Annotated in this window: 52 protein-coding genes and 7 tRNA genes (1 of these 59 only partly in view); 44 read left to right on the top strand and 15 right to left on the bottom strand. The window is 71.2% G+C overall.

Annotated elements, in window-relative coordinates:
• The first annotated feature begins 115 nt into the window (after nt 1-115).
• From ACZ32T_RS25630 to ACZ32T_RS25595, 8 genes are all read left to right on the top strand, one after another.
• Complete coding sequence (locus tag ACZ32T_RS25630; protein ID WP_467264741.1) at nt 116-1,795, top strand: OPT/YSL family transporter; 1,680 nt, start codon at nt 116-118, stop codon at nt 1,793-1,795.
• Between the two features lie 84 nt (nt 1,796-1,879).
• On the top strand, nt 1,880-2,938 hold the full coding sequence (locus ACZ32T_RS25625; RefSeq protein WP_467265064.1) for a 2,5-dihydroxypyridine 5,6-dioxygenase NicX family protein: 1,059 nt from the start codon (nt 1,880-1,882) through the stop codon (nt 2,936-2,938).
• Nucleotides 2,939-3,085: 147 nt separating this feature from the next.
• Nucleotides 3,086-4,387, top strand: a complete 1,302-nt coding sequence (locus ACZ32T_RS25620; protein ID WP_467264743.1) for an alpha/beta fold hydrolase — start codon at nt 3,086-3,088, stop codon at nt 4,385-4,387.
• A 243-nt stretch (nt 4,388-4,630) separates the two neighbouring features.
• Entirely contained in the window at nt 4,631-4,837 is a 207-nt protein-coding gene (locus tag ACZ32T_RS25615; protein ID WP_356712408.1) for a hypothetical protein, read from the top strand.
• A 243-nt stretch (nt 4,838-5,080) separates the two neighbouring features.
• Nucleotides 5,081-6,043, top strand: coding sequence for a phosphotransferase family protein (locus ACZ32T_RS25610; RefSeq protein ID WP_467264746.1), 963 nt, complete (start codon nt 5,081-5,083; stop codon nt 6,041-6,043).
• Between the two features lie 63 nt (nt 6,044-6,106).
• Complete coding sequence (locus ACZ32T_RS25605; protein ID WP_467264749.1) at nt 6,107-6,415, top strand: TFIIB-type zinc ribbon-containing protein; 309 nt, start codon at nt 6,107-6,109, stop codon at nt 6,413-6,415.
• A 129-nt stretch (nt 6,416-6,544) separates the two neighbouring features.
• A complete protein-coding gene (locus ACZ32T_RS25600; RefSeq protein WP_467264752.1) occupies nt 6,545-7,894 on the top strand; it encodes an L-lactate MFS transporter in 1,350 nt (449 codons plus the stop codon).
• Nucleotides 7,895-7,901: 7 nt separating this feature from the next.
• Entirely contained in the window at nt 7,902-7,991 is a 90-nt protein-coding gene (locus tag ACZ32T_RS25595) for an MFS transporter small subunit (protein ID WP_417814622.1), read from the top strand.
• Nucleotides 7,992-8,046: 55 nt separating this feature from the next.
• Here the strand turns inward: ACZ32T_RS25595 and ACZ32T_RS25590 are convergent.
• The 5 genes from ACZ32T_RS25590 to ACZ32T_RS25570 form a co-directional block, all read right to left on the bottom strand.
• Nucleotides 8,047-8,121: transfer RNA gene (locus ACZ32T_RS25590), tRNA-Val, on the bottom strand.
• A gap of 23 nt (nt 8,122-8,144) precedes the next feature.
• Nucleotides 8,145-8,216, bottom strand: a tRNA-Val gene (locus ACZ32T_RS25585).
• A 19-nt stretch (nt 8,217-8,235) separates the two neighbouring features.
• Nucleotides 8,236-8,307 (bottom strand) — tRNA-Val (locus ACZ32T_RS25580).
• Nucleotide 8,308: 1 nt separating this feature from the next.
• Nucleotides 8,309-8,382 (bottom strand) — tRNA-Cys (locus tag ACZ32T_RS25575).
• A gap of 37 nt (nt 8,383-8,419) precedes the next feature.
• A tRNA-Gly gene (locus ACZ32T_RS25570) sits at nt 8,420-8,492 on the bottom strand.
• 144 nt (nt 8,493-8,636) lie between these two features.
• Between ACZ32T_RS25570 and ACZ32T_RS25565 the strand changes: the two genes are divergently transcribed.
• From ACZ32T_RS25565 to ACZ32T_RS25555, 3 genes are all read left to right on the top strand, one after another.
• Nucleotides 8,637-9,689, top strand: a complete 1,053-nt coding sequence (locus ACZ32T_RS25565) for a chorismate-binding protein (protein ID WP_467264754.1) — start codon at nt 8,637-8,639, stop codon at nt 9,687-9,689.
• Complete coding sequence (locus ACZ32T_RS25560; protein ID WP_467369212.1) at nt 9,686-10,507, top strand: aminotransferase class IV; 822 nt, start codon at nt 9,686-9,688, stop codon at nt 10,505-10,507. The genes ACZ32T_RS25565 and ACZ32T_RS25560 overlap by 4 nt, the downstream gene beginning before the upstream one ends.
• Before the next feature lie 71 nt (nt 10,508-10,578).
• The gene (locus ACZ32T_RS25555; protein WP_467369210.1) at nt 10,579-11,415 is read left to right on the top strand and encodes a GNAT family N-acetyltransferase; all 837 of its coding nucleotides are present in this window, start codon (nt 10,579-10,581) and stop codon (nt 11,413-11,415) included.
• Between the two features lie 24 nt (nt 11,416-11,439).
• On the opposite strand, the gene ACZ32T_RS25550 is transcribed toward ACZ32T_RS25555, so the two are convergent.
• A complete protein-coding gene (locus ACZ32T_RS25550) occupies nt 11,440-11,955 on the bottom strand; it encodes a DsbA family protein (protein WP_467264760.1) in 516 nt (171 codons plus the stop codon).
• 154 nt (nt 11,956-12,109) lie between these two features.
• Here ACZ32T_RS25550 and ACZ32T_RS25545 point away from each other — a divergent pair, with 154 nt between their 5' ends.
• From ACZ32T_RS25545 to ACZ32T_RS25535, 3 genes are all read left to right on the top strand, one after another.
• Nucleotides 12,110-12,571: a hypothetical protein gene (locus ACZ32T_RS25545; RefSeq protein ID WP_467369208.1), complete on the top strand. Its 462-nt coding sequence runs from the start codon at nt 12,110-12,112 to the stop codon at nt 12,569-12,571.
• Nucleotides 12,572-12,870: 299 nt separating this feature from the next.
• Complete coding sequence (locus tag ACZ32T_RS25540; protein WP_467264766.1) at nt 12,871-13,881, top strand: LacI family DNA-binding transcriptional regulator; 1,011 nt, start codon at nt 12,871-12,873, stop codon at nt 13,879-13,881.
• 188 nt (nt 13,882-14,069) lie between these two features.
• On the top strand, nt 14,070-14,225 hold the full coding sequence (locus ACZ32T_RS25535; protein ID WP_164493806.1) for a hypothetical protein: 156 nt from the start codon (nt 14,070-14,072) through the stop codon (nt 14,223-14,225).
• A gap of 134 nt (nt 14,226-14,359) precedes the next feature.
• On the opposite strand, the gene ACZ32T_RS25530 is transcribed toward ACZ32T_RS25535, so the two are convergent.
• The gene (locus ACZ32T_RS25530; RefSeq protein WP_467264768.1) at nt 14,360-14,917 is read right to left on the bottom strand and encodes a CGNR zinc finger domain-containing protein; all 558 of its coding nucleotides are present in this window, start codon (nt 14,915-14,917) and stop codon (nt 14,360-14,362) included.
• Between the two features lie 435 nt (nt 14,918-15,352).
• Nucleotides 15,353-15,766, bottom strand: coding sequence for an SsgA family sporulation/cell division regulator (locus ACZ32T_RS25525; protein WP_003959770.1), 414 nt, complete (start codon nt 15,764-15,766; stop codon nt 15,353-15,355).
• Between the two features lie 190 nt (nt 15,767-15,956).
• Between ACZ32T_RS25525 and ACZ32T_RS25520 the strand changes: the two genes are divergently transcribed.
• From ACZ32T_RS25520 to ACZ32T_RS25490, 7 genes are all read left to right on the top strand, one after another.
• Nucleotides 15,957-16,412: a TIGR02611 family protein gene (locus ACZ32T_RS25520; protein ID WP_467264772.1), complete on the top strand. Its 456-nt coding sequence runs from the start codon at nt 15,957-15,959 to the stop codon at nt 16,410-16,412.
• A 54-nt stretch (nt 16,413-16,466) separates the two neighbouring features.
• Nucleotides 16,467-16,538 (top strand) — tRNA-Val (locus tag ACZ32T_RS25515).
• 209 nt (nt 16,539-16,747) lie between these two features.
• Nucleotides 16,748-18,031 (top strand): ABC transporter substrate-binding protein, encoded by a 1,284-nt coding sequence (locus tag ACZ32T_RS25510; RefSeq protein ID WP_467264774.1) that lies wholly within the window; start codon nt 16,748-16,750, stop codon nt 18,029-18,031.
• A gap of 10 nt (nt 18,032-18,041) precedes the next feature.
• Nucleotides 18,042-19,034 carry a carbohydrate ABC transporter permease gene (locus tag ACZ32T_RS25505; RefSeq protein ID WP_467264776.1) on the top strand — a complete coding sequence of 331 codons (993 nt, stop codon included), beginning with the start codon at nt 18,042-18,044 and terminating at the stop codon, nt 19,032-19,034.
• Nucleotides 19,031-19,891, top strand: coding sequence for a carbohydrate ABC transporter permease (locus tag ACZ32T_RS25500; RefSeq protein WP_467369206.1), 861 nt, complete (start codon nt 19,031-19,033; stop codon nt 19,889-19,891). Before ACZ32T_RS25505 ends, ACZ32T_RS25500 begins: the two co-directional genes overlap by 4 nt.
• A gap of 46 nt (nt 19,892-19,937) precedes the next feature.
• Nucleotides 19,938-20,486 carry a hypothetical protein gene (locus tag ACZ32T_RS25495; protein WP_467265066.1) on the top strand — a complete coding sequence of 183 codons (549 nt, stop codon included), beginning with the start codon at nt 19,938-19,940 and terminating at the stop codon, nt 20,484-20,486.
• Nucleotides 20,487-20,543: 57 nt separating this feature from the next.
• Nucleotides 20,544-23,291 carry an exo-rhamnogalacturonan lyase family protein gene (locus ACZ32T_RS25490; protein ID WP_467264780.1) on the top strand — a complete coding sequence of 916 codons (2,748 nt, stop codon included), beginning with the start codon at nt 20,544-20,546 and terminating at the stop codon, nt 23,289-23,291.
• Here the strand turns inward: ACZ32T_RS25490 and ACZ32T_RS25485 are convergent.
• Nucleotides 23,288-25,696 (bottom strand): SCO7613 C-terminal domain-containing membrane protein, encoded by a 2,409-nt coding sequence (locus tag ACZ32T_RS25485; protein WP_467369203.1) that lies wholly within the window; start codon nt 25,694-25,696, stop codon nt 23,288-23,290. The two genes, ACZ32T_RS25490 and ACZ32T_RS25485, sit on opposite strands and share 4 nt — an antisense overlap.
• 102 nt (nt 25,697-25,798) lie before the next feature.
• On the opposite strand from ACZ32T_RS25485, the gene ACZ32T_RS25480 reads away from it, so the two are divergent.
• Together ACZ32T_RS25480 and ACZ32T_RS25475 are read left to right on the top strand one after the other, a co-directional pair.
• On the top strand, nt 25,799-26,245 hold the full coding sequence (locus ACZ32T_RS25480; RefSeq protein WP_467264784.1) for an SRPBCC family protein: 447 nt from the start codon (nt 25,799-25,801) through the stop codon (nt 26,243-26,245).
• A gap of 39 nt (nt 26,246-26,284) precedes the next feature.
• Nucleotides 26,285-26,356: transfer RNA gene (locus tag ACZ32T_RS25475), tRNA-Val, on the top strand.
• A gap of 61 nt (nt 26,357-26,417) precedes the next feature.
• Here ACZ32T_RS25475 and ACZ32T_RS25470 read toward each other — a convergent pair.
• Nucleotides 26,418-27,143, bottom strand: coding sequence for an exonuclease domain-containing protein (locus ACZ32T_RS25470; RefSeq protein WP_467264786.1), 726 nt, complete (start codon nt 27,141-27,143; stop codon nt 26,418-26,420).
• Nucleotides 27,144-27,337: 194 nt separating this feature from the next.
• Here ACZ32T_RS25470 and ACZ32T_RS25465 point away from each other — a divergent pair, with 194 nt between their 5' ends.
• From ACZ32T_RS25465 to thrS, 3 genes are all read left to right on the top strand, one after another.
• Complete coding sequence (locus ACZ32T_RS25465) at nt 27,338-27,937, top strand: DUF4365 domain-containing protein (RefSeq protein WP_467264788.1); 600 nt, start codon at nt 27,338-27,340, stop codon at nt 27,935-27,937.
• The gene (locus ACZ32T_RS25460; protein WP_467369201.1) at nt 27,937-29,178 is read left to right on the top strand and encodes a hypothetical protein; all 1,242 of its coding nucleotides are present in this window, start codon (nt 27,937-27,939) and stop codon (nt 29,176-29,178) included. The genes ACZ32T_RS25465 and ACZ32T_RS25460 overlap by 1 nt, the downstream gene beginning before the upstream one ends.
• Nucleotides 29,179-29,281: 103 nt before the next feature.
• The gene (thrS, locus tag ACZ32T_RS25455; protein ID WP_467264792.1) at nt 29,282-31,258 is read left to right on the top strand and encodes a threonine--tRNA ligase; all 1,977 of its coding nucleotides are present in this window, start codon (nt 29,282-29,284) and stop codon (nt 31,256-31,258) included.
• A 24-nt stretch (nt 31,259-31,282) separates the two neighbouring features.
• On the opposite strand, the gene ACZ32T_RS25450 is transcribed toward thrS, so the two are convergent.
• Nucleotides 31,283-31,960 (bottom strand): potassium channel family protein, encoded by a 678-nt coding sequence (locus ACZ32T_RS25450; RefSeq protein ID WP_467264794.1) that lies wholly within the window; start codon nt 31,958-31,960, stop codon nt 31,283-31,285.
• 66 nt (nt 31,961-32,026) lie between these two features.
• Here ACZ32T_RS25450 and ACZ32T_RS25445 point away from each other — a divergent pair, with 66 nt between their 5' ends.
• The gene (locus tag ACZ32T_RS25445) at nt 32,027-32,599 is read left to right on the top strand and encodes an HIT family protein (RefSeq protein ID WP_467264796.1); all 573 of its coding nucleotides are present in this window, start codon (nt 32,027-32,029) and stop codon (nt 32,597-32,599) included.
• Between the two features lie 28 nt (nt 32,600-32,627).
• On the opposite strand, the gene ACZ32T_RS25440 is transcribed toward ACZ32T_RS25445, so the two are convergent.
• Both ACZ32T_RS25440 and ACZ32T_RS25435 read right to left on the bottom strand, forming a co-directional pair.
• Nucleotides 32,628-34,298: a hypothetical protein gene (locus tag ACZ32T_RS25440; protein WP_467264798.1), complete on the bottom strand. Its 1,671-nt coding sequence runs from the start codon at nt 34,296-34,298 to the stop codon at nt 32,628-32,630.
• A 177-nt stretch (nt 34,299-34,475) separates the two neighbouring features.
• Entirely contained in the window at nt 34,476-36,680 is a 2,205-nt protein-coding gene (locus tag ACZ32T_RS25435) for an elongation factor G-like protein EF-G2 (protein ID WP_467369198.1), read from the bottom strand.
• A gap of 277 nt (nt 36,681-36,957) precedes the next feature.
• Here ACZ32T_RS25435 and pgsA point away from each other — a divergent pair, with 277 nt between their 5' ends.
• The 15 genes from pgsA to ACZ32T_RS25360 all read left to right on the top strand — a co-directional run bounded on the left by pgsA (nt 36,958) and on the right by ACZ32T_RS25360 (nt 52,329).
• Complete coding sequence (gene pgsA, locus ACZ32T_RS25430; protein WP_467264801.1) at nt 36,958-37,641, top strand: phosphatidylinositol phosphate synthase; 684 nt, start codon at nt 36,958-36,960, stop codon at nt 37,639-37,641.
• The gene (locus ACZ32T_RS25425; protein WP_467369196.1) at nt 37,638-38,561 is read left to right on the top strand and encodes a phosphatidylinositol mannoside acyltransferase; all 924 of its coding nucleotides are present in this window, start codon (nt 37,638-37,640) and stop codon (nt 38,559-38,561) included. Before pgsA ends, ACZ32T_RS25425 begins: the two co-directional genes overlap by 4 nt.
• On the top strand, nt 38,558-39,718 hold the full coding sequence (locus ACZ32T_RS25420; RefSeq protein ID WP_467264805.1) for a glycosyltransferase family 4 protein: 1,161 nt from the start codon (nt 38,558-38,560) through the stop codon (nt 39,716-39,718). Before ACZ32T_RS25425 ends, ACZ32T_RS25420 begins: the two co-directional genes overlap by 4 nt.
• A gap of 64 nt (nt 39,719-39,782) precedes the next feature.
• Complete coding sequence (locus ACZ32T_RS25415) at nt 39,783-40,328, top strand: hypothetical protein (RefSeq protein ID WP_467369194.1); 546 nt, start codon at nt 39,783-39,785, stop codon at nt 40,326-40,328.
• Between the two features lie 160 nt (nt 40,329-40,488).
• Nucleotides 40,489-41,409: a pyridoxal 5'-phosphate synthase lyase subunit PdxS gene (gene pdxS, locus ACZ32T_RS25410; RefSeq protein WP_467264809.1), complete on the top strand. Its 921-nt coding sequence runs from the start codon at nt 40,489-40,491 to the stop codon at nt 41,407-41,409.
• 6 nt (nt 41,410-41,415) lie between these two features.
• Nucleotides 41,416-42,009, top strand: coding sequence for a pyridoxal 5'-phosphate synthase glutaminase subunit PdxT (gene pdxT / locus ACZ32T_RS25405; RefSeq protein ID WP_467369192.1), 594 nt, complete (start codon nt 41,416-41,418; stop codon nt 42,007-42,009).
• 61 nt (nt 42,010-42,070) lie between these two features.
• Nucleotides 42,071-42,823 carry a YebC/PmpR family DNA-binding transcriptional regulator gene (locus ACZ32T_RS25400; RefSeq protein ID WP_467264813.1) on the top strand — a complete coding sequence of 251 codons (753 nt, stop codon included), beginning with the start codon at nt 42,071-42,073 and terminating at the stop codon, nt 42,821-42,823.
• 112 nt (nt 42,824-42,935) lie between these two features.
• Complete coding sequence (gene ruvC / locus ACZ32T_RS25395) at nt 42,936-43,469, top strand: crossover junction endodeoxyribonuclease RuvC (protein ID WP_033304357.1); 534 nt, start codon at nt 42,936-42,938, stop codon at nt 43,467-43,469.
• Nucleotides 43,466-44,092 (top strand): Holliday junction branch migration protein RuvA, encoded by a 627-nt coding sequence (gene ruvA / locus ACZ32T_RS25390; RefSeq protein ID WP_467264815.1) that lies wholly within the window; start codon nt 43,466-43,468, stop codon nt 44,090-44,092. Before ruvC ends, ruvA begins: the two co-directional genes overlap by 4 nt.
• Before the next feature lie 83 nt (nt 44,093-44,175).
• Nucleotides 44,176-45,261, top strand: a complete 1,086-nt coding sequence (gene ruvB, locus ACZ32T_RS25385; protein ID WP_356712512.1) for a Holliday junction branch migration DNA helicase RuvB — start codon at nt 44,176-44,178, stop codon at nt 45,259-45,261.
• Nucleotides 45,262-45,429: 168 nt separating this feature from the next.
• On the top strand, nt 45,430-45,903 hold the full coding sequence (gene yajC / locus ACZ32T_RS25380; protein WP_467264818.1) for a preprotein translocase subunit YajC: 474 nt from the start codon (nt 45,430-45,432) through the stop codon (nt 45,901-45,903).
• 147 nt (nt 45,904-46,050) lie between these two features.
• Nucleotides 46,051-47,805, top strand: a complete 1,755-nt coding sequence (gene secD / locus ACZ32T_RS25375; protein WP_467264820.1) for a protein translocase subunit SecD — start codon at nt 46,051-46,053, stop codon at nt 47,803-47,805.
• Between the two features lies 1 nt (nt 47,806).
• Nucleotides 47,807-48,928, top strand: coding sequence for a protein translocase subunit SecF (secF, locus tag ACZ32T_RS25370; protein ID WP_467264821.1), 1,122 nt, complete (start codon nt 47,807-47,809; stop codon nt 48,926-48,928).
• Entirely contained in the window at nt 48,925-49,479 is a 555-nt protein-coding gene (locus ACZ32T_RS25365) for an adenine phosphoribosyltransferase (RefSeq protein ID WP_467264823.1), read from the top strand. Before secF ends, ACZ32T_RS25365 begins: the two co-directional genes overlap by 4 nt.
• Nucleotides 49,480-49,647: 168 nt before the next feature.
• A complete protein-coding gene (locus ACZ32T_RS25360; RefSeq protein WP_467264825.1) occupies nt 49,648-52,329 on the top strand; it encodes a RelA/SpoT family protein in 2,682 nt (893 codons plus the stop codon).
• A gap of 249 nt (nt 52,330-52,578) precedes the next feature.
• Here the strand turns inward: ACZ32T_RS25360 and ACZ32T_RS25355 are convergent, their stop codons facing one another.
• Complete coding sequence (locus ACZ32T_RS25355) at nt 52,579-53,808, bottom strand: DUF349 domain-containing protein (RefSeq protein ID WP_467264827.1); 1,230 nt, start codon at nt 53,806-53,808, stop codon at nt 52,579-52,581.
• A gap of 188 nt (nt 53,809-53,996) precedes the next feature.
• A complete protein-coding gene (locus tag ACZ32T_RS25350; RefSeq protein ID WP_467264829.1) occupies nt 53,997-54,785 on the bottom strand; it encodes a peptidylprolyl isomerase in 789 nt (262 codons plus the stop codon).
• Nucleotides 54,786-54,932: 147 nt separating this feature from the next.
• Between ACZ32T_RS25350 and ACZ32T_RS25345 the strand changes: the two genes are divergently transcribed.
• Nucleotides 54,933-55,619: an MBL fold metallo-hydrolase gene (locus tag ACZ32T_RS25345; RefSeq protein ID WP_467369190.1), complete on the top strand. Its 687-nt coding sequence runs from the start codon at nt 54,933-54,935 to the stop codon at nt 55,617-55,619.
• Nucleotides 55,620-55,634: 15 nt separating this feature from the next.
• Nucleotides 55,635-56,591, top strand: the 5' portion of a protein-coding gene (hisS, locus tag ACZ32T_RS25340; RefSeq protein ID WP_467369188.1) for a histidine--tRNA ligase. The gene runs 306 nt beyond the window's last position; the window shows 957 of its 1,263 coding nt (coding positions 1-957); the start codon lies at nt 55,635-55,637; the stop codon falls past the right edge of the window.

Raw genomic sequence — 56,591 nt, 5'->3', positions numbered from 1 at the left:
TCAACCGCATACCGCCCGACCCCGCGACGCCCCGCGCCGCCGGTGCGCCCCGCCCTGCCCGCGCACCGGCGAGGGACGGCGTCTCCCCAGTCCTGCTCACCGAAGGGGGTGCCACGTGGCGCACCAAGCCTCCGCCCCGCACCGCGAACCGCCGCCGTCCCGCTCCCACCCCGACGACACCGGAGCCCACCCCCGGGTCTTCGAACCCGTACTGCTCGTCATCCTGGTCGTGCTCGCCGCAGTCGGCGCCGTGATCGGCATCGACCTGGTGTCCAAGCTGGGCATCTCCGCCAACACCTCCGTCGTGGGCGCGCTGGTCGCCATGCTGATCGGCCGCATCCCGCTCGGCTTCCTGCGCCGGATGCGCTCCGTGCACCGGCAGAACCTCGCCCAGAGCGCCATCTCCGCCGCCACCTTCGCGTCGGCCAACGCGCTGCTGACGTCCGTTGCCATTCCGTACGTCTTCGGACGCGAGGACCTGGTCTGGCCGATGCTGGCCGGATCGTTCATGGGTCTGCTCGTGGACGCCTGGGTGCTCTACCGGGCCTTCGGGTCCCGGCTGCTGCCCGCCGATGCCGCGTGGCCGCCCGGAACGGCCGCCGCCGAGACCATCAAGGCCGGCGACCGGGGAGGCCGCCGGGCACTGATCCTCGCCGGCGGTACCGCCGTCGGTCTGGCCGGAACACTCCTCAGTCTGCCGCTGTCCGCCGCCGGTGTGGCCTTCCTGGGCAACGTCTGGGCGCTGATGATGTTCGGCATCGGCCTGATGCTGCGCCAGTACAGCCCCGACCTCTTCGACACCGACCTGGGAGCCGGGTTCATCCCGCACGGCGTCATGGTCGGCGCGGGCGTCGTCGCCCTGGGACAGGCCGTCCACATGCTGGCCGGCCGCCGTGCCCGCAAGAAGCAGCGGCGGGAGCGGAGGGCCGCCGAGGAGCCGGCGAGCACCCTCGCAGTCGCCGACCCGACCGTCGAGTACACCGTCGACGAGCGGGCCCTGCGGCTCGCCCTCGTCCGTGGTTACGCACTGTTCACCGCGGGCGCCGTCGTACTCGCCGTACTCGGCGGGCTCATCGGTGACATGAGCCCGCTCGGGATCATCGGCTGGGTCCTGTTCGCCGCCTTCGCCGCGCTGGTCCACGAACTGATCGTCGGCCTCGCCGCCATGCAGTCCGGCTGGTTCCCGTCCTTCGCCGTCACCCTGATCTTCCTGATCCTCGGGCTCGCCATGGGCATCCCCTCGGTACCCCTGGCCCTCCTGATCGGATACGTCTCCGCCACCGGCCCGGCCTTCGCCGACATGGGGTACGACCTCAAGGCCGGCTGGCTCCTCCGCCGCGACCACCGCCCCTGGGACCCCTACGAGCGAGAGGGCCGCCGCCAGCAGTTCCTGGCCGCCCTGATCGGCTTCGCGGTCGCCCTGGCCGTCGTCGCCGTCGCCTGGCGCTCCTACTTCGGACAGGGCCTCATCCCTCCCGTCGCCAAGGTGTACGCCGACACGATCAAGAGCGGCCTCAGCGACCCGGACGCGGTACGCACCATGCTGCTCTGGGCCGTTCCCGGCGCCGCCATCCAGCTGATCGGCGGAACCCGGCGCCAGATGGGCGTCATGCTCGCCACCGGCCTTCTCATCCTCACCCCGCAGGCCTGCTGGCTGGTCCTCGGCGCGCTGGCGGTCCGCGTCGTCTACCGCAGGCTGCGCGGCCCCGCCGCCGACGAGGAACTCAACCTGATCGGCGCCGGGGTGATCGCCGGCAGCTCGCTCGGGGACTCCGCCCAGATCCTCAAGACCTGACCCTGCGGGACCGGCCCCGCAGGGCGGGTCCCGCAAGCCACCACCCGCACCACCCGCAAGGCAAGGAGAACCCCCACCGTGGACATGTACAGCAGGCTCGAACCGCGTTCCGAGTACCTCAGCTTCGAACTGGCGCTGGCCGCACGCAAGCTCGTCGAGGAGGTCATGCTCGTCAAGCGCGGTGAGGACGTCGTCCTCACCGGGGACACCAGCAGCGACCGCCGGGTCATCGAGGCGACCGCCCAGGCAGTCGCCGCCGCCGGCGCGCACCCCGTCATCGTCTGGTACGAGACGCTGCCCGGCGCCTCGATGGAGCCGCCCCGCCCCGTGGCCGGCGCCATCGCCGACGCCGACGTGTGGATCGAGTTCGCGGTCTCCTACCTGATGCACTCCGACGCCTTCCGCGCCGCCATGGCGAACGGCTGCCGCTACACCAACCTCACCGCCATGGACGTCCAGATGCTGGTGGCCACCGTCGGGCGCCCCGACTTCCAGGGAGTCATCCGCCTGGGGAAGGAACTCGTCGCGCTCCTCGAAGCCGCCGACGAGGTCCGTATCACCTCCGCCAACGGCACCGACCTCGTGGGACGCAACGGCGACCGCCCGATCAACCTGCGCGGCAAGCCCGCCGAGAAGCCGGGCGAGACGGTCATGCTGTCAGGCCAGATCTCCTGGAACCCCCTGGAGGAGACGCAGGACGGCGTTCTCGTCTTCGACGGCGCCCTGTGGCCGCCGGACGAGATCGGACTGCTGCGCTCCCCGGTCCGCTGCACCGTCGAGAAGGGTGTCGTCACCAGGATCGAGGGCGGCGCCGACGCCGACACCTTCCGCCGCTGGATGGAGTCCTTCGACGACCCGAACATGTTCCGCGTCGCCCACTGGTCCCTCGGCTTCAACCCGGGCGTACTCGCCCCGACGGGCCGGATCGTGGAGGACGAGCGCGTCTTCGGCTGCGTCGAGCTCGGCATCGGCACCAAGGGCGCCTGGATCGGCGGCGAACCGTGGGTCGCCGCCGCGCACACCGACGGCAGCGTGCTCGGCCCGTCCATCTACCTCGACGGTGTCGCGATAGAGGAGAACGGGCGTTACGTGCACCCCCGGCTCGTGGAGATCTGCCGCGAGCTCGGCGTCGCCGGCTACTGAGCCCGTACGGCCGCGGGCGGGCCCCCGACGCCTGCCCGCGGCCCCGGCGCGCACCCGGCCCGCGGCCGCCCGCGCACCCGGCCCGCTCCGCCGACGCACCGTCACCCCCCCTGCGCCCGCCCTCCCACCCCGCGACAAGGAGCGCCCATGTCCACGCCCCCGCCCGTCTCCTACCGCCACGGCGGCCTGGTCTGCACCGACCACACCCTCGACGTGCCGCTCGACCACCGGGACCCCGGCTCCCCTTCCATCAGCCTGTTCGCCCGCGAAGTGGTGGCGGAGGACCGGGAGAACGAAAACCTGCCCCGGCTGCTCTGGCTCCAGGGCGGCCCCGGGGGCCGCGCGGAACGGCCGAACGCGGCGGGAGCCTGGCTCCGGCGCGCCCTCGCCGGCCACCGCGTCGTCCTGATGGACCAGCGCGGCACAGGACGCTCCGCCCCCGCCGACCGGCTCACCCTCGCCCGGTTCGGCACCGATCACCTGGCCGCCGCCCGCCACCTCGGCCTCTTCCGGGCCGACTCGATCGTCCGCGACGCCGAACTGCTGCGCCGGTACTTCCAGGACGAGCGGCCGTGGAGCGTACTCGGGCAGAGCTTCGGCGGCTTCGCGACCCTCACCTACCTCAGCCTCGCGCCCGAGGGCCTGGCCCAGGCCTACATCACCGGCGGTCTGCCCACGCTGGCCGGCCACGCCGACGACGTGTACCGGGCCGCCTACGCCCGCACCCTCGCGCACAACGAGCGCTACTTCGCGCGCTATCCGGGGGACCAGCGGCTCGCCGACGCCGTCGCCGCGCACCTGGCGGCGCACGACGTACGCATGCCGACCGGCGAACGGCTCACCGTGCGCCGCTTCCAGACGCTGGGCATCACCTTCGGCACGGCGGCGAAGTTCGACTCGCTCCACTACCTCCTGGAGACCGCGTTCACGGACGGCGTGCGGGGACCCGAGCTCACCGACACGTTCCTGCGGGGCGTCGACGCCGCGGTGTCCTTCGCCGAACGCCCGCTCTACGCGGCGCTGCACGAGCCCATATACGCCCAGGGGGACCGCCCCACGGACTGGTCCGCGCACCGGATCCGCCAGGAGTTCCCCGTCTTCGACGCCGGGTCCGGCGGCCCGGTCCGTTTCACCGGAGAGATGGTCTATCCCTGGCAGTTCGAGGAGGACCCCGCACTCGTCCCCCTGCGGGGCGCCGCGGAAGCCCTCGCCGCGCGCACCGACTGGCCCGCGCTCTACGACCTCGGCCGGCTGGCGGCCAACGAGGTTCCCGTGGTGGCCGCCGTCTACCACGACGACATGTACGTCGACCGGGAACAGGCGCTCGCCACCGCCGACGCGGTGCGAGGGCTGCGCACCTGGGTCACCCCCGACCACGCGCACGACGGGGTCCGGGCCGACGCCGCCGTCTTCGACCGGCTGCTGTCGATGGCGAACGCCAAACCCTGACCCGTACCGGAAGGAACCCCGGAGGGAACCCTTAGGTGCCGGGTACCGCGACCATCACCGTTTCTCCACCCAGGGGAGTACACCGGAGGCGGCCGGCTCATCCTCCGGGAGGCCCGGCATTCGGTACGCGGGCATGACGCCGTGGGTCTCTCCTCTCCCTAATGTTGAGGTCAAGCGGCGGGCGTGGAACTCGTCCCCCGAGGCCAGACGCCCGCCGCTCCGGAACAGGTCAGGAGAGGAACCATGGCGGACACGGCCGCGCGGACGATCACCCGCACGCAGGGCAGCAGGGCATACGCCTCGCTCGGCGTACGCACGTCCGGCACGCGCCACCCGCTGGTGGCGACAGCCATGGTTCTTCCCCTGGCGGCCCTGCTGGTCGTCGTCTTCGGCGGCTGGGACGCAGTGGTCACACAGGCGTCGTCCGTGGGCGTGATGCTGGGGCGCTGAGCGGCGCCCCGGGTCCGGAAGAGCGGTCCGGACCGGGACATCCGGCCAACAGCCCCGTGGGGACGGGGGTGCGGCGGACGGCAGCGTTTGTCCGGCCAGCTGGGGAGCTGGCCGGACATCGCGCTGTCCGGAACCCTTCCGCCGCCGCGGCGGCCCGTCGCCCGCCACGGCGCCGCCGGCCGCGTACGATCGCCGCCGGGACCGGCCGCGAGCCGGCCGATCACCTGCGCGGGAGCCGATCCGATGACCACCACCCCTGTCGTACGCGCGCTGGGCGAACTCGCGCACGAGGGCGCCCACGCCGCCACCACGGCATGTGTGTGCGCGCCGCCCCAGGTGCTCGCGGACCGGCCCGACGCCACGGTGGTCCGCAGCGGCCCGCACGTCGCCAAGGCGCATGCCCCGGACTCGGACCCCGTCGCCCTGGCGGCCCGCCTGTCCCTGGCCGCCTCACCCAGGCTGGCGGGAATCCTGCTCCCGCCCCTGCCGGCCCCGGACGGGCCACCGGACAGCGCCGACGGCCGCACCGTGAGCCGCTGGCCGTACGGCACGCCCGTCGACCCCTCGGACCCCGACGCAGCTCCCTGGGAGGAGGTGGCGGCCCTCCTGGCCCGGCTGCACCGCACCCCGCCGCCACATCCGCTCCCGCCGATGCGCGGGCCGGCCAAGGCCGCCCGCGCCGTGGCGCGGATGCGCACCGCCCGCCCCGGCGACCCGGCTGCCGGCCCCGTGCTGGCCGCCTGGCGGGGGCTGCCCGGCTGGGCCCGCGCCGAGCAGCCGACGCCGGAACACCGGGACGGCTTCCTCTGCCACGGCGATCTCCACCTCGGCCAGCTCGTGCGGCACCCCGCTCGGCGCGGCCCCTGGCTGCTGATCGACATCGACGACACGGGCCTGGGCGACCCCGCCTGGGACCTGGCACGGCCCGCGGCTTGGTACGCCGCCGGGCTGCTGTCGCCCGAGATCTGGCTGCGCTTCCTCGACACCTACCGGGCGTCCGGAGGCCCCGCCGTACGCGCCGAGGGGGACCCGTGGCCCGAGCTGGACGTCGCGGCGCGGGCGCTCACCGTGCAGACGGCCGCCCTCGCCCTCGCCAAGTCCGCGACGGAGGGCCGCAGTCCGGATGAGGTGGAACAGTTGATGATCGATGCATGTGTCCGAATTGCGTCCCTCCCGCCCGAGTTGGCGTCCGAATACGCGTCGTAGGGTGAAGCCAGCGCCGCCGGGCAGGTATCCGGTGACGCCGCCACGACCTGAGGAGTCCACCCGATGATCCAGTGCCCCAAGTGTCATGCGCCGATGAACACGTACAACCGCAACGGTGTGCAGATCGAGCAGTGCAGCGGCTGCCGCGGGATATTCCTCGACTACGGCGAGCTGGAGTCCCTGACCCGCCTGGAGTCGCAGTGGGCGCAGCAGGCCCCGCCCGCGCCGCCCGCCCCGCAGCAGGGCTACCCCGCCGCTCAGCAGCCGTACCCCGCGGCGCCGGCCCCCGCCTGGGGAGCGCCGCACCAGGGCGGTCACCACGGCGGCCACCACCGTCAGAAGAGCTTCGGCCGGATGCTGTTCAGCTCCTGACCGCGACGTATGGGCGGGTAGTGCCGCAGGACGGGCCCGGGCAGATGCCCGGGCCCGCATTGCATACGGTCGACCGACTTCCCTTCATGATCTAGTCATGGCCATGGCTGGTGCCTAGAGTGCGGATCCATGAACTTCCTCGACAGGTCCCGGACTGTCGCGCCCCCGGGGTGGAGCCGCTGGCTCGTACCGCCCGCCGCGCTCGCCGTGCACCTCTCCATCGGACAGGCCTACGCCTGGAGCGTGTTCAAGCCCCCGCTCGAGTCCGCTCTCGGCCTCTCGGGCACCGCCAGTGCTCTCCCGTTCCAGCTGGGCATCGTCATGCTCGGCCTCTCGGCCGCGTTCGGCGGCACCCTCGTCGAACGCAACGGCCCACGCTGGGCGATGTTCGTCTCCCTCGTCTGCTTCTCCTCCGGCTTCCTCGTCGCCGCGCTGGGTGCCTCGACCGGCCAGTACTGGCTCGTCGTCCTCGGCTACGGATTCATCGGCGGCATAGGCCTCGGCATCGGCTACATCTCGCCGGTCTCCACCCTCATCAAGTGGTTCCCCGACCGCCCCGGCATGGCCACCGGCATCGCCATCATGGGATTCGGCGGCGGCGCCCTCATCGCCTCACCCTGGTCCACCGGGATGCTGGAGAGCTTCGGGACGGACCGTTCCGGCATCGCCACGGCCTTCCTCGTCCACGGTGTCGTCTACGCCGCCTTCATGGCGCTCGGCGTCTTCCTCGTACGGGTACCGCCGGACGGCTGGCTCCCCGACGGCTGGGAACCGAAGCGGGAGACCCGCAGGCTCGTCACCAACGCCCAGGTCTCCGCCCGCAACGCCCTGCGCACACCGCAGTTCTGGTGTCTGTGGGTGGTCCTCTGCATGAACGTCACCGCGGGCATCGGCATTCTGGAGAAGGCCGTGCCCATGATCCAGGACTTCTTCACGAACACCGCCACCCCGGTCTCGGTCTCCGCGGCGGCGGGTTTCGTCGCCCTGCTCTCGCTGGCCAACATGGGCGGCCGTCTCCTGTGGTCCTCCACCTCGGACCTGATCGGCCGTAAGAACATGTACCGGATCTACCTCGGCGTCGGCGCGCTGATGTACGTGGTCATCGCCCAGCTGGGCGACGACTCCAAGCCGCTCTTCATCTGCTGCGCGCTGGTGATCCTGTCCTTCTACGGCGGCGGGTTCTCGACCGCTCCGGCCTATCTGAAGGACCTCTTCGGCACCTATCAGGTGGGAGCCATCCACGGCCGCCTGCTGACCGCCTGGTCCACGGCCGGCGTCCTCGGCCCGCTGATCGTCAACCGGGTCGCGGACGCGGGGGAGCGGGCAGGACACAGCGGCCCCAGCCTCTACACGACCTCCCTGACGATCATGATCGGGCTGCTGATCGTCGGCTTCGTCGCCAACGAATGCATACGCCCGGTCCACGCCCGCTTCCACGAGGCACCGGAAGGGAGCCCCCGTGTCCACCAGCAGTCGTAAGCCCCTGATGACGTTCGTCTGGCTCTGGGTCGCCGTACCGTTCGCCTACGGACTGTACGAGCTCGTCCGCAAGGCCACCCAGCTCTTCACCGGCTGAACCCCCACCGCCCACGACAAAGCCCCCGGTCGTCGAGACGACCGGGGGCTTCGGCTGGTGCGCGATACTGGGATTGAACCAGTGACCTCTTCCGTGTCAGGGAAGCGCTCTCCCGCTGAGCTAATCGCGCAGGGTGACCCTGCGTGTACTGCGTGCGCGATACTGGGATTGAACCAGTGACCTCTTCCGTGTCAGGGAAGCGCTCTCCCGCTGAGCTAATCGCGCGGGGGTCCTTGCGGACCGGTGGACGATACTGGGATTGAACCAGTGACCCCTTCCGTGTCAGGGAAGTGCTCTCCCGCTGAGCTAATCGTCCTTGGAGGTGGAGACGGGATTTGAACCCGTGTAGACGGCTTTGCAGGCCGTTGCCTCGCCTCTCGGCCACTCCACCAGGGATGAGGGCTCGGGAAGATCCCCCATCTACTGCGAGCGGACGACCAGGTTCGAACTGGCGACCTCAACCTTGGCAAGGTTGCGCTCTACCAACTGAGCTACGTCCGCTTGTCTTTCCCGGACCGCTTGCGCGTCCCGGCGACGTGTTGAACTCTAGCGGATTCCCGGGCCAGCACAAAAACGCGTTTGCGCAGCTTGCTGCGCCACCATCGCCCGCCGCAGGTCACCGCCTGCCGCCTTAGACTCGGTCACGTGCGCGACCTCACCCCTCTTGCCCGCTTCGGTGGCCTCGTCGCCACCGGCCTGCTGGATGTCACCAGCGACCCCGCCGCCCTTGAATCGTCCGGTTTCTGGGCGGTGTGCGTCGATTTCGAAGGCCGCCCGGTCTGTGCCCGCTTCGCCACCCTGCGGTCCGAGGAGGTCCCGCTCCCCGTGCCCGGGGCCTGGCGGGGACCCTCCCAACAGGAGTGGACGTCCTCACTCGACGAGCAGGCCTACATGGCCGGCGTACGACGGATCCGTGAACACATCGCGGCCGGCGAGGTCTACCAGGCCAACCTCTGCAGGGTCCTGTCCGCGCCGCTGCCCGGCCCCCGGGCCGACGTGGACGCGCTCACGGCGCTGCTCGCCCGCGGCAACCCGGCCCCCTACGCGGGAACGATCCGCCTCCCGGAGCACGGCGTGGAGATCGCCACCGCCTCTCCCGAGCTCTTCCTCGCACGCGACGGCCGGACCGTCGAATCCGGTCCGATCAAGGGCACCGGGCGCACCGAGGACGACCTGCTGGAGAAGGACCACGCGGAGAACGTCATGATCGTCGATCTGGTGCGCAACGACCTGGGCCAGGTCTGCGTACCCGGCAGCGTGAGCGTCCCCGACCTCTGCGCCGTGGAGAAGCACCCCGGGCTCGTCCACCTCGTCTCCACCGTGCGCGGACGGCTCGCCGACGGCGTCGGGTGGCCGCGTCTGCTCACCGCCGCGTTCCCGCCCGGATCCGTCACCGGCGCGCCGAAGTCCAGCGCGCTGGGGATCATCGACGCCCTGGAGACGGCGCCCCGCGGCCCGTACTGCGGAGCAGTCGGCTGGGTGGACGCCGACCGCGGCACCGCGGAACTGGCCGTCGGCATAAGGACCTTCTGGATCGACCGCACCGGGCCCGCACCCCTTCTCCGCTTCGGCACCGGAGCCGGCATCACCTGGGGATCGGACCCGGCGCGCGAATGGGCCGAGACCGAGCTCAAGGCCTCCCGGCTGCTCGCTGTAGCGTCGGGCGCGTACGAGGAGACAGGAAGGACCGCTTCATGAGGATCTGGGTCAACGGCGGACTGCATGACGCCGATGACGCGCGGCTGTCCGTGCTCGACCACGGGCTGACCGTGGGGGACGGCGTCTTCGAGACCGTCAAGGTCGCCGGGGGCCGCCCCTTCGCCCTCACCCGGCACCTCGACCGGCTGACGCGCTCGGCCAGGGGCCTGGGTCTGGCGGACCCCGGCCACGACGAGGTCCGTCACGCGGTGGCGACGGTCGTCGAGGCAAACCCCATGGAGCTCGGCCGGCTCCGGATCACCCTCACCGGCGGTCTCTCACCGCTCGGCTCCGACCGCGGGGACGCGGGCCCCAGCCTGGTCGTCGCGATGGGCGAGGCGGCACGCCGTCCCGACAGCACCGCCGTGGTGACCGTCCCCTGGCCGCGCAACGAACGCGGCGCGGTGACAGGCCTCAAGACCACCTCGTACGCCGAGAACGTCGTCGCTCTCGCGCGCGCCCACGAGCGGGGTGCCTCGGAGGCGCTTTTCCCGAACACGGTCGGGCAGCTCTGCGAAGGTACGGGCTCCAACGTCTTCGTCGTCCTGGAGGGCCGGATCCACACGCCTCCCGTCGCTTCCGGCTGCCTCGCGGGGATCACCCGCGCACTGGCCGTGGAGTGGACGGGTGCGCAGGAGACCGACCTCCCGCTGGACGTGCTCGAACGGGCCGACGAGATCTTCCTGACCTCCACGCTCCGCGACATCCAGGCCGTCCACCGGGTCGACGCGCGGGAGCTGCCCGGCGCCCCGGGGCCCGTGACGGCGAAGGCCGCGCGGCTCTTCGACGAGCGCGCGGCGGACGATCTCGACCCGTGAGCCGGGGCGGACACCGGAACCGGAACCGTAAAAGGGGTGACGGCCCGCCGCCCAGCGGATAGAACGACCTGATGACCACGACCATCCGGCCGGCCGAGCCGGTCCAGCAAGGCGCCGACGGCGTACGGACACGGACGTACGACGTGTGCGACAACGGGCGGCCCGTAGGCGCCGTCGCCATCTCGACCGACCCGGCGTTCGGCGCCGGGGCGGGCATACTCCAGTCGCTCCGCATCGACGAGGCGCACCGGAGGCGCGGCCGGGGGACCATCGCCGCGCTCGCCGCCGAGGAGGTGCTCCGCGGCTGGGGCTGTACGCAGGTCCGCCTGGTGGCCCCCGCGGACAACCATGCCGCCCGGGCCCTGGCGACGGTGCTCGGCTACACCGAGCGCAGCCGCAACATGCTCAAGGCCCTCCGGCGGACCGCCCCCGCGCTGCCCGCCGGGGTCACCGGGCGCCCCATGACCGAGCAGGAGTACGCCGCGTGGGAGGCCACCAGCGTCGAGACGTACACGCAGGAGTGGGTCGAGCGCGGCGTCCCGGAGGAGCAGGCGCGGCGCAAGTCCGAGCGTGACCACGCCACCGACCTGCCGGACGGCCAGGCCACCCCCGGCATGCACTTCCACGTCCTCGTCCACGACGGCACCGTCGTCGGCCGTCTCTGGGTGGCGCGTCGTGACGTGCCGGACGGCGAGGACCGCGGATACGTCTTCGACGTGGAGGTCGACGAGGAGTACCGCGGGCGCGGATACGGCCGGGCGCTGATGCACCTCGCGGAGGGCATCACGCTCGACGCCGGCCTCGGACTCCTCGGCCTGCACGTCTTCGCGGACAACACCCCCGCGCTGCGGCTGTACGAGTCGCTCGGTTACGAGGTGACGCAGTACAACCTGGCCAAGGCGCTGTGACCGGCCCTCGACGTGGCCGGGCTGTCAGCTCTGCCCGGCGAGCAGGCGGTCGGCGATCTCCTCGATGCGCGCGAGCAGCCCGTCCTGGCTCTTCCCGCCGTCCAGCCGCTCGTCACCGATCACGTACGTCGGGGTCCCCGTGACACCGATCGCCTTGCCCTCGGCCTGGTCCGCGTCCACGATCAGCAGATGCCGGCCGTCGATCAGGGCGGTGTCGAACTCCTCGACGTCCAGACCCAGTTCGCCCGCCACTTCGAGCAGCAGGGGCTCGCCCACGCGTGCGAGGTCGGCGGTGCGGGCCAGTACGGCCTCGATGTACGGCCATCCCCTGCCCTGGACGGTGGCCTCCTCGGCGGCCTGCGCCGCGGCGTACGCGTGCTTGTGCTTCTCCAGCGGGAAGTGGCGCAGCCGTACCTCGAGCCGGTCGCCGTATCGGGCGCGCAGGGTGTGGACGTCGGAGAGGGCCCGGTGGCAGTCGGGGCACTCGAGCTCGCACCAGAGGTCGAGGACGACCGGTGCGGCGGAGGGGGAGTCGCTCATGAAACCAGTCTTTCAGGCCGGACCCGCGCTTCCCAATCGGGACCTGGGGAGGACTGCGGCCCTGAAATGTCCCTGATGTGGGCCCGCGCCGTGGCCCCTGCGGCAGTGACCGGTGCAGGATGGAAGGGACGTATCCCGATCGCTGGAGGCACCGATGCTTGCCGAGACCATCTGTTCCGCGGTGTCGGCGGCGGGTTTGGGCATCGCCGCGATCACCGCGTACCGAAAGCGGTTCCTCACGGCGACCCGGATCGCCGCCTACTCGCTCGTGCCCGTCGGGCTGGTGATGACCGGAGTCGTCGAGTGGCTGGCCGGCATCGCCTTCAGGCCGAGCATCTGGATCGGCTTCGGGCTGCTGGCCGTGGCCTGGCTGCTCTTCATGACCACGCGCGCGGTGGAGCGCCGGAGCGGCTCGACCCGTAAGGAGCGCAAGGCCGCCCGGGCGGCGGAGCGGGGCGCGGCGGTGGCGCCGGGTGCCTCGTCGCCCTCGCTGAACTCCGGGGCGGGGACGACGGCCCCGCAGACGCGGGAGAAGCCGAAGAAGCAGGAACAGGCCGCCGCCCCCGGTGACGACTTCAGTGACATCGAGGCCATCCTGAAGAAGCACGGGATCTGACGGGCCGCTCGGGGTGGTCCGTCCAGCAGGGGTATGCACGCGTCATGAATCGATTCATGACCGACCCCGGCCGGTGGGTTGCCGGCACCCGTACCGGCTCTGGGTATTCTCGGGATCGCGCCGCTCCGATCTTGACGGTATCCCGTGGATGCGGTTAGCGTCCCGAGCGGATTGAAACAATTCAATCGATGGGCGCGGCCCGGCGGCGACGCGACGGACCATGCCGGACGTCCGTCCGGCGACCAGGGACCGGCGCGCGGCGGCCGGACGGCATCAGTGGGGCAGGGCAAGTGGGGCGTGTGGCAGGGATCAAGGACGTGGCCCGGCAGGCCGGAGTCTCCGTGGGCACGGTCTCCAATGTGATCAACCGCCCCGAGGCGGTGCTTCCCGACACCCGGGCCCGTGTGCTCGCGGCGATCGAGGAACTCGGATACGTGCGCAGCGAGTCGGCCAGACAGCTCAGGGCGGGCCGCAGCCGCATCATGGCCCTGCTGGTGCTGGACATGGGCAACCCCTTCTTCGTCGACGTCGCGCGCGGCGCCGAGCGCGCGGCCCGGGAGGCCGGTCTCGGTGTGATGGTCTGCAACAGCGGCCAGAGTCCGGAGGAGGAGGCCGAATATCTCGGACTCTTCGCCGAGCAGCGGGTCTGCGGTGTGCTCGTCACCCCGGCCGACGCCACCGGCGGCAACCTCGAGGCCTTCGCCCGTCACCGGATCCCCTATGTGCTGGTCGACCGCGTCGCGGCCACCAGCGACAGCTGCGCCGTCTCCGTGGACGACGTGCGCGGCGGCACGCTCGCAGTCGGTCATCTCGTCTCGGCCGGCCACCGGTCCGTCGCCTATGTGAGCGGACCCGGTGACCTCCATCAGATCAGGGACCGCCGCGAAGGCGCCCTCGCCGCGCTCGCCGAGGCGGGGCTCGGCCCGGAGGCGCTCGTGGAGATCCCCTCCGACCGTCTGGACGTGGCGGCGGGCCGCGACGCGGGGGCCAGGCTGCTCGGCCTCGTACCCAGACCGACCGCGGTGTTCTGCGCCAACGACCTGCTGGCCCTCGGTGTCCTGCAGTCGCTGTACGCCGCAGGTGTGCGGGTGCCGCAGGACGTCGCCATCGTCGGCTACGACGACATCGAGTTCGCCGCGGCCGCCGCCGTGCCCCTCACCTCGGTCCGGCAGCCCGCCGTGGTGATGGGCAGGATGGCGGCCGAACTCCTCCTGGAGGAGGCGGACGACGAGAACGGCGGCCACCGGCACCGCAGTGTGGTCCTCCAGCCGGAACTGGTCGTACGTGCCTCCAGCGCCGCGCCTCGCTGACACGCGCACGGGCCGGCGGGCGTAGCCGGGGCAGGCGGTTGCCCCGGCGTCGGGGCGCGTGGAGCGAACGCATGCGGCGTCTTCGGACGCGGGAGCGATTCCCGTTCATCCTGGAGGGTGTGAACTCGGCCTGCGAAAAGCTTTGTTGATCGCCAACAGGGTCCGCTCTGCGTCATGATCACTACGAGATGGTGGACACCTCCCGGGGCGATGCCCCCGCACCCCCCGCCGAAGAGCCGCGTGGCTGCCTCTTCGCGCTTTCCCAGCCGCCGCTGATGATCTTCCTGACGGTCGTCGGCGGCCTGCTGCTGATGGCCGCCCTGCACGATCTCTTCCTGCTGTGAGCGGCCCTCCCGCTCCTTCTGCCGCGACCGGCCGCCACGTCTCGTCTGCCGCGGGCTGCCGCACCCGGGCCGCCACCGTCCCGCAGGGCCGGTCCCCTCCCGGGGGCGGCCGCACGGTCTGTCCGGGCGGAGGATCAGCGGGCGGCTTCCCGCCGCCGCGCCCGGTACGCGGCGACATGGAGCCGGTTGCCGCAGGTGCGGCTGGAGCAGTAGCGGCGGGATCGGTTGCGCGACAGGTCGACGAACGCGTCCGGGCAGTCGGGGGCCTCGCAGCGCCGCAGCCGGTCCTGCTCACCCGCCACGACGATGAAGGCCAGGGCCATGCCGCAGTCGGCCGCGAGGTGGTCCGCGACGGAGGCGTCCGGAGCGAAGTAGTGGACGTGCCAGTCGTAGCCGTCGTGATTCGTGAGCTGTGGGGTGGTGCCCGCCCCGGCCACCAGGCTGTTGACGAGGTCGGCGGCCGTGCGGGCGTCGGGCGCGGCGAATATCTCGGCGAACCGGTCCCGGACGTCCCGCACGGCGCGCAGGTCCTTGTCGCCGAGGGTCCCGACGCCGCTGATGCGGTGGCGCTCCGCGAAGGCGTAGAGGGCGGTGAGCTCGGCGAGCCCGTCGCGCGATCCGTTCTCCGGCGCGGTGTTCACCAGATCGACCACCGTGTCGAGGGCGATCCGGGTGTCGTGTGGGATCAGCACGCTTCGCTCCCTGGCCTCCGGCGGACGGGGCGTCCACCGATGCGGGCTGACTCTACTGGCTCGGCGGAGGCGCTCAGGGGCCGGTACGGGCTCGGCGGGGGAGCGCGGCCCCTTTTCCCGGCCGGGCGGCGCCGCGGAGCGCACGGGGCCCTCTGGCGGCTTCGCAGGCCATTCCTGCGGCAAAGGTGAGGTGCGTGGTGCGGATGGTGGGGGTGTGGCGAGGGCTGACTGCCCTCGTGCCGACCCACTCGCCCCGGCCTCGGTCGCCCTGGCGTCCGCCGTCGGCCGCCCGCAGCGTTCGCCCCGCGTCTTGCGCACAGCGGCGCCGCCGCCGCGGTGGGTTCCGCGGCGACGGCGCCGGTGCCTGCCCTATGAGGTTGTCCGCGCGACGCCGTCTCCCCGAGTCGGACGGCGTCCCGCAGCTCTCGGCCTGGCTCAGCTCTCGGCCAGGATGTGCGAGAGCTCCGTATCGAGGTCGAAGTGACGATGCTCGGTGCCGGGCGGGACCGCGGCGTCGGTCCTCTTCAGGAACGACTCCAGGGCCCGTGCCGGGGCCTCCAGCAGGGCTTCTCCCTCCGGGGAGCTCAGTGCGATGCAGACGACGCCTTGGCCGTGACTACGTGATGGCCAGACGCGGACGTCTCCGGTGCCGGTGGGCCGGTGCAGCCCCTCGGCAAGGAGGTCACGGGCGAAAACCCATTCGACCGTCTCCTCCGCTCCGGTGTGGAAGGTGGCGTGCACGGCATAGGGATCGGCCGTGTCATACCGCAGGCCCGCGGGTACAGGCAGTGAGGACTCGCTCGACACAACGAGGCGCAGGTGCAGCTCGCAGCTGACCGTGGTGTTCATAAGCGCCAGGGCCTTTCGCTCAGTGTGCGCTCGGGGATTCGCACGTCGGCGAAATCGACATGCCACCTACGGTGCCGTTGTAAACCCCTCTGACCTATTTGTGATGCTTCAGGTCGCTCGTGCGGCGGTGTGTAACTTTGGGTCATGCGTCCATTCCGGTGACGATCGAGGTTCCGGTAGGTTGGGCTCCATGAACGCGGAGAGTGACGAGCGGAGAGAGGTCGCCGCGATGGTGGCCGACGGTTCCGCTGCGGGGGACGAACAGACGGCGGAGCGCGAGCTGGGATCGCGGGCGCCCGGGTTCATCAGGAAGTCCAGGCTGCTCCACCTGAGCTGGCAGGTCGGGATCTTCGTGGTCGGCCTCGCGGTGGTCGGCGCGGGTGTCGCGATGCTGGTGCTGCCGGGCCCGGGGTGGCTGGTGATCTTCGGCGGCATGGCGATCTGGGCCACCGAATTCGTCTGGGCGCAGATCGTCCTGCGCTGGACCCGGCGCAAGGTCACAGAGGCCGCGCAGCGCGCCCTCGACCCCAAGGTCCGGCGGCGCAACATCATTCTCACCACGGTGGGGCTCGTGATCATCGCCGTGCTGGTCGGGATCTACGTCTGGAAGTTCGGCATAGTGATGCCGTGGAAGATCGACCAGTGACCCGGCGGTGGTCCCGAGGCGCCGCTGACATGGGGTAATGTTTGCGGTGCGCCGGGGCGATTAGCTCAGTGGGAGAGCGCTTCGTTCACACCGAAGAGGTCACTGGTTCGAACCCAGTATCGCCCACCCCGGACCGATGGCCCGGAAGCTTCTGAGAAGCTTCCGGGCCATCGGCGTTTCCTGGCGTGCCCGTCGCCGCCGGCCCTGCCCGTTGTTCGGCCCGCCGTCCGGTCGCCGAAATTTCGTCCTAACCGTTGACGCGCTTCCTGCCGCTCCCTACTTTGACCCAGCAAGCGCTTTCTAAAACGATTCAATGCGAACGGTGGGGGCGAGCTATGTCTCGGAACAACGGCATGGACCGGCGGCAGCTGCTGAAGCTGGCCGGCCTCTCTGCGGCCGGTCTCGGCCTGACCGCGGCCGGCTGCGGCTCGGGCAGCGGTTCCGGTGGTCCGGTCACCATCCGGCACTCCTGGTGGGGCGCGGACGACCGTGCCAAGAAGGTCCAGCAGTGCGTCACCCTCTTCGAGAAGAAGCACCCGAAGATCAAGGTGAAGACGGACTTCCAGCAGTACCCGGACTTCTGGAAGAAGTTCAACACCCAGGCGGCCGGCGGCAACCCCCCCGACGTCATCCAGAACGCCGTGACCTTCCTGCGCAAGTACGAGGCGAAGAACGTCCTCCTCGACCTCAACCCCCAGGCGGAGAAGGGCAACCTCGACCTCGGCGGCTTCCGCTCCGGGCTGGAGAAGTTCGCCGAGATCGACGGCAAGCTTCTCGGCGTGCCGGTCGGCAGCAACTCGATGGCCCTGGTCATCGACGAGAAGGTGTACGAGAAGGCCGGCATCACGCCCGAGATCGGCTGGACGTGGGACGACTGGCTGGCCGGTCTGAAGAAGATCAAGAACGGCCAGAAGATCGCCGGTGACGCCGGACCCCACGGCGTGATGTACCTGTACGACCTGATCCTCCGCCAGAACGGCAAGGCCTTCTTCACCGAGGACGGCATGGGCTTCGGCGAGGACGAACTGCTGCCGTACTGGACCGAGGCCCTCGAGCGGGTCAAGTCGGGTCTCTACGCCGACCCCAACAAGGTCGAGCAGCTCAAGCCCGCGTCGGCCACCGCCAAGGGCCTGTCCGCCGGCGAGTTCACCTGGGACAACTTCTCGGTCCGCTACAGCGCGGAGGGCAAGAGCAGCTACGGCCTCGCGCCCATCCCCAGCACCGACGGCAAGAAGACCGGACAGTACCTGGGCTCGCTGATGCTGAGCGGCACGGCGCGGACCAAGCACCCCGCCGAGGTGGCCACCTTCATCAGCTTCATGACCCACGACCCGGAGGTCGCCCGGATCATGGGATACGACCGCGGAGTGCCCGCCACCACCGCGCAGTTCGAGGCCTACGAGCCCGCCGACGCCCCGAGCAAGGCCATCGGCGCGTACGAGACGGCGATCGCCGACGCGGGGGTCCTGGAGCCGATCACCCCGCACCCGGCAGGCGCCGACGTCATCGAGGCGGCCTTCCTGCGCATCGGCGCCGACCTGTCCCTGGGCAAGACCTCGCCGGAGGACTCCGTCAAGCAGTTCTTCTCCGAGGCGAAGACCGCCCTCGGCTCGAACTGAGAGGACCGAGGTGACTCACATCCACACCTCCCCGGGCGTACTCACGGCCGGGGGCGACCGCTCCGTCACCAAGCGGAACGGTCCCGGAGGAAACGCGCCGCCCCCCGCGCGGAAGCGGCGGGACCGCGGCGAGAACCTGGCCGGCTACCTGTTCATGTCGCCCTGGATCGCGGGCTTCCTGTTCCTGATCGCCGGGCCGATGGTGTTCTCGCTGTACCTGTCGTTCACCGAGTACAACCTGTTCGAAGCCCCGCGCTGGATCGGCCTCCAGAACTTCACCGACATGTTCGCTGACCCCCGCTGGCGCCAGTCGGTCGAGGTCACCTCCTGGTACGTGCTGATCGGCACCCCGGTCAAGCTGGCCGCGGCACTGGCCGTCGCCATGCTGCTCGCGCAGAAGCGGTGGGGGCAGTCCTTCTACCGCGCGGCCTTCTACGCCCCGTCCCTCATCGGGGCGAGCGTCTCGGCGGCCATCGTCTGGCGCGCGCTGTTCTCGGACGACGCGATCGTCGACCGTACGCAGAAGGTGTTCGGCTTCGAGGTCGGCGGCTGGATCGGCGACCCCGCGATGATCATCTACGCGCTGATCGCCCTCACCGTCTGGCAGTTCGGCGCGCCGATGGTCATCTTCCTGGCCGGCCTCAAGCAGGTGCCGCGCGAACTGTACGAAGCGGCCGAGGTGGACGGAGCCGGCCCCTGGCGCAGGTTCTTCCACATCACGCTGCCGATGATCTCGCCGGTCCTGTTCTTCAACGTCCTGCTGGAGACCATCCACTCGTTCCAGATCTTCGGCTCGGCCTACATCGTCAGCAACGGCAGCTGCGGACCGGCCGACGCGACGCTCGTCTACACCTGTTACCTGTACGAACAAGGCTTCGTGAACAGCCGCATGGGCTTCGCCTCGGCCATGGGATGGCTGCTGCTGCTCGCGGTCGGACTGGTCACCGCCGTGCTGTTCTGGTCCCAGAAGCGCTGGGTGCACTACGAGGAGGGCGGCCGATGAGTCTCCTGACAGCAGCCGTACGCCGCCGGGGACCCGGCGCACTCGCCTGGCACCTCGGTGCGCTCGTCATCCTCGCCGTGGTCCTCTACCCGGTGGTCTGGACGATCGGCGCCTCGTTCAAACCCAGCGCCGACATCATCGGCGGCCTGGACCTGTTCCCGGCGGCCCCGATCGGTGACAACTACGCCCGGCTCACCGAGGGCATCGCCGACATCCCTATCTCGACGTTCTTCCTGAACTCGGCCTACATAGCCGTCGGTTCCGTGATCGGCGTCGTGCTGTCCTGCTCGCTGACCGCCTACGCCTTCGCCAAGGTGCGGTTCGCCGGCCGCAACATCATGTTCGCCGTCATGATCGGCACGCTCCTGCTGCCGTACCACGTACTGATCATTCCGCAGTACGTCCTGTTCCAGAAGCTGGAGCTGATCAACACCTTCACCCCGCTGCTGATCGGCAAGTACCTGGCCACCGACGCCTTCTTCGTCTTCCTGATGGTGCAGTTCATGCGAGGCCTGCCCAAGGAGCTCGACGAGGCGGCACGGCTGGACGGCTGCGGGCACCTGAGGACCTACTGGTCCATCGTCATGCCGCTCTGCCGGCCGGCGCTCGTCACCAGTGCGATCTTCACGTTCATCAACGCCTGGAACGACTTCATGGGCCCCCTCCTGTACCTCAACGAGCCGGACAACTACACCGTCTCCCTGGGGCTGAAGATGTTCATCGACCAGGACGCCGTCGCGGACTACGGCGGCATGGTCGCCATGTCACTCGTGGCGCTGCTCCCCGTGCTGGCCTTCTTCGTGGCCTTCCAGCGGTATCTGATCGACGGCATGGCCACCTCGGGCCTGAAGGGCTGACACCGTGGCGACGAAGACCCGCACCCCGGCCGGGCGCTCGCGCGTCATGAACCGCTTCGCCCTGTTCTCCGAATGTCTGCTCGTCGGCGTGTGGATCGCCGTCGCCGCCCTGCCGCTGTTCACGTTCCCCGCGGCCTTCGCCGCGGGGACCCGGCACCTGCGCCGCTATCTCGACGGTGTCCACGGCGGCCTGCGCGAGTTCGCCGACGACGCCAGGGCGGCCGCCCGCGGCGGATGGCTCGTCGGCGTGGCCGTGTGGGCCGCCGGGGGCCTGCTCCTGCTCGACCTGGCGGCCGTCCGCGCCGGGCTGCCCGGCGGGCCCTTCGTGGGCGCGGTCGGCATCCTCGCCCTGATCGGTCTCCTGGTCGCCGTCGTACGCGCCGCGTCCTGCTGGGAGCCCGGCGCCCTCTGGCGCACCCTCCTGGCCGAGGCCGGCCGGGACACCGTCCGGGACCCGGCCGGTTCACTGCTGCTCGTCTGCGGGATGGCCGTCGTCGTGCTGTCCGGCGCCCTGGTGCTGCCGCTGGCCGTCCCCGTCGTCGGGGCCGTCGCCGCCGCGGCCACAGCGGTGCGGGCGCGGCGGCTCCCTCACTGACCCGTACCCGTTCGTCCGTTCCCTGTCCCGATCATCCGCACGGAGAGAGGCACACCCATGTCCAGGATGCCCCGCAGAACGCTCCTGAAGGCCGCGGCAGCGGCCGGCGCGGCCGCACAGTTCAGCTGGTCCGCCGGCGCGGCTCCCGCGTCGGCGGCGGCCCCGGGCGCGGAGCACACCGGCGAACCCGTCACCCTGACCTGGCTGGAGGCCGGCGGGCTCGGCGCGGCGCCCGGCTCCACGGTCGGCGTGCCCTGGCCCAAGGGGCAGTACCGCAAGGACCAGACCTTCACGCTGGCCACCGAGGACGGCAAGGACGTCCCCGTGCAGTCGTGGACGACCGCCACCTGGCCCGACGGTTCCGCGAAATGGACCGCTCACGCCGTGGGCCCGGCAGCCGCCGGCGCCAAGAAGTTCGTCCTCGGCCCGGGCACGCCGGCGGCCCCCGCCCAGAAGGTCGCCGTCAGGAGCACCGGCTCGACCGTCACCGTCTCCACCGGCGTCATCACCGCGAGGATCGGGAAGTCCGGCTCCTCGCTCATCACCTCCCTCACCCGGGGCTCCACCGAGATCGCCAAGGACGGACGGCTCGTCCTGATCAGGCAGGGCGAGATCGAGGACGGCGACCAGGGACGCGAGGCGTACGAACGGTTCGAGAGCGCCGTCACCACCACCGAGGTCGAACAGAGCGGTCCGGTACGCGCCGTCGTCCGGATCGAGGGCAAGCACCGCAGAGGAAAGCGCTCCTGGCTGCCCTTCTCGGTGCGGCTCTACTTCTACGCCGGCGCCGAATCGTTCCGCATGGTGCACACCATCACCTTCGACGGCACCCAGGAACCCGGGAAGGCGAGCGGCGACTTCGTCCGCGGCCTCGGCGTCCGCTTCACCGTCCCGATGCGGGACGAGACCTACGACCGGCACATCCGCATCGGCGGCGAGGACACAGGCATGCTCCGGGAAGCCGTCAAAGGCATCACCGGTCTGCGCCGCGACCCCGGCGCGGCCGTCCAGGCAGCCCAGTTCGAGGGCACGAAGCTCCCCGACCCCGCCACCTGGGACCAGCGCGTCACCAGCCGCCTCCACCTCATCCCCACCTGGGGCGACTACACCCTCAGCCAGCTGTCCGCCGACGGCTTCTCCCTCCGCAAGCGCACCAAGAAGGGCCACGGCTGGATCGCGGCGGGCGGCGGCCGGAGGGCCTCCGGCTTCGGATACGTCGGCGGGGCGAGCGGCGGACTCGCCTTCGGCCTGCGCGACTTCTGGGAGAAGTTCCCCGCCCAGCTGGACATCCGCGACGCCCACACCGACGCGGCCGAAGTCACCCTGTGGCTCTGGTCGCCCGAGGCCGAACCGATGGACCTGCGCTTCTACCACGACGGCCTCGGCCAGGACACGTACGCCGAACAGCTCGAAGGACTCAACATCACCTACGAGGACTACGAGCCCGGCTTCGGCACCCCGTACGGCATCGCCCGCACGAGCGAACTCCTCTTCTGGGCCCACGACTCCACCCCCGGCGCCACCGCCCTGGCCCAGCAGACCGAGGCCGTCCGCACCCTCCCGCAGCTGGTCGCGCCACCGTCCCAGCTGATCGGCGCGAAGGTCTTCGGCGGACTGTTCTCCCCGGTCGACCGCTCGACCCCGGCCAAGGCGAAGATCGAGGACCACCTGGACTTCCTCTTCACGTACTACAAGGACCAGGTCGACATGCGGCGCTGGTACGGCTTCTGGGACTACGGCGACGTCATGCACTCCTACGACCCCGCCCGCCACCAGTGGCGCTACGACGTCGGCGGCTACGCCTGGGACAACAGCGAGCTGTCACCCGACCTCTGGCTCTGGTACGCCTACCTGCGTTCCGGCCGCGCCGACATCTTCCGCTTCGCCGAGGCCATGACCCGCCACACCGGCGAGGTCGACGTCTACCACCTCGGCGAGTGGGCCGGCCTCGGGACCCGGCACGGCATCCAGCACTACGCCGACAGCGCCAAGCAGCAGCGCATCGCCAACACCACCTACCGGCGCTTCTACTACTTCCTCACCGCCGACGAACGCGTCGGCGACCTGATGCGCGCCAACGTCGACTCCGACGAGACCTTCCTCGCCCTCGACCCGCTCCGCAAGATCCGTACCGAGCCCTACACGCCGGACCGGCACGCCCTGTCCATCGGCTTCGGCACCGACTGGAGCGGGCTGGTCTCCGCCTGGCTCACCGAATGGGAGCGCGGGGGCCCGCAGGCGGCCAAGGCCAAGGCCCGCGTCCTCGGAACCATGGAGACCATCGCCGCCCAGCCCAACGGCTTCGTCCAGGGCAGCGGCCTGTACGACCTGGACACCGGGAGGTTCGCCGTCGGCACCGAACCGGTCGTCAGCGTCTCGCACCTCTCGGCGGTCTTCGGTCTGAACGAGCTGTGCGCCGAGCTCATCGACCTCGTAGGCGTCGAAGTGCCGGAGTTCGAGGAGGCGTACCTCGACTACTGCCGGTACTTCAACGCGACGAAGGCCGAACAGAAGGCGCGCTACGGCTCCGACTTCGGCAGCCTCATCCTCTTCCAGGGCCACTCACGGCTGGACGCCTACGCCGCGGTCCGCACGGGCGACGAGAAGCTCGCCGCCCGTGCCTGGGAGAAGTTCTACAACAGCGACGGATACAAGGAATCGGCCCCCTGGAAGACCGAGGAGGTGACCGGCCCCGTCACCACGGTCCCCGGTACCGAGGCCAACTGGGTCTACACCAACGACACCGCGCTCTACGGACTCGCCGCCATCGAGAACCTCGCCCTGGTCGGGGACAAGATGCCCTAACGCATCCGGCCCAGGCTCTCCCGCACCCGGCGCGCGTCGCGCAGCCGCTGCTCGTAGGTCGCACCGACCGCGAGCAGCAGCAGCCCGGCGAGCGCCGGGGGCACCCAGCGCGGGAGGGCGTCGAGCACCTGCACCACATGCGGGGCCAGCTCGTGCAGACCGACCAGGGCCAGCACCGAACCGCCCAGCACCAGCGGCGCCTGGAGCCGGAGACGGGCGCCCACCAGCGTGACCACCAGGGCGGCCGCCCCCAGCAGCAGGGGCCGCGGCCAGCCGGCATCGGTCCACGCCAGCACGAGGCTCGGCACCATCGTCATCGAGAGGGCCGGGCCGTACGCCACCCAGGACGACACAGCCGGGTCCGTGCGGGCCCGCACATACCCCACGGTGAACGCGGCCACAGACACGGGCAGCGTGTACGCCTCCGGCGCCGTCACCCCCGAAGCCCCCAGGCGCACCCACATCGCCGCCACGAACAACGCCGCCGCCAGATACCCCGCGGCCGGCCGGCGCTCGGCCCTCACCGCGCTCCCCGCCGCCAGCACCCCGCACAACGCCAGCACCAGGGCGAGGAACGGCGCGTCCGTCACCGCGAGCCCCACGGCCACCAGCGCGCCGAACGCCCCCGCGGCCTCCAGCGACCACGCCACGGCCGTGACCCGCAGCCGGGCACCGAGCAGCACCGTCACCGCCGGGACGACCAGCACCACCGGTGCCGACTGCGGCGCGCTCCACCCCAGCGACGCCCCCGCCGCCGTAGCCACCACGACCGCGCACAGCACCGACCCGACGGCGAGCACCGACCGCACCACCATCGTCCGGGACCGGGCGGCCGCACCCCCGAACAGCACCAGCAGACCCCCGAACACCGCGTACGTGGCCGGCTCGGCGGCCAGAGCCAGCAGCCCCACGCCCACCGCACCCACGAGCGCACACGCCAGAGCGGCCGGCCGGACACCACCGGGCCCCCGCCGCACGGCGAGCGCCAGCAGCCCGCCCACCAGCAACAGCTCGACACCCACCGCCACCGCGTACGGCACATCCGCCACCGCCAGCAGGGCAGGCACCGCACCCCAGCCCAGAGCGACCGCGCCGGCCGCCGCCGCCACGGGCCACCCCTTCTCAGGCACCGAGCGCGGCCACCTGACGTGGAGCGCGGCCGACAGACCCGCCACCACCGCGAGCACCACCGGGGCCGCGGCCGACACCGACGGCACCGACTGCCCCAGCGCACCCCGGAACCCCTCCGGCGCTCCGGACCACACATCCGCCAGGACGGACACCGGCCCCAGCACCACGGCGGTCACCACGGGCAGCGCCCACACCAGCGCACCCGCAGTAATCGCGGCCGACGCCCCCAGCACACCCCGGCCCACCGGCTGCGGGACCCGCAGCCGCAGGACCGGCGACAACGCGACACCGCAGAGCAGATACACCACGACCGACCAGTCCCACGGCAGCCCCGCACGCAGCACACCGCCCACCGCGGCCACCGCGGCCAGGCCCGCCACCGCACCCGCGGCGACGGCCCACTCCTTCGGCGCGCGCCAGGCCCCCGCCAGGGCCACCCCCGCGCCCGCCAGCAGCAGCGCCCCGGGGCCCGCGGCCGCGAGCGGCCCGCCGGCCGACACGGACAGCCCGAGACCGGTCAGCAGCGCGACCGGCCCGGTGACCGCCGCCCCGACCGCCGCCGTGACCCGCACCGCCGGCCTCCGGCCCCACGTCACCACCGCGACATCCGCCGCCGCCGTCACCAGGAGCGCCCAGCCGAAGCCGGTCGCGGACGCCCCCGCCGCCCAGGCGGCGAGCACCAGCGGCAGCTGCCCCGCCACCACGGCCGCGGGCAACGGCACCCGCAGCCGGCCGAGCAGCAGCCCGTACAGGGTCCACACCGCCGCCAGCACCGCCGACGCGACCGCCGAGAACACGAGCCCATCGGCCCCCGGAGCCGCCACCGCGTGCAGGGCCACCGCGTCCAGCACCGTCAGCACCAGCGCCAGAGCGGCCACCGCCTCGCCGGTGGAGGGCAGCTTGCGCGCCAGCAGCGGGGCAGGCGCCACCAGCGCGCCCGCAGTCACCGCCGCCAGCACCGCCGAACGGCCCGCGATGCCCATCTCGCCCCAGCTGAACAAGGTGAAGGCGATCGCCGCGACCGTCAGCAGCAGCCCACCGAGGACCAGCAGCACATTCTGCGTTCCGTGCGCGGGCCCCGACGGGGCGTGCGGAACGGCAGGGGCCCGCAGCGGGGCGGCAGGCCCGGGAAACGGCGACGGGGCGGCCGGCGCGCGCAGGACGGTCACCAGCCAGGCACGGCGGTTCAGCAACTGCAGCCGGCGGGCGTCGAGCCGGGCCAGTTCGTGATCGAGGAGCGCCAATTCCTCGGCGGGCGGCGGCACATGTCTCATGTACGGGAGTGTGGCGGCCGCCACATCCTCGTGCATGCGTTCCCCTACTCAGTTCCGCCGCTGAGTAGCGCCGCGCCCAGGCCGTTCGCGCAGACTGGACCCATGGACTGGAATCACTACCGCTTCACGAGCGTCTGGGACCTGCCGGCGCCGCCCGACACCGTCTACGCCGCCCTGGAGCGCGTCGAGGACTACCCCCGGTGGTGGCCCCAGGTCCGGGGGATCAGCCGCATCGACGACTCCACCGCCAGGGCCCGCTTCCGCTCGTCCCTCCCGTACGACCTCGTCCTGACGCTGCGGCAGCGCCACAACGACCCCGTGGCGCGGACCCTCGAAGCGGCGATGAGCGGCGACCTCGATGGCTGGGCACGCTGGACCGTCGCTCCGCACCGGGGCGGCAGCCGCATCGTGTACGAGCAGGAGGCCGAGGTACGCAGGGCGCTGCTGCGCCGGCTCGCCGTCCCCTGCCGCCCCTTCTTCCGCGCCAACCACACCCTGATGATGCGCGCCGGACACCGCGGCCTGAGGGCTTGGCTCCAAGCGGTTTGAACGGAGACCGCCGAGCCCTGTATGGTTCAACCCGTTCCCGGGCGATTAGCTCAGTGGGAGAGCGCTTCGTTCACACCGAAGAGGTCACTGGTTCGAACCCAGTATCGCCCACCCGGGAAAAGCCGGTCCGTCAGTGTCATCGACGGACCGGCTTTCGCGTGCCCGGCGCCGGTCAGGCCGCCGCGGGGAGCTCCGGACGCAGCGGCCAGGCCGGATCCACGGCCTCCGGCGCGCCGTTCTTCTCGAACCACGCCTGCAGCCCGCGGGCCTGAGCCGCGTGCCACACCGCCTGCAGCGAGTGCACCTCGGCCGGTGACAGCCGCTCCAGCCGGGCGGAGAACCGCCGCCCCACCGCCCGCACCAGTTCGAGCGAAGCCGCCGCGTCGGCCGCCGCGTCGTGCGCGCCGTCCAGCGTGACCCCGTACAGCTCGCACAGGTCCGTCAGGGTGCGACGGCCCTTGCGGTAGCGGTCCAGGTGCTTGTCCAGTACCCGTGGGTCCAGCACGCACAGCGGCTTGTTCCCCAGGTAGCCGGCCAGCGACGACGCCCGGTGGCGCCTCAGCTCCCGGTCCAGCAGCGTCAGGTCGAACGGTGCGTTCATCACGACCAGCGGCCGTCCCGTCGCGCACTGCTCCGCCAGTGCCCGGGCTATCTCCTCGACGACCGGCGCGGGCCAACGGCCGTTGCGCTGGAGATGGTCGTCGGTCAGGCCGTGGATCTCGGTGGCGCCGGGCGGCACCGGGATCCCCGGATTGACCAGCCAGCGGGTGACGCGGAGCCGCCCGCCCGCCGCGTCCTGGACGACGAGGGCGGCCGACACGATCCGGTCCTCCTCGACATCCACGCCTGTCGTCTCGGTGTCAAAAGCCGCCAGCGGCCCCTCGAACCAATGCATCATCCCCGAACTCCTCGCGCCTGCACGGCAGATGACGGGATTCCTCTGCCCGGTTCGGTGATACCCGCGCCCTATGCCTGATACGCCGTTTACGGCCGGCCTCCTGCGGTGACAACACAAGGGACGGGCAAGGAAGTCGGCCGGCCCGTCAGCGGAGACCGGGCGACCGGTCGGCACAGCCCGGAAGGCACGGAGCCATGGCGCTCGCGCAGCCGAACCCAGGGAGTCCCGCCCGCACCGAGGACCACGGGGGAAAGCCGCCGCAGCAGCGGAACGCACCACCACTGCGCGGCACACTCGCCACCACCGCCTGCATGGAGACCCTCCAGGTGGGCTACCTCCACGCGGTCGCGGCCGCGGCGGGCTGTTCGCTGTCACAGCCCTTTCCCGACAACGGCATCGACTGGCACGTCAGCCACGGCGCCCCCGACCACACCGTCGACGACGAAGTGACCATCAAGGTGCAGCTCAAATGCACCTACCAGATCCCCCCGCACCCGCCCGGCGCCGCGTTCTCCTTCACCCTCGACAACGCCCACCTGGTGAAGCTCGCGCGCAGCCCGGTGTCGGTGCACAAGATCCTGGTCGTGATGCTCGTGCCCCGCAGCCAGGACGACTGGCTGCGGGCCGGACACGACGGGCTCGACCTGCGGTACTGCTGTTACTGGACGAACCTGGCCGGCCACCCGGTGACGGGCCGGCACCGGACCACCGTGCGGATCCCGACCTCGCGGATCTTCGACGACCGCGCACTCTGCGACATCATGGCCCGAGTCGGGGCGGGAGGGAGACCCTGATGCACAGGCCGACGGAGGAACCCATCGGAGGGACGGTCCCGGCGGGCAGCCGCGCGCATCCGTACGCCGACGACCCGGGCCCCGGAGGGACCCCCGACCCCGCACGCGTCGACCCCACCGTCCTCGGGGCACTGCTGCGCCGGCACGGCTGGCACCGGCGCGGGGGCGCGGGCGGACGCTACAGCCGCTGGGTCGCGCCCGGCCCCGCCACCGGGGGCACCAGCCTGCTCGTGCCGGACAGCTCCGCCTTCCCCGACGGCGAGGAGCTGCTCGCCGAGGCCCTTACCGCGCTCACCCGCAGCGCCGCTCCCTCGGCCCGCGACATCCTGGTCGCCCTCACCGTGCCCAGTGACGAGATCCGCTGGTGGCGCGACGTCCCCGAAGGCGCCTCGGGGGCCGCCGACTGGACCGGCACCGACCAGCTGCGCACGGCGGCCCGGCAGATCCTCCTCGCCGGGTCCCTCGCCGTGCGCGGCCGGGCCGGATACCACGGCGCCCGGCACCGGGGGAAAGCCCGGAGGGCCCTGGACGGCACTCTGGTCGGACCCGCCGCCGACGGCCGCCGCCTCACCGCGTTCGTCCCCGTGACCTCGGGACGGGCCGTCGCCGTACAGCTCTACGCGGCGCTCCACGCGGCGCGGGAGGCCGTCGACTACCAGCGGGCCACCGGCGGGATGGAAGCCTTCGACACCGCGGTCGCCGCCGGCGTCAGCCGGGAACTGACCGAGGCGGTCGTCGCCCTCGTCCGAGGAGCCGAGAGCGCCAGGATCACGCTGGCCTGGGCTCCGGCCGCCGGAACACCCGAGGGGTGCCCCGCGAGCCCCGAACCCGTCGAGTTCTCCCCGGGCGACCTGCCCGCCCTCCGCATGGCCGGTGCGCGTTACCTCCAGGACGAGCCCGCCGTTCCCGTACGGATCACCGGAGCCGTCGTGCGGCTGCGCCGCTCCGGGCCGCGCGGGCCCGGCGTGGTGCGGCTGCAGGTGCTGGCGGGGGCCGAGGTCGCGCACGTACGGATCCAGCTCGACGAGGAGTCCTACCGGATCGCGGGCCACGCGCACCTGGTCGGCCTGCCCCTGCGGGTGGAGGGCCGACTGGAGAACCGAGGCGGCTTCCGCCGGCTGAGCGGCGCCTCCCAGGTCACACCGGTGCAGGTGGACGAGGCCGAGCGGGACAGGCTGATGAAGTCGCTCCACGAGAACGTCGACTTCTTCGAAGAGGCGTGCACAGGGGACGAGGAGTAGGCAGCCCCGGTATCCCTTTCGCGTCGAGGCCCTTCGGCTCGGTACGATTCCTTCTGCGCGCGCAAAGAGGAAAGCGACGCACCCCCTCAGTCAGGAGAGACCGGTGTCAGACGTCCGTGTGATCATCCAACGCGATTCCGAGCGGGAAGAGCACGTGGTGACGACGGGCACGACGGCCGCCGAGCTCTTCCCCGGACAGCGCACCGTCGTAGCGGCCCGGGTCGACGGCGAGCTGCGCGACCTCGCGTACGAGCTCAAGGACGGCGAGGTCGTCGAGCCCGTCGAGATCTCGTCCGAGGACGGCCTCAACATCCTGCGGCACTCCACCGCGCACGTGATGGCGCAGGCCGTGCAGGAGCTCCACCCCGAGGCCAAGCTGGGCATCGGACCGCCGGTCAAGGACGGCTTCTACTACGACTTCGACGTCGAGAAGCCGTTCACGCCCGAGGACCTCAAGGCCATCGAGAAGAAGATGCAGGAGATCCAGAAGCGGGGCCAGCGGTTCTCCCGCCGGGTCGTGACGGACGAGGCGGCGCGTGAGGAGCTCGCCGACGAGCCGTACAAGCTGGAGCTCATCGGCATCAAGGGCTCCGCGTCCTCCGACGACGGCGCGGACGTCGAGGTGGGCGGCGGCGAGCTGACCATCTACGACAACCTCGACGCGAAGACCGGCGAGCTGTGCTGGAAGGACCTCTGCCGGGGCCCGCACCTGCCCACCACCCGGTTCATCCCCGCGTTCAAGCTGATGCGGAACGCGGCGGCGTACTGGCGGGGCAGCGAGAAGAACCCGATGCTCCAGCGCATCTACGGCACCGCGTGGCCCACCAAGGACGAGCTCAAGGCGCACCTCACGTTCCTGGAAGAGGCCGCCAAGCGCGACCACCGCAAGCTCGGCAACGAGCTGGACCTCTTCTCCTTCCCCGACGAGATCGGTCCCGGCCTCGCGGTCTTCCACCCCAAGGGCGGCGTCATCCGCCGGGCCATGGAGGACTACTCGCGGCGCCGTCACGAGGAGGAGGGCTACGAGTTCGTCTACTCGCCCCACGCCACCAAGGGCAAGCTCTTCGAGAAGTCCGGCCACCTCGACTGGTACGCCGACGGCATGTACCCGCCCATGCAGCTCGACGACGGGGTGGACTACTACCTCAAGCCGATGAACTGCCCCATGCACAACCTGATCTTCGACGCGCGGGGCCGTTCCTACCGTGAACTGCCGCTGCGCCTCTTCGAGTTCGGCACGGTGTACCGGTACGAGAAGTCGGGTGTCGTCCACGGCCTGACCCGCTCGCGCGGCTTCACGCAGGACGACGCGCACATCTACTGCACCCGCGAGCAGATGGCCGAGGAGCTGGACCGGACGCTCACCTTCGTCCTGAACCTGCTCCGCGACTACGGTCTGACCGACTTCTACCTGGAGCTGTCCACCAAGGACCCGGAGAAGTTCGTCGGCTCGGACGAGGCATGGGAAGAGGCCACCGAGACGCTGCGTCAGGTCGCCGAGAAGCAGGGCCTCCCGCTGGTCCCGGACCCGGGCGGCGCCGCGTTCTACGGCCCGAAGATCTCGGTGCAGTGCAAGGACGCCATCGGCCGTACCTGGCAGATGTCGACCGTGCAGCTCGACTTCAACCTCCCGGAGCGCTTCGACCTGGAGTACACCGGCCCGGACGGCACCAAGCAGCGCCCGGTCATGATCCACCGCGCGCTGTTCGGCTCCATCGAGCGCTTCTTCGCGGTGCTCCTGGAGCACTACGCGGGCGCGTTCCCGGTCTGGCTGGCCCCGGTCCAGGCGGTCGGCATCCCGATCGGCGACACCCACATCCCGTACCTCCAGGAGTTCGCCGCCGAGGCGCGCAAGAAGGGGCTGCGGGTCGAGGTCGACGCCTCCTCGGACCGGATGCAGAAGAAGATCCGCAACCACCAGAAGGCCAAGGTCCCGTTCATGATCATCGTCGGGGACGACGACATGAACGCGGGCACGGTCTCCTTCCGCTACCGCGACGGTTCGCAGGAGAACGGCATCGCCCGTGACGAGGCGATCGCCAAGCTCGCCGACGTGGTGGAGCGTCGCGTACAGGTGTGATCCACGCCCGAGGCCCCCGGAGAGCTACGCGCTCCCCGGGGGCCTCTTCTCGTCCTCCCGCTGGAACACCTCCACCAGCCACGACGAGAACGACCCCGTCACCGCCCCCAGCAGCGCCAGCCCGCAGCCCATCATGAACGCCGCGATCACCCGGCCGACCGGGGTCACCGGCACCGCGTCGCCGTAGCCCACCGTGGTGAGCGTCGCGCACGCCCACCACATCGCGTCGCCGAACGTGCGGATGGTGGACCCGGGCGCCCCCTGCTCCTGGTGGTACACCGCGAGCGCCGCGGAGAAGCCCAGGAGCGCGGCGGTGAGGCCCGCGTACGTCATCACCCGGGCGTACAGGCTCAGCCCGGGGCCGTTCCTGCGCTGCTGGACCGCCGTGTAGACCTTGACCATGCGCAGCGGGCGCAGCAGGGGCAGGAGCAGGACCGCCGTGTCCAGCCAGTGCCGGTGCACGAAGCGGAGGCCCAGGCCGCTGAGCCTGAGCCGTACGCCGTAGTCCACGACGAAGAGCAGCCAGGTGGCGGCGACGAGGGCGAGGGCGATGTCACGCCAGGGCTGGACGCCGGCGGGGGCGAGGACGCGGACCGCGTAACCGGTGAGGAAGACCAGCGCCGCGGCGAAGAGCGGCACCTCGGTGCGCTGCTCCCATTCCTGCAGCCGGGCGGGGTCGGGGGCCATGGGGCGGTCGCTCATGGCGTCAGCATCGCGGTGCCCCGGCGGGGCCGCCCCCGGCGACACGCGCGCCGGGAGTGACGCAATATGCTGACCGGCATGACGAGTGAGCCGGAACAGCAGATCGGAGTGGGGACGCCCGACGCGTTCCAGCGCCTGTGGACGCCCCACCGGATGGCCTACATCCAAGGTGAGAGCAAGCCCAGCGGCCCGGGAGCCGGGGACGGCTGTCCGTTCTGCGAGATCCCCTCGAAGTCCGACGAGGACGGGCTCGTCATCGCGAGGGGCGAGCGGGTCTACGCCGTGCTCAATCTCTATCCGTACAACGGCGGGCACCTGATGGTGGTGCCGTACCGGCACGTGGCCGACTACACCGAGCTCGACGGTCCGGAGACCGCGGAGCTGGCCGACTTCACGAAGCGGGCCATGGTCGCGCTGCGGGCCGCCTCCGGGGCGCACGGCTTCAACATCGGGATGAACCAGGGCGCCGAGGCCGGCGCGGGTATCGCCGCGCACCTCCACCAGCACGTGGTGCCCCGCTGGGGCGGGGACACCAACTTCATGCCGGTCGTCGGTCACACGAAGGTGCTCCCGCAGCTCCTGGGGGACACCCGGACGATGCTGGCCGGTGTCTGGCCGGCCGCACAGCCGTCCGCCTGAGCCGCGGAGCCCTCCGCCCCGGGCGGGGTCAGGCGTCGTAGACGTCGGCCTTCCTCGGGGCGGGGTCCTGGACCAGTCCGCTGAGGATCATGGAGCGGTTGTCGAAGCGCTCGGTGTCGACGCCGTGTTCCTTCAGGACCCGCATGGTCGCGGAGTGGACGACGCGCAGGACCGGGGTGGCCGTCCGCATGGCGTCGTCGGCCATGAAGCGGTGGCCCCACGGCTTGGCCGCCCAGGCGTGCCGCAGGCCGAAGGGCTCGGGCAGGACGATCTTGCCGCCCAGGTAGTCGAGCAGCGGCGGGTACCAGGTGAAGGGGGCGCGCAGGGAGAGCCTGACGACCTCGCTCGCCTTGATGAGGGGGAGAGTGACCTTGCGGGTCTCCCAGAACCTGACCGCCTTCTTGACCGTCTTGGTCGGTGCTTCCGGCTTGGTGAGGAAGAGGCCGTGGACGGGGCCCAGCGCGTGACCGGTGACCTCGATGCGCAGGGTCTCGTGGAGCACGGTGACCGTGATCAGCATCGTGATCACGAGCTGGCCGTCCCAGAGGGTGAACTGCACACCCAGGTAGTGGCGGTTGCCGCTGCCGAACTGCTGGTGGTTGCAGATGCGCTGTATCTCGTGGGGCTTGATCTGGAAGGTGGCGACGTCCTCGCCCTCGGGGCGGGAGACGGAGTCCGCGTTCTCGCCGACGGGGGAGACGATCCAGTGCTTGACCGACGGTGTGGGGAAGCCGCCGGTGTTCAGCGGGCCTCGCTCCAGCATCTTCAGCTGGTCGTGGATCGCCCGCACGACGTCCCAGCTGCGGAACTGGTGGATCTCCTTGGCGGGGTCCTCCGGGGTGAGTTCCTCGGCGAGCTGCCAGCTGCCCCAGCGGGTCCCCATGCCGAGGATGCCCTTGGGGCCGGCGTAGAAGACGGCGTTGGACTGCTGCTCGGCGGAGAGCTTCTCCAGGCCCTGGCGCAGCGCCTCGCGGGCCGTCTCGTTGGGGTTCTTGGGCACGGCCTCGGGGATCTTGGCGCTGACGCCGCTGCCGGAGAGGAGTCCTTCCCAGCGGGCGCGCAGGTCCTTGACCGAGGTCTCGGCGATCCGTTTGGCGAGCAGCCAGCCGATCAGCGGGGCGATGGCGGCGATCCTCAGGTAGAGGGCCAGGAAGCCGGTGAGCGGCATGGCGATCAGGAAGAACAAGGCGCCGGCGCCGAGCGCGATGAGCAGGATGCCGCCCAGCGCCTGGAAGAACTTGTCCTTGGACTTGTTGAGGAAGTCACGCAGCCGGAAGGCGAGGACCCAGAGGACCAGACCCGGCAGGAAGACGAAGCCGAAGACCGCGGTGATCAGCGTCAGCTTCGTGTCACGCGCCTTGCGCAGCCGGGTCGCGGAGAGGCAGTGCTCGACGACCGTCTGCGGGTCGGTGCCGAAGGACTGGATGAGAGCGTTGCGGCCGCCGCCGAGCATGCGTTCCTGGACGGCCCGGGAGAACGCCTCGCCGAGATTCGGCTTGAAATAGTCGGACTTGAACAGCTTTGAGTCGCCCGGTTTCACCTCGGACTTGTGCCACTCGCTGTTGGCCTTGAGGATCTCCGTCACATCGCTGTCGCGGTACGCGGCGGAGGCGAGGGCGTTCGTCGCCACCGCCTGCCCGGCCGAACCCTGGAGCGGGATCTGCGCTCCGGGAGAGAAATCGAATCCGTCGTTGGCCACTGTCGCCCCCACTCGCCCGCACGGTCTGCTCCTGCGGCTGTTCCCAACTACCGTACGTCGCACACCTTCTGAGCTGGGCCCACAGAGTATCGCCCGGGCGTGCCGTCCGCCCGCCGTCGTGGCCGGGGGCGGGTGGAAGGCGTCAGATCCAGTCAGCCAACTCGCCTTTGTGCTGTTCTACGGTGCTTCGCGGAGGCGGTCGGCGAGTTGGGGCGGCATCGGTTCGTGCCGGGCGTACGCCCGGTCGAACCGTCCGGTGCCGTGCGTCAGGGAGCGGAGGTCGACGGTGTACCTGCCGATCTCGATCTCCGGCACCTCTGCTCGTACGAGCGTGCGCTCATTGGCCGCCTGCTCGGTTCCGACGACCCGCCCGCGCCGCCCCGCGAGATCACTCATGACGGCCCCCACGTAGTCGTCCGGGACGAGGACGCCGACCCCCGCGACGGGTTCGAGGAGCTGGACGCGGGTGTCGGCCGCGGCCTCGCGCAGCGCCAGGGCACCCGCGGTCTGGAAGGCGGCGTCGGAGGAGTCCACCGAGTGCGACTTCCCGTCGAGCAGGGTGACGCGTACGTCGACGAGCGGGTGGCCGGCCCCGACGCCGCGGGCCGCCTGGGCGCGTACGCCCTTCTCCACGGACGCGACGAACTGCCGCGGCACCGAACCGCCGACCACCTTGTCGACGAACTCGATGCCCGCGCCGGGCGGCAGCGGCTCGACCTCGATCTCGCAGATGGCGTACTGGCCGTGACCGCCCGACTGCTTGACGTGCCGGCCCCGTCCCAGGGCCCGCGAGGCGAACGTCTCACGCAGCGGCACGCGGTGGGGTTCGGCGTCGACCTGCACGCCGTACCTGCTGCGCAGGCGTTCCAGCGCGACCTCCGCGTGCGCCTCGCCCATGCACCACAGGACGACCTGGTGGGTGTCCTGGTTCTGTTCCGGACGCATGGTCGGGTCCTCGGCGACCAGCCGGGCCAGCCCTTGGGAGAGCTTGTCCTCGTCGGCCTTGCCGTGGGCGCGGACCGCCAGCGGGAGCAGCGGGTCGGGCGTCGCCCACGGCTCCATCAGCAGGGGCTCACCGCTGCCGGAGAGGGTGTCCCCGGTCTCCGCCCCGCCGAGCTTGGAGACACCGGCCAGGTCTCCCGCGACGCAGCTGTCCAGGGGGCGCTGCCGTCGGCCGAAGGGCGCGGAGAGGGCCCCGACGCGTACGTCGGCCTCGTGACAGGGGCGTGCGCCGCCTCCGGGGCCGGTGAGGCCGTGGCCGCACACGTGCACGGGGTCGTCGGGGCGCAGGGTGCCGGAGAAGACGCGGACGAGGGAGACCCGTCCCACGTAGGGGTCGGAGGTGGTCTTCACGACCTCGGCGACCAGCGGCGCCGCCGGATCGCAGACGGGGGCGGGGCGCGGGGTGCCGTCCGGGGTGGTGACGGCGGGCGGGGTGCGTTCCCCGGGCGAGGGGAAGCCGCGGGTGATCAGGTCGAGGAGTTCCACGGTGCCGATGCCCTGGCGGGCGCCGTCGGCCGCGGGCGCGGCGGTGAGGACGGGGTGGAAGGAGCCGCGTGCCACGGCGCGTTCCAGGTCCTCGACGAGGGTCGTGACGGCGACCTCGCCGCCGCCGAGGTAGTGGTCCATCAGGGTCTCGTCCTCGCTCTCGGCGATGATCCCCTCGATGAGCCGGTTACGCGCCTCCTGGAGCGGTTGCCGCTGGTCACCGGTGGGCGGCGTCTCCTGCCGTTCCCCCGAGGAGTAGTCGAAGACCCGCTGGGTGAGCAGTCCGGTGAGCCCGGTCAGCGGGGCGTGTCCGTCCGGGCCCTCGGGCCCCTGCACGGGCAGATAGAGGGGGAGCACGGCATCAGGGTCGTCGTGCCCGAAGATCCGGCCGCAGATCCGGGTCATCTCGTCGAAGGACGTACGCGCGGTGTCCAGGTGCGTGACGACGATCGCCCGGGGCATCCCGACGGCCGCGCACTCCTCCCAGACCGCCCGGGTGGTGCCTGCCACCGCGTCGGCCTCCTGGGCGGCCGAGACGACGAAGAGGGCCGCGTCCGCCGCGCGCAGACCGGCCCTGAGTTCCCCGACGAAGTCCGCGTAGCCGGGGGTGTCCAGCAGATTGATCTTGTAGCCGTCCCATTCGACGGGCACCAGCGAGAGCTGTACGGAACGGTGTCGGCGCTGTTCGGTCTCGTCGTGGTCGGAGACGGTGGTGCCGTCCTCGACCCGGCCGGCCCGGTTCAGCGCACCGGCCGTCAGCGCGAGCGCCTCGACCAGAGTGGTCTTGCCGGAGCCGCTGTGGCCGACCAGCACCACGTTCCGTACGGAAGCGGGCCGGCCGGCCGTCGCTGCCCTGCCGGCGGCTCCGGTGTGCGTGTGAGTCCTGTCGCCCATGATGCGTGCCTCCCGATCGGTTGGCGCGGTGCCGCAAGAGCTGAGGGAGTGGATGCACGGACAGGACGAAGCCGTCGCGGCGGCTTCGGCGACGCCCGCGGTCATTCGAGCTTTTCACCCGTGCCGGAAGCCGTCCATACGCCGAGCGCCGCGCAGCATGACTTCCGGGGCATCGGGCGGGACGGGGTGCCCCGCCGTTGCGCGGCACGGCTGGTGACTACGATGGGCCAGCCGGTGGCCGAAAGGGCCGCGGCGCCCACCGAACCTCGGGAAGGCCATGCTGAACAAGTACGCGCGTGCATTTTTTACGCGTGTCCTCACACCGTTCGCCGCTCTGCTGCTCCGCCTCGGGGTCAGCCCCGACGCGGTCACTCTCGTCGGTACGGCCGGAGTGATGGCCGGTGCGCTGGTCTTCTTCCCGATGGGGGAGTTCTTCTGGGGCACGATCGTGATCACGATCTTCGTCTTCTCCGACCTGGTCGACGGCAACATGGCCCGGCAGGCCGGTATCTCCAGCCGGTGGGGCGCGTTCCTGGACTCGACGCTCGACCGGGTGGCGGACGGGGCGATCTTCGCCGGGTTCGCGCTCTGGTACGCGGGCGGCGGTGACGACAACGTGCTGTGCGCGGTCGCGATCTTCTGCCTGGCCAGCGGCCAGGTGGTCTCGTACACCAAGGCGCGCGGCGAGTCGATCGGCCTGCCGGTCGCGGTGAACGGACTGGTGGAGCGAGCCGAGCGGCTCGTCATCTCGCTGGTCGCGGCGGGCCTCGCCGGCCTGCACGGCTTCGGGGTGCCGGGCATCCAGGTCCTGCTGCCGATCGCGCTGTGGATCGTCGCCGCCGGCAGCCTGGTGACGCTGGTCCAGCGGGTGGTGACCGTGCGCAGGGAGTCGGCCGAGGCCGATGCCGCGGCCGCCGCCCAGGGCGGGACACCGGGACAGGGGAGCGAGGCCGCGCAGTGAGCGGCACCGGATCCGATCTCAGGGGCCGGCTGACCGACGGGCTCTACGGCCTGGGCTGGGGCGCGGTCAAGAAGCTCCCCGAGCCGGCCGCCACCGCGCTCTTCCGCACCCTGGCCGACCAGGTGTGGAAGCGGCGCGGGAAGTCCGTGCTGCGGCTGGAGTCGAATCTCGCCCGGGTGGTGCCCGACGCGGACGCCGCCCGGCTCGCCGAGCTGTCGAAGGCCGGCATGCGCTCGTACATGCGCTACTGGATGGAGTCCTTCCGGCTCCCGACCTGGACACCGGAGCGGATCAAAGCCTCCATAGAAGTCCGGGACGCCCACCGGCTCGTCGAGGGCCTGGAGGCGGGCCGTGGTGTCGTCCTCGCGCTGCCGCACCTCGGTAACTGGGACCTGGCGGGCGCGTGGGTCACCACGAATCTGCAGGTGCCGTTCACCACGGTCGCCGAGCGGCTCAAGCCCGAAACCCTCTACGACCGGTTCGTGGCCTACCGCCAGGGCCTGGGCATGGAGGTCCTGCCGCACAACGGAGGGGCCGCGTTCGGGGCCCTGGCCCGGCGGCTGCGCGCCGGCGGGCTGGTCTGCCTGGTGGCCGACCGTGATCTGTCCGCCTCCGGTGTCGAGGTGGACTTCTTCGGCGACACCGCGCGCATGCCCGCGGGCCCGGCGCTGCTCGCCCAGCAGACCGGTGCGCTGCTGCTGCCCGTGACCCTCTGGTACGACGGCACGCCCGTCATGCGGGCGCAGGTCCACCCGCCCGTCGCGGAGCCGGGGACAGGCACCCGGGCCGAGAAGACGTCCTCCATGACACAGGCGCTGGCCGATGCCTTCGCCACCGGGATCGCCGAACATCCGGAGGACTGGCACATGCTGCAGCGGCTCTGGCTCTCCGATCTGGAACCCCAGGGGGAAGCTCCGTGAAGATCGGCATCGTCTGCCCGTACTCCTGGGACGTTCCGGGCGGGGTGCAGTTCCACATCCGCGACCTGGCCGAGCACCTGATCCGCCTCGGCCACGACGTCTCCGTGCTCGCGCCCGCCGACGACGAGACACCGCTCCCGCCGTACGTCGTATCGGCGGGCCGGGCCGTGCCCGTCCCGTACAACGGCTCGGTCGCCAGGCTGAACTTCGGGTTCCTGTCGGCGGCGCGCGTCCGGCGCTGGCTCAACGACGGCACCTTCGACGTCATCCACATCCACGAGCCCACCTCGCCCTCGCTCGGTCTGCTCACCTGCTGGGCGGCGCGTGGGCCGATCGTGGCCACGTTCCACACGTCCAACCCCCGCTCCAGGGCCATGATCGCGGCGTACCCGATCCTCCAGCCCGCGCTGGAGAAGATCAGCGCGCGGATCGCGGTGAGCGAGTACGCCCGGCGGACCCTGGTCGAGCACCTCGGTGGCGACGCCGTGGTCATCCCGAACGGCGTCGACGTGGACTTCTTCGCCCGGGCCGAGCCCAAGGCCGAGTGGCAGGGCGGCACGCTCGGCTTCATCGGGCGCATCGACGAGCCGCGCAAGGGGCTGCCCGTCCTGATGAAGGCGCTGCCCACGATCCTCGCCGCCCGCCCGGAGACCCGGCTGCTGGTCGCGGGGCGCGGCGACGAGGAGGAGGCGGTCGCCTCGCTGCCGAAGGAGATGCGCTCGCGCGTCGAGTTCCTCGGCATGGTGAGCGACGAGGACAAGGCCCGGCTGCTGCGGAGCGTCGACGTGTACGTCGCGCCGAACACCGGCGGCGAGAGCTTCGGCATCATCCTGGTCGAGGCGCTGTCGGCCGGGGCGCCCGTCCTCGCCAGTGACCTGGACGCGTTCGCGCAGGTGCTCGACCAGGGAGCGGCCGGCGACCTCTTCGCCAACGAGGACGCGGACGCCCTGGCATCGGCGGCGATCAGGCTCCTGGGCGAGCCCGAGCGGCGCTCGGGGCTGCGGGAGCGGGGCAGCGCGCATGTGCGCCGCTTCGACTGGACGACCGTCGGCGCGGACATCCTTGCGGTGTACGAGACGGTGACGGACGGGGCGGCGGCCGTGGACACCGACGAACGCACGGGGCTCCGCGCGCGCTTCGGCCTCGCCCGGGACTGAGCGCGGGCGCCGCCGACCTACCGGCGGGGCCGGGTGACGCCCTCCGGCGGTAGCCTTACCGCCCGTGATCGAAATCCTCGTCTGGACCGTCGTCGCGCTCTTCGCGGTCGGCCTGTATCTCAGCTGGACCGCCGGGCGGCTCGACCGGCTCCACGCCCGTATCGACGCGGCGCGGGCGGCGCTCGACGCCCAGCTGCTGCGCCGCGCCTCGGTCACCCAGGAACTGGCCACGGCCAAGGTTCTGGACCCGGCCGCGTCGATCGTGCTCTACGAGGCCGCGCACGCCGCGCGGCAGGCCGAGGAGGAGCAGCGAGAGGTCGCAGAGAGCGAGCTGAGCACCGCCCTGCGGGCCGTGTTCGGCGAGGCGGCGCAGGTCGAGGCCGTGAAGGAGTTCCCGGGCGGCGAGGACGCGGCGAAGGAACTGGCCGCCGCCGTACGCCGCGTACCGATGGCGCGCCGCTTCCACAACGACTCGGTGCGCGCCGCCCGCGCGCTGCGCACACACCGGACCGTACGGCTGTTCCGGCTCGCGGGGCACGCCCCGTTCCCACTGGCGTTCGAGATGGACGACGAGCCCCCGGTCGCCCTGGCGGACCGGCCGGGCAGCTGAGCGCGGACCTGCCCGGCGGCTGATTGGCGGCCTGCCGGCCGGCCCGGAGGCGTGCAGAACGATCCACGGGGTGTTCATTGGCCCTTGCTGTGGACTGCTCCCGAAGCGTTTGCTCGGGTCTGCACCTTCCAGCGTCTCCACACCCCAGTGAGGTCGATCCGTGTCCACGCTTCCCACCACCCCGCAGTCCGCCGAGAGCCCGGCCACCGGCACCGCCCGTGTCAAGCGCGGCATGGCCGAGCAGCTCAAGGGCGGCGTGATCATGGACGTCGTCGACGCCGAGCAGGCGAAGATCGCCGAGGACGCGGGCGCCGTGGCCGTCATGGCGCTGGAGCGGGTGCCGGCCGACATCCGCAAGGACGGCGGCGTGGCCCGGATGTCGGACCCCAACATGATCGAGGAGATCATCGGGGCCGTCTCCATCCCCGTCATGGCCAAGTCCCGCATCGGCCACTTCGTCGAGGCCCAGGTGCTCCAGTCCCTGGGCGTCGACTACATCGACGAGTCCGAGGTCCTCACCCCGGCCGACGAGGTCAACCACAGCGACAAGTTCGCCTTCACCACCCCCTTCGTCTGCGGCGCCACGAACCTGGGCGAGGCCCTGCGCCGCATCGCCGAGGGCGCCGCGATGATCCGCTCCAAGGGCGAGGCGGGTACCGGCAACGTCGTCGAGGCGGTCCGCCACCTGCGCCAGATCAAGAACGAGATCGCCCGCCTGCGCGGCTTCGACAACAACGAGCTGTACGCCGCAGCCAAGGACCTCCGCGCCCCCTACGAGCTGGTCAAGGAGGTCTCCGAGCTCGGCAGGCTGCCCGTCGTCCTGTTCTCGGCCGGCGGCGTCGCGACCCCCGCGGACGCGGCCCTGATGCGTCAGCTCGGCGCCGAGGGCGTCTTCGTGGGCTCCGGCATCTTCAAGTCCGGTGACCCCGCCAAGCGTGCCGCCGCCATTGTGAAGGCCACCACCTTCTACGACGACCCGAAGATCATCGCGGACGCCTCACGCAACCTCGGCGAGGCCATGGTCGGCATCAACTGCGACACGCTGCCCGAGGGCGAGCGCTACGCCAACCGCGGCTGGTAAGCACCGATGACCGACACCCCTGTCATCGGAGTCCTGGCACTCCAGGGCGACGTACGGGAGCACCTGACCGCCCTGGCCACGGCGGATGCCGTGGCCAGGCCGGTCAGACGGCCCGAGGAACTCGCCGAGGTCGACGGGCTCGTCATACCCGGTGGCGAGTCCACCACGATGTCCAAGCTGGCCGTCCTCTTCGGCATGCTGGAACCCCTTCGTGAGCGGGTGGCCGCCGGGATGCCGGTCTACGGCACCTGCGCCGGCATGATCCTGCTCGCCGACAAGATCCTCGATCCTCGCTCCGGCCAGGAGACGGTCGGCGGCATCGACATGATCGTGCGGCGTAACGCTTTCGGGCGGCAGAACGAGTCCTTCGAGGCGGCCGTCGAGGTCGACGGCGTGCCCGGCGGGCCCGTCGACGGCGTCTTCATCCGGGCCCCCTGGGTGGAGTCGGTAGGCGCCCGCGCGGAGGTCGTCGCGGTGCACGGCGGGCATATCGTGGCCGTACGCCAGGGAAACGCCCTCGCCACGTCGTTCCACCCGGAACTGACCGGCGACCACCGGGTGCACGCGCTCTTCACCGACATGGTGCGCGCCGTGGGCTGATCCGACCCCGGTAGGATCTCTCGGGTTCGGATCGATTTTGGTGACGCGAAGGAGAAGGCAGATGTCCGGCCACTCTAAATGGGCTACGACGAAGCACAAGAAGGCCGTGATCGACGCCAAGCGCGGCAAGCTCTTCGCGAAGATGATCAAGAACATCGAGGTCGCGGCCCGTACCGGTGGCGCCGATGTGTCCGGCAACCCGACCCTCTTCGACGCCATCCAGAAGGCCAAGAAGAGCTCGGTCCCGAACAAGAACATCGACTCGGCCGTCAAGCGCGGTGCCGGTCTCGAGGCCGGTGGCGCCGACTACGAGACGATCATGTATGAGGGTTACGGCCCGAACGGCGTCGCGGTGCTCATCGAGTGCCTCACCGACAACCGCAACCGTGCCGCGTCCGACGTGCGCGTCGCCATGACCCGCAACGGCGGTTCGATGGCGGACCCGGGCTCGGTCTCGTACCTGTTCAACCGCAAGGGTGTCGTGATCGTCCCCAAGGGCGAGCTGGGCGAGGACGACGTGCTCGGTGCGGTGCTCGACGCGGGCGCCGAGGAGGTCAACGACCTCGGTGACACCTTCGAAGTGCTCAGCGAGGCCACCGACATGGTCGCGGTCCGCACCGCGCTGCAGGAGGCCGGCATCGACTACGACTCGGCCGAGGCCAACTTCGTCCCGACCATGCAGGTCGAGCTCGACGAAGAGGGCGCGCGCAAGATCTTCAAGCTGATCGACGCGCTGGAGGACAGCGACGACGTGCAGAACGTCTTCGCCAACTTCGACATCTCGGACGAGGTCATGGAGAAGGTCGACGCCTGAGGCGGCGCAACCGGGACGGGCCGACGGGACACACCCCGTCGGCCCGTCGCATTGTCAGCGGGAGCCGATAGCCTGCGGGAACAGATGACCGAGCGGCGGAGGGGGCCCATTCATGCGGGTGCTGGGCGTGGACCCGGGGCTGACCCGGTGCGGTGTCGGAGTCGTCGAGGGAGTCGCCGGCCGGCCGCTCACCATGGTCGGCGTCGGTGTCGTGCGGACCCCGCCCGATGCGGAGCTCGGCCACCGGCTCGTCGCCATCGAGCAGGGCATCGAGCGGTGGCTCGACGAGCACCGGCCCGAATTCGTCGCCGTGGAGCGGGTGTTCAGCCAGCACAACGTGCGTACGGTCATGGGCACCGCGCAGGCCAGTGCCGTCGCCATGCTCTGCGCGTCGCGCCGCGGCATCCCGGTCGCCCTGCACACCCCGAGCGAGGTCAAGGCCGCCGTCACCGGATCCGGGCGGGCCGACAAGGCGCAGGTCGGCGCCATGGTCACCCGGCTGCTGCGGCTCGACGCGCCGCCGAAGCCGGCCGACGCCGCCGACGCCCTCGCCCTCGCCATCTGCCACATCTGGCGCGCGCCCGCGCAGAACCGACTGCAGCAGGCCGTCGCCGCCCACCGCACGCTGAAAGGCCGTACCGCATGATCGCCTTCGTCTCAGGCCCGGTGGCCGCCCTCGCCCCGGCCACGGCCGTGATCGAGGTCGGCGGCATCGGCATGGCCGTCCAGTGCACCCCCGAGACCCTCGCCGGTCTGCGGGTCGGCAAGGAGGCCAGACTGGCGACGTCCCTGGTCGTCCGGGAGGACTCGCTCACCCTCTACGGCTTCGCCGACGACGACGAGCGGCAGATCTTCGAGCTGCTGCAGACCGCCAGCGGTGTGGGCCCCAGACTCGCCCAGGCCATGCTCGCCACCCACAGCCCGGACGCCCTGCGCATCGCCGTCGCCACCGGTGACGAGAAGGCGCTCACCGCTGTGTCCGGCATCGGCAAGAAGGGCGCCCAGAAGCTCCTCCTGGAGCTCAAGGACCGGCTCGGTGAACCGGTCGGCGCGCACATCGGGCAGCAGGGCGTCGGCACCGCCGTCAGCAACTCCTGGCGCGACCAGCTGCAGGCCGCCCTGATCGGCCTCGGCTACGCCACCCGTGAGGCCGACGAGGCGGTGACCGCCGTGGCGCCGCAGGCCGAGGCCGCGATCGCCGACAGCGGCCAGGCCCCCGTGCCGCAGCTGCTGCGCGCCGCCCTGCAGACACTCAACCGCGCACGCTGACCCCAGGGGCCGCCACGCGCCCCGTACGCCGGCCGGAACACCGCACGGACCGGCACCGAAACACCCGAGGCGGGACTGACGAGATGAACTGGGACGAGACCGGGACCGACACCGGCGACCTCACCGACGAGCGGCTTGACGACCGCCTGGTGGACGCCGGGGCGGACGGCGAGGACACCGCCGTCGAGGCTGCCCTGCGCCCGAAGGACCTCCACGAATTCGTGGGCCAGGAGACGGTCCGGGAACAGCTCGACCTGGTCCTCAAGGCGGCCCGCGCCCGGGGCGCCACCGCCGACCACGTCCTGCTCTCCGGCGCCCCCGGCCTGGGCAAGACCACCCTCTCCATGATCATCGCGGCCGAGATGGGCGCGCCGATCCGCATCACCTCCGGCCCCGCCATCCAGCACGCCGGCGATCTCGCCGCGATCCTGTCCTCGCTGCAGGAGGGCGAGGTCCTCTTCCTCGACGAGATCCACCGCATGTCGCGGCCGGCCGAGGAGATGCTCTACATGGCGATGGAGGACTTCCGGGTCGACGTCATCGTCGGCAAGGGCCCGGGCGCCACCGCCATCCCGCTGGAGCTGCCGCCGTTCACCCTCGTCGGCGCCACGACCAGGGCCGGACTCCTGCCGCCCCCGCTGCGCGACCGCTTCGGCTTCACCGGCCACATGGAGTTCTACGCCCCCTCCGAGCTGGAGCGGGTCATCCACCGCTCCGCCGGCCTGCTGGACGTGGCCATAGACACGGCGGGCGCCGCCGAGATCGCCGGCCGCTCCCGGGGGACGCCCCGCATCGCCAACCGGCTGCTGCGCCGCGTCCGGGACTACGCCCAGGTCAAGGCCGAAGGACGGATCGACCGGGACATCGCCGCGGCGGCCCTGCGGGTGTACGAGGTCGACGCCCGAGGGCTCGACCGGCTGGACCGCGCGGTGCTCGGCGCCCTGCTGAAGCTCTTCGGTGGAGGCCCCGTCGGGCTCTCCACCCTCGCCGTGGCCGTCGGCGAGGAGCGCGAGACCGTCGAGGAGGTCGCCGAACCCTTCCTCGTACGGGAAGGACTGCTCGCGAGGACCCCCCGAGGGCGGGTCGCGACCCCCGCGGCGTGGGCGCACCTCGGTCTCGTGCCTCCGCAGCACGGCGCAAAGGGACAACAGGGCCTGTTCGGGGCGTGACACAGGACGGGTTGGCCAGCAGGGGAACCACGGTGCCATGCTGGACGTTGTTCCAATGATGCGGACTCGCTTAGACTCCGCCGATGCCGCCCGTTCAGGTCGGTGTACCCACCCCCGTAGACCAGGCCGCGTGAATCCAGCGTGGTCGTGCGAAGGAAGTTCCGTCCCGTGAGTCTCGTGACCCTCCTCCCCTTCATCGTGCTCATCGGGGCCATGTTCCTGATGACCCGGTCCGCCAAGAAGAAGCAGCAGGCGGCTGCGCAGATGCGCAACGACATGCAGCCCGGTACCGGCGTCCGGACGATCGGGGGCATGTACGCCACCGTCAAGGAGATTCAGGACGACACGGTTCTCCTCGAGGTCGCGCCCGGCGTGCACGCCATCTACGCGAAGAACGCCATCGGTGCCGTCCTCGACGACGCGGAGTACAACCGCATCGTCCACGGCGACGACGACGAGCTGGGCGCCGACGGCACGGTCGTGCCCGACGACGCCTCCTCGCTCACCGCCGGCGAGTCCACGGACGAGGACGCGGCCGACGACGTCGCGAAGATCGACCTGGGCAAGAAGGCCGAGGACGCCGGGACCAAGGGCTCCGAGGTCAAGGACGCCAAGGCCGACGGCGAGGGCGACGCGAAGTAGTTCCACGACCCAGAGACGCCGGACACCCGAGGGTGTCCGGCGTCTCACGGGCCGTGCGGTCTTCTGCGGGGGCGGGTCCCCACAACACTTCGTGGCCGCTCGGGCGCGTACCCGGCGCGGGGCGGTTGGACAGGGAGAAACGAAAAGGTGGCAGCACCGAAGAAAGGCCGGGGTTCAACCGGTGGACAGGGCAAGCCGGGCCGTGCCCTGGTTCTGATCCTGATCGCCATGGTCGCCCTGACCGGCGGGATGTTCCTGTCCGGTCACACCACGCCCCGGCTCGGCATCGACCTGGCCGGCGGCACATCGATCACGCTCAAGGCGAAGAACCAGCCCGGCAAGCCTGACGCGATCAACGAGACCAACATGAACACCGCGGTCAGCATCATCGAACGCCGTGTCAATGGTCTGGGTGTCTCCGAGGCCGAGGTTCAGACCCAGGGCCCCTCGAACATCATCGTCAACATCCCCAAGGGGACGAATTCGAAGCAGGCCCGGGAGCAGGTCGGCACGACCGCCCAGCTGTACTTCCGGCCCGTGCTCACGGTCACCGGCGGCGCACCGACCCCCGAGGGTTCCGCGAGCCCGTCCGCGAGCGGTTCCGGGAAGCCGAGCGCCACGCCCAGTGCGAAGGCGAGCGACCCGGAGACAGCCTCCGATTCGAAGACGACGCCCTCGGCGAGCGCCACCACCCAGGGCCGCGCGGTCACCGGCGCCCTGAAGCAGGACGCGACGCCCACCCCGTCCGCGAGCACCTCCGGCGGCTCGGAGCCCCCCGCGGCGACCGGGACGCCTGACCCCGCCACCGCGGCGCTCGAGAAGAAGTTCACCGCGCTGGACTGCACCGACGCGGCGGCCCGCGCCAAGGCCGGCGACGGCGTCAAGCCCGAGGACCCCACGGTCGCGTGCAGTTCCGAGGGTGACGCCAAGTACCTGCTCGGCCCGGCCGAGGTCTCCGGCACGGACGTCGACGACGCGAAGGCCCAGTTCGACCAGCAGCGCGGCATCTGGCTCGTGTCGATGGAGTTCACCGACAAGGGCTCCAAGAAGTTCCAGACGATCACCAAGAAGCTGTCGTCGCAGCAGTCCCCGCAGAACCAGTTCGCGATCTCCCTCGACGGTGAGGTCGTCTCCGCGCCCCAGGTGAACGAGGCGCTCAGCGGCAGCGCCGAGATCTCCGGCAGCTTCACGCAGCAGTCGGCGGAGGACCTGGCCAACGTCCTGTCCTACGGCGCGCTCCCGCTGTCCTTCAGCGAGGACACCGTCACCACCGTCACCGCCGCCCTCGGCGGCGAGCAGCTCGAGGCCGGTCTCATCGCCGGTGCCATCGGGCTGGCCCTGGTCGTCATCTACCTGGTGGCCTACTACCGGGGCCTGGCGCTCATCGCCCTCCTCAGCCTGCTGGCCTCCGGCATCCTGACGTACACGATCATGGCCCTGCTCGGCCCGGCCATCGGCTTCGCGCTGAACCTCCCGGCCGTCTGCGGTGCCATCGTGGCGATCGGAATCACAGCGGACTCGTTCATCGTCTACTTCGAACGCATCCGCGACGAGATCCGCGAGGGCCGCACGCTCCGTCCGGCCGTCGAGCGTGCCTGGCCCAGGGCCCGGCGCACCATCCTCGTCTCCGACTTCGTGTCGTTCCTCGCGGCGGCCGTGCTCTTCCTCGTCACCGTCGGCAAGGTCCAGGGCTTCGCGTTCACGCTCGGGCTCACGACCCTGCTCGACGTCGTCGTGGTGTTCCTCTTCACCAAGCCCGTCATGACGCTCATGGCCCGCACGAAGTTCTTCGCCAGCGGTCACCCGTGGTCCGGCCTGGACCCGAAGAGGCTCGGCGCCAAGCCGCCGCTGCGCCGCTCCCGCCGTGTCAACGCCCGCACCGACCACCCGAAGGAGGCGTGAGATGTCGCGACTCGGCAATCTCGGCGCCCGGCTCTACCGTGGCGAGGTCGGTTACGACTTCATCGGCAAGCGCAAGATCTGGTACGGCGTCTCGATCCTGATCACCATCACGGCCATCGTCGGCCTGGCGGTCAGCGGCCTGAACATGGGCATCGAGTTCAAGGGCGGTGCCGTCTTCACGACCGACACCAAGGCCAAGGTGTCCGTCTCCCAGGCCCACGAGGTCGCGGTCGAGGCCTCCGGCCACGAGGCGATCGTCCAGGAGCTCGGCAACGGCGGACTCCGGATCCAGATCACCGAGGTCGACACCCAGAAGGCCGACCAGATCAAGGCCCAGCTCTCCGAGGAACTCGGTGTCCCCGAGGCGAAGATCAACGCCGATCTCGTCGGCCCCAGCTGGGGTGAGCAGATCGCCAACAAGGCCTGGACCGGCCTCGGCATCTTCATGGTCCTCGTCGTGGTCTACCTGGCCATCGCCTTCGAGTGGCGGATGGCCGTCGCGGCCCTCATCGCGCTGATCCACGACATCACCATCACCGTCGGCATCTACGCCCTCGTCGGCTTCGAGGTCACCCCCGGCACGGTGATCGGTCTGCTGACCATCCTCGGTTACTCCCTCTACGACACGGTCGTCGTCTTCGACAGCCTCAAGGAGGGCACGAACGGGATCACCAAGCAGACCCGCTGGACCTACAGCGAGATCGCCAACCGTTCCATCAACGGCACGCTGGTGCGCTCCATCAACACCACCGTCGTCGCCCTGCTGCCGGTCGCCGGTCTGCTGTTCATCGGTGGCGGCGTCCTCGGGGCGGGCATGCTGAACGACATCTCGCTGTCGCTCTTCGTGGGCCTCGCCGCCGGTGCCTACTCCTCGATCTTCATCGCCACCCCGCTGGTCGCCGACCTCAAGGAGCGCGATCCGCAGATAAAGGCACTGAAGAAGCGGATCCTCGCCAAGCGCGCCGCCGCGGCGGCCAAGGGCGAGTCCGTCGAGGACGAGCGCGACGACCGGGCCGACGAGTTCACCGACGGTCCCGACGAGGAGTCCCCGACCGCCGGGGCCGTCGTCGGCCCGCGCCGGCAGGCCGGTGGCCACGGCAGGACCCCGAGGAACCGCCGATGACCACGAACGTCACCGACGCCACCCGGGAGCTCCTGCTCAGCCGGATCCGTGACGTGCGGGACTATCCGAAGCCCGGAGTGCTGTTCAAGGACATCACCCCGCTGCTCGCCGACCCGGTCGCCTTCTCCGCGCTGACCGACTTCTTCGTGGAGCTGTGCGTCCGGCACGGGGCCACCAAGATCGTCGGCCTGGAGGCCCGCGGCTTCATCCTGGCCGCGCCGGTCGCCGTCCGGGCCGGGATCGGGTTCGTACCCGTGCGGAAGGCCGGGAAGCTGCCCGGTGCCACACTGGGGCAGGCGTACGAGCTGGAGTACGGCACGGCGGAGATCGAGATCCACGCCGAGGACCTGGCCGCCGACGACCGGGTCATGGTCATCGACGACGTCCTGGCCACCGGCGGAACCGCCGAGGCCTCGCTGGAGCTCATCCGGCGGGCCGGTGCGCAGATCGCGGGGGTGGCGGTCCTGATGGAACTCGGCTTCCTCTCCGGCCGAGCTCGGCTGGAGGCGGGGCTGCGGGACGCCCCGCTGGAGGCACTGATCACGCTCTGACCTGCACCGCGCCGCACCGGCGCGCGTAGGGACGTACAGGACGGGTACCCGGGAACATCCGGGTGCCCGTTCGGCGTTGTGAGGGGTTCCACACTCCCCGGGCGAGGACACGCCCGGAGGTCGATACCATGGGCTTTCCGGTAGCCCGGATCCGCACGAGGAGCGCTCTTGCCAGACGAGGCCCAGCCAGTCGCCGCCCCGCAGCCCGAAAGGCCCGCGGCGGCCTCCGCCACGCCTGGGAAGGCGCAGCCCGAGGGAGCAGGCGCGCCCGGACCCGCGGGCGGGCACACGCAGGGCCCCGGCGAGGCACCGGGCGGCCGGACGCCCGCAGCTCCGGCGAAGCCGGCCCCGCCGCCCGGGACGAAGCCCGCGACCCCGCCCGGCACGACGCCGCCGCCCGGGACGGAGCCCGCCTCGCCGGCGACGCCCGCCTCCGGATCCGCAGCGCCGAAGCCCCCGGCCCCCGCCGCGAAGTCCCCGGCGCCCGCCCCCGCCGCGAAGCCGCCCGCCCGGTCCGCCGCCCCGCCCGCCCCACCCGCGCGCTCCGGCGGCTCCTCCAACCGCGTCCGGGCCCGCCTCGCCCGTCTGGGGGTACAGCGCTCCAGTCCGTACAACCCGGTCCTCGAGCCCCTTCTGCGTACGGTCCGCGGCAACGATCCCAAGATCGAGTCCGCCACGCTGCGCCAGATCGAGAAGGCCTACCAGGTCGCCGAACGCTGGCACCGCGGGCAGAAGCGCAAGAGCGGCGACCCCTACATCACCCATCCGCTCGCCGTCACGACGATCCTCGCCGAGCTCGGCATGGACCCGGCGACGCTCATGGCGGGACTGCTGCACGACACCGTCGAGGACACCGAGTACGGCCTGGACACCCTGCGCAAGGACTTCGGCGACCAGGTCGCGCTGCTCGTCGACGGCGTCACCAAGCTCGACAAGGTCAAGTTCGGCGAGGCGGCCCAGGCGGAGACCGTGCGCAAGATGGTCGTCGCCATGGCCAAGGACCCCCGGGTCCTCGTCATCAAGCTCGCCGACCGGCTGCACAACATGCGCACCATGCGCTACCTCAAGCGGGAGAAGCAGGAGAAGAAGGCCCGCGAGACCCTCGAGATCTACGCGCCACTGGCTCACCGCCTGGGCATGAACACCATCAAGTGGGAGCTGGAGGACCTCGCCTTCGCGATCCTCTACCCCAAGATGTACGACGAGATCGTCCGCCTCGTCGCCGAGCGCGCGCCCAAGCGTGACGAGTACCTCGCCATAGTGACCGACGAGGTCCAGGCCGACCTGCGCGCCGCCCGGATCAAGGCCACCGTCACCGGCCGGCCGAAGCACTACTACAGCGTCTACCAGAAGATGATCGTGCGGGGCCGTGACTTCGCCGAGATCTACGACCTGGTGGGCATCCGCGTCCTCGTCGACACGGTCCGCGACTGCTATGCGGCGCTCGGCACCGTCCACGCCCGGTGGAATCCGGTGCCCGGGCGGTTCAAGGACTACATCGCGATGCCCAAGTTCAACATGTACCAGTCACTGCACACCACGGTGATCGGCCCCAGCGGCAAGCCCGTCGAGCTCCAGATCCGCACGTTCGACATGCACCGCCGCGCGGAGTACGGCATCGCGGCGCACTGGAAGTACAAGCAGGAGGCCGTCGCGGGCGCCTCCAAGGTCCGCACCGACATCCCGAAGAACACGGGCGGCGGCCGCGGCCAGGACACCGTCAACGACATGGCGTGGCTGCGCCAGCTCCTGGACTGGCAGAAGGAGACCGAGGACCCCAGCGAGTTCCTGGAGTCCCTGCGCTTCGACCTGTCCCGCAACGAGGTCTTCGTCTTCACGCCGAAGGGCGACGTGATAGCGCTGCCCGCCGGTGCTACGCCGGTCGACTTCGCGTACGCCGTCCACACGGAGGTCGGCCACCGGACCATAGGGGCACGGGTCAACGGACGTCTCGTACCGCTGGAGTCGACCCTCGACAACGGCGACCTGGTGGAGGTCTTCACCTCCAAGGCGGCCGGCGCCGGGCCCTCGCGTGACTGGCTCCAGTTCGTCAAGTCGCCCCGGGCGCGCAACAAGATCCGCGCCTGGTTCTCCAAGGAGCGGCGCGACGAGGCGATCGAGCAGGGCAAGGACTCCATCGCGCGGGCCATGCGCAAGCAGAACCTGCCGATCCAGCGGATCCTGACCGGCGACTCCCTGGTCACGCTGGCGCACGAGATGCGCTACCCCGACATCTCGTCGCTGTACGCGGCGATCGGCGAGGGCCACGTCGCGGCGGCCGGTGTCGTCCAGAAGCTCGTCCAGGCGCTCGGTGGCGAGGACGCGGCCAACGAGGACCTGGCGGAGAGCTCGCCGCCCTCGCACGGCCGCAACAAGCGCCGCGCCAAGGCGGATCCGGGTGTGGTCGTCAAGGGCGTCGAGGACGTCTGGGTCAAGCTGGCCCGCTGTTGTACGCCCGTCCCCGGCGACCCGATCATCGGATTCGTCACCCGGGGCAGCGGGGTCTCCGTGCACCGCGCGGACTGCGTCAACGTCGACTCGCTCTCGCAGCAGCCGGAGCGGATCCTCGACGTCGAGTGGGCACCCACCCAGTCCTCGGTCTTCCTCGTCGCCATCCAGGTCGAGGCGCTGGACCGCTCGCGGCTCCTCTCGGACGTCACCCGGGTCCTGTCCGACCAGCACGTGAACATCCTGTCGGCAGCCGTACAGACGTCCCGGGACCGGGTGGCCACGTCACGCTTCACCTTCGAGATGGGCGACCCCAAGCACCTGGGACACGTCCTGAAGGCCGTACGCGGCGTGGAGGGCGTCTACGACGTCTACCGGGTCACCTCGGCCCGCCGCCCGTAGCGGCGGGCCGTCCCGCCGGCGCCCTGGGCTTCCGCCCCGGGCCGTCGGCGCGTCGGCGCCCTGCCGCGCGTCGACCTGCTGCCGGCCGTACCTGCCCGGGCGGGGCGACGGCCGGTTTCCAGGCACTGCCGCGCTTCTTCGAGGGGGGCCGGTGTCCAACCGGTCGTCGCCCCCTGCCACCCGGCACGCGAAAGGGGCTCCCGTACGCGACGCGCACGAAAGCCCCTCCCGTGGGACGAGAACGCCGGCTCAGCCGCCGAACTCCTCCAGGCCCTTCAGCGCCTGGTCGAGCAGAGCCTGCCGGCCCTCCAGCTCGCGCGAGAGCTTGTCCGCCCTGGCGTTGTTGCCCGAGGCGCGTGCCGTGTCGATCTGCGTGCGCAGCTTGTCGACGGCAGCCTGGAGCTGACCGGTCAGACCCGCGGCGCGCGCCCGCGCCTCCGGGTTCGTCCGGCGCCACTCGGACTCCTCGGCCTCCTGGAGCGCCCGTTCCACCGCCTGCACCCGGCCCTCGACCTTCGGGCGGGCATCGCGCGGTACGTGGCCGATGGCCTCCCAGCGCTCGTTGATGGACCGGAACGCGGCCCTGGCCGCCTTCAGATCCCTCACCGGGACCAGCTTCTCGGCCTCGGCGGCGAGCTCCTCCTTGAGCTTGAGGTTCTCGCCCTGCTCCGCGTCCCGCTCGGCGAAGACCCCGCTACGGGCGGCGAAGAAGACGTCCTGGGCGCCGCGGAACCGGTTCCACAGCTCGTCCTCGGCCTCGCGCTGGGCGCGGCCCGCCGCCTTCCACTCGGTCATCAGGTCGCGGTAACGCGCGGCCGTCGCACCCCAGTCGGTCGAGCCGGAGAGCGACTCGGCCTCGGCGGCCAGCCTCTCCTTGACCTTGCGGGCCTCCTCGCGCTGCGCGTCCAGCGCCGCGAAGTGGGCCTTGCGGCGCTTGGAGAAGGCGGAACGGGCATGCGAGAAGCGGTGCCACAGCTCGTCGTCGGACTTGCGGTCCAGACGGGGCAGCCCCTTCCAGGTGTCGACGAGCGCCCTCAGACGCTCGCCCGCCGACCGCCACTGCTCGCTCTGCGCCAGCTCCTCGGCCTCGACGACGAGCGCCTCCTTGGCCTGACGGGCCTCGTCGGTCTGCTTCGCCTTCTGGGCCTTGCGCTCCTCACGGCGCGAGTCGACCGTCGCGACGAGCGCGTCCAGCCGCGTGCCGAGCGCGGCGAGGTCACCGACGGCGTGGTGCTCGTCGACCTGCTGACGCAGGTGCTCGATCGCCGCCGTGGCGTCCTTCGCCGAGAGGTCGGTGGTCTTCACCCGCCGCTCGAGAAGGCCGATCTCGACCGCCAGGCCCTCGTACTTGCGCTCGAAATAAGCCAGAGCCTCCTCGGGGGAACCGGCCTGCCACGATCCGACGACCTGCTCGCCCTCGGCTGTACGCACGTACACGGTGCCCGTCTCGTCGACACGGCCCCACGGGTCGCTGCTCACAGCGCCTCCTCCACCTGATGCATCGAGGGGGTTCGCCCCCCGTGCATCGTCCACAGTTTCCTGGGGCGGGCAGCGCCCGCCCTGCACAACGCCAATCTAGGCGACCGGCCGCCCGGCTGTCCGCACTCAGCGCGGCTGAAATTCTCCCGTGCGCTCCACGGCCCGGCGCCGGGCGGCCACGCGTCCGGTCAGGCCTTGTCGACCGTCGCCTTCTCGACCGTGACGGTCTTCTTCGGGGCACCGTCGCCCGCCCCACCGGCGACGCCCGCCTCGGCGACCTTCTTGACCGCCTTCAGACCCGCATCGTCCATGGTGCCGAACGGCGTGTAGCTGGGCGGCAGCGGGGTGTCCTTGTAGACGAGGAAGAACTGACTGCCGCCGGTGCCCGGCTGGCCGGTGTTCGCCATCGCGACGGTGCCCGCCGGGTACGTCACCGAGCCCTTGTCGTCCGCCTTGCCCAGCGCGGTCAGGTTCTCGTCAGGGATGGTGTAGCCGGGGCCACCCGTCCCGTCGCCCTTCGGGTCACCGCACTGCAGGACGAAGATGCCCTCCGTGGTCAGGCGGTGGCACTTCGTGTCGTCGAAGTACCCCTTGTCCGCGAGGGCCTTGAACGAATTCGTGGTGTGCGGGGTCTTCGCCGCGTCCATCGCGATGCCGATGTCGCCCTGGCTCGTCCTGAGCGCCATCGAGTACTTGGCCTTCTTGTCGATCTTCATCGCCGGCTCGGGAGCGCTGCTCTCGCTCGCCGAGGGCGATGCCGACGGGCTCTCGCTCGCCGCCGCGTCCGCCGTGGTCTTCGAGTCGTCGCCGTCGAGCGAGACGTACGCGCCCGCACCGATGACCGCCACCACGGCCACCGACGAAGCGATGATCACCGTGAGACGCCTCGTCCTCCGGCGCGCTTCCTCCCGGCGCTGCTGCTGCCGCTCGAACTTCTCCCGGGCGAGCTGCCGCCGCCGCTGATCGCTGCTGACCACCGGATGGTCTCCTTGTACGTCGTGTGATCGGTCGTGGAATGCCCGTACGGTATATGGGTTAGCTGTGGAATGAGGAGCGCCGGTAGTCTCTGGTCTGCCGCATTCCCCTCAGCGGCCCTCCTCGTCGGACGAACACTAAGGACGAACGTGCTCATTGCCGGGTTCCCCGCCGGGGCCTGGGGGACCAATTGCTATCTGGTCGCCCCCGCCGCCGGTGAGGAGTGCGTGATCATCGACCCGGGCCACCAGGCCGCCCAGGGTGTCGAGGACGCACTGAAGAAGCATCGGCTCAAGCCCGTCGCCGTCGTCCTCACCCACGGCCACATCGACCACGTCGCCTCGGTCGTCCCCGTCTGCGGCGCCCATGACGTCCCCGCCTGGATCCACCCGGAGGACCGCTACATGATGAGCGATCCCGAGAAGGCGCTGGGCCGCTCCATCGGAATGCCCCTGATGGGCGAGCTGACCGTGGGCGAGCCCGACGACGTCAAGGAGCTGACCGACGGCGCCGCGCTGAAGCTGGCGGGTCTGGAGTTCGGCGTCGCGCACGCGCCCGGCCATACGAAGGGGTCGGTGACGTTCAGGATGCCCGAGGCCGCGGACGTCCCGCAGGTCCTCTTCTCGGGCGACCTGCTCTTCGCCGGCTCCGTCGGACGCACCGACCTGCCCGGCGGCGACCACGCCGAGCTGATCGAGTCGCTGGCCCGCGTGTGCCTGCCGCTCGACGACTCGACCGTGGTGCTGTCCGGCCACGGCCCCCAGACGACCATCGGCCGCGAGCGCGCCTCCAACCCGTACATGAACGGTCTGGCCGCGCCCCGCCGAGGAATGTGACGAGAGAGAAACACCGTGAGCACCTTCCAGGCCCCCAAGGGCACGTACGACCTGATCCCGCCGCGCTCCGCGAAATTCCTCGCGGTGCGCGAGGCGATCTCCGCACCCCTGAAGAACTCCGGCTACGGCTACATCGAGACGCCCGGCTTCGAGGACGTCGCCCTGTTCTCACGCGGTGTGGGCGAGTCCACCGACATCGTCTCCAAGGAGATGTACGCCTTCGAGACCAAGGGCGGTGACAAGCTCGCGCTGCGCCCCGAGGGCACCGCGTCCGTGCTGCGCGCGGCGCTGGAGGCCAACCTGCACAAGGCGGGCAACCTCCCCGTCAAGCTCTGGTACTCCGGCTCGTACTACCGCTACGAGAAGCCGCAGGCGGGCCGTTACCGTCACTTCTCGCAGGTGGGTGCCGAGGCCATCGGTACCGAGGACCCCGCGCTCGACGCCGAGCTGATCATCCTGGCCGACCAGGCCTACCGCTCGCTCGGCCTCAGCCAGTTCCGGATCCTGCTGAACTCGCTGGGCGACAAGGAGTGCCGCCCCGTCTACCGCGAGGCGCTCCAGACCTTCCTGCGCGACCTCGATCTCGACGAGGAGACCCGTCGGCGCATCGAGATCAACCCGCTCCGGGTCCTCGACGACAAGCGGCCCGACGTCCAGAAGCAGCTCACCGGCGCCCCGATGCTGCGCGACTTCCTCTGCGACGCCTGCAAGGCGTACCACGAGGAGGTCCGCGACCTGCTGACGGCGGCGGGCGTGGTGTACGAGGACGACGAGAAGCTCGTCCGCGGTCTCGACTACTACACGCGCACGACCTTCGAGTTCGTCCACGACGGTCTGGGCTCCCAGTCCGCGGTGGGCGGCGGCGGCCGTTACGACGGGCTGTCCGAGATGATCGGCGGCCCCGCGCTGCCGTCCGTCGGCTGGGCGCTCGGCGTGGACCGCACAGTGCTCGCCCTGGAGGCGGAGGGCGTC

The sequence above is a fragment of the Streptomyces sp. NPDC023573 genome (genome assembly GCF_055559735.1).
Note: the sequence above shows the minus strand (reverse complement) of the source record. Positions and strands in the feature narration are given on the sequence as shown.

Excerpts from the sequence above, each read along its gene's own strand:
- ACZ32T_RS25620 (WP_467264743.1), top strand. The coding sequence starts at position 3,086 with ATGTCCACGCCCCCGCCCGTCTCCTACCGCCACGGCGGCCTGGTCTGC.
- ruvA (WP_467264815.1), top strand. The coding sequence starts at position 43,466 with ATGATCGCCTTCGTCTCAGGCCCGGTGGCCGCCCTCGCCCCGGCCACG.
- ACZ32T_RS25595 (WP_417814622.1), top strand. The coding sequence starts at position 7,902 with ATGACGTTCGTCTGGCTCTGGGTCGCCGTACCGTTCGCCTACGGACTG.
- ACZ32T_RS25480 (WP_467264784.1), top strand. The coding sequence starts at position 25,799 with ATGGACTGGAATCACTACCGCTTCACGAGCGTCTGGGACCTGCCGGCG.
- ACZ32T_RS25525 (WP_003959770.1), bottom strand. The coding sequence starts at position 15,766 with ATGAACACCACGGTCAGCTGCGAGCTGCACCTGCGCCTCGTTGTGTCG.
- ACZ32T_RS25615 (WP_356712408.1), top strand. The coding sequence starts at position 4,631 with ATGGCGGACACGGCCGCGCGGACGATCACCCGCACGCAGGGCAGCAGG.
- secF (WP_467264821.1), top strand. The coding sequence starts at position 47,807 with ATGTCGCGACTCGGCAATCTCGGCGCCCGGCTCTACCGTGGCGAGGTC.
- ACZ32T_RS25520 (WP_467264772.1), top strand. The coding sequence starts at position 15,957 with ATGAACGCGGAGAGTGACGAGCGGAGAGAGGTCGCCGCGATGGTGGCC.
- ACZ32T_RS25445 (WP_467264796.1), top strand. The coding sequence starts at position 32,027 with ATGCTGACCGGCATGACGAGTGAGCCGGAACAGCAGATCGGAGTGGGG.
- ruvC (WP_033304357.1), top strand. The coding sequence starts at position 42,936 with ATGCGGGTGCTGGGCGTGGACCCGGGGCTGACCCGGTGCGGTGTCGGA.
- ACZ32T_RS25510 (WP_467264774.1), top strand. The coding sequence starts at position 16,748 with ATGTCTCGGAACAACGGCATGGACCGGCGGCAGCTGCTGAAGCTGGCC.
- ACZ32T_RS25490 (WP_467264780.1), top strand. The coding sequence starts at position 20,544 with ATGTCCAGGATGCCCCGCAGAACGCTCCTGAAGGCCGCGGCAGCGGCC.
- ACZ32T_RS25485 (WP_467369203.1), bottom strand. The coding sequence starts at position 25,696 with ATGAGACATGTGCCGCCGCCCGCCGAGGAATTGGCGCTCCTCGATCAC.
- ACZ32T_RS25550 (WP_467264760.1), bottom strand. The coding sequence starts at position 11,955 with ATGAGCGACTCCCCCTCCGCCGCACCGGTCGTCCTCGACCTCTGGTGC.
- ACZ32T_RS25560 (WP_467369212.1), top strand. The coding sequence starts at position 9,686 with ATGAGGATCTGGGTCAACGGCGGACTGCATGACGCCGATGACGCGCGG.
- ACZ32T_RS25435 (WP_467369198.1), bottom strand. The coding sequence starts at position 36,680 with ATGGGCGACAGGACTCACACGCACACCGGAGCCGCCGGCAGGGCAGCG.
- ACZ32T_RS25495 (WP_467265066.1), top strand. The coding sequence starts at position 19,938 with ATGAACCGCTTCGCCCTGTTCTCCGAATGTCTGCTCGTCGGCGTGTGG.
- ACZ32T_RS25625 (WP_467265064.1), top strand. The coding sequence starts at position 1,880 with ATGTACAGCAGGCTCGAACCGCGTTCCGAGTACCTCAGCTTCGAACTG.
- ACZ32T_RS25545 (WP_467369208.1), top strand. The coding sequence starts at position 12,110 with ATGCTTGCCGAGACCATCTGTTCCGCGGTGTCGGCGGCGGGTTTGGGC.
- ACZ32T_RS25365 (WP_467264823.1), top strand. The coding sequence starts at position 48,925 with ATGACCACGAACGTCACCGACGCCACCCGGGAGCTCCTGCTCAGCCGG.
- ACZ32T_RS25600 (WP_467264752.1), top strand. The coding sequence starts at position 6,545 with ATGAACTTCCTCGACAGGTCCCGGACTGTCGCGCCCCCGGGGTGGAGC.
- ACZ32T_RS25555 (WP_467369210.1), top strand. The coding sequence starts at position 10,579 with ATGACCACGACCATCCGGCCGGCCGAGCCGGTCCAGCAAGGCGCCGAC.
- ACZ32T_RS25460 (WP_467369201.1), top strand. The coding sequence starts at position 27,937 with ATGCACAGGCCGACGGAGGAACCCATCGGAGGGACGGTCCCGGCGGGC.
- ACZ32T_RS25610 (WP_467264746.1), top strand. The coding sequence starts at position 5,081 with ATGACCACCACCCCTGTCGTACGCGCGCTGGGCGAACTCGCGCACGAG.
- ACZ32T_RS25450 (WP_467264794.1), bottom strand. The coding sequence starts at position 31,960 with ATGAGCGACCGCCCCATGGCCCCCGACCCCGCCCGGCTGCAGGAATGG.
- ACZ32T_RS25465 (WP_467264788.1), top strand. The coding sequence starts at position 27,338 with ATGGCGCTCGCGCAGCCGAACCCAGGGAGTCCCGCCCGCACCGAGGAC.
- ACZ32T_RS25605 (WP_467264749.1), top strand. The coding sequence starts at position 6,107 with ATGATCCAGTGCCCCAAGTGTCATGCGCCGATGAACACGTACAACCGC.
- ACZ32T_RS25535 (WP_164493806.1), top strand. The coding sequence starts at position 14,070 with ATGGTGGACACCTCCCGGGGCGATGCCCCCGCACCCCCCGCCGAAGAG.
- pgsA (WP_467264801.1), top strand. The coding sequence starts at position 36,958 with ATGCTGAACAAGTACGCGCGTGCATTTTTTACGCGTGTCCTCACACCG.
- pdxT (WP_467369192.1), top strand. The coding sequence starts at position 41,416 with ATGACCGACACCCCTGTCATCGGAGTCCTGGCACTCCAGGGCGACGTA.
- ruvB (WP_356712512.1), top strand. The coding sequence starts at position 44,176 with ATGAACTGGGACGAGACCGGGACCGACACCGGCGACCTCACCGACGAG.
- ACZ32T_RS25400 (WP_467264813.1), top strand. The coding sequence starts at position 42,071 with ATGTCCGGCCACTCTAAATGGGCTACGACGAAGCACAAGAAGGCCGTG.
- ACZ32T_RS25500 (WP_467369206.1), top strand. The coding sequence starts at position 19,031 with ATGAGTCTCCTGACAGCAGCCGTACGCCGCCGGGGACCCGGCGCACTC.
- ACZ32T_RS25470 (WP_467264786.1), bottom strand. The coding sequence starts at position 27,143 with ATGATGCATTGGTTCGAGGGGCCGCTGGCGGCTTTTGACACCGAGACG.